The organism is Oceanobacillus alkalisoli, from assembly GCF_021556485.1.
Lineage (GTDB): Bacteria > Bacillota > Bacilli > Bacillales > Amphibacillaceae > Oceanobacillus > Oceanobacillus alkalisoli.
The window spans coordinates 57,672-115,342 of the sequence record NZ_JAKGBW010000002.1 but is presented as its reverse complement, the minus strand read 5'-3'; the positions used below and the strand labels follow the sequence as shown (position 1 = coordinate 115,342).

The window sequence follows — 57,671 nt, the reverse complement described above, 5'->3', positions numbered from 1 at the left end:
TCCTCCGGTCGAAGCACCGATCTTTAAGGAAATTCCAATACCAGCTCCTGCAATTACGCCACCAAACACTGCATTCAGCATAATATCATTTGATAGTGCAATAATCGGCATGAACTCCAGAAATATTGTCGAAAAGACGACGGATATCCCACTATAAATTGTAAATCCTTTTCCAACTTTAAACCAGCCTAAGATGAATACCGGTATATTCAAGAGTAAGAGGAATGTCCCTGTTCCAATATTCATACCAAGGAAATCCTGAAAGACGCTTGACAACAGCTGAGCTGCACCGGCAAAGCCACTTGCATAGACATTGGCCGTGATTAGGAAAAAGTTAAGTGATACTGCTAATAGAAATGCACCAATAATTACGGTGATAATTCGTTTAGCTTCCATCATAAACATGAGCGTTCCTCCTGCTTTAATAGTTTGAACAATCGCTTGATAAAGTGAAACTTCAATCAGTGAAGGTTTTTCTTCATCCCCCACTGATTGTTAGTTGAACGAACGAACCCTAGGTGAAACCGTTCGTTATCTCCCACCTAAACTTTCTTGGAGACCCTAAAATTTTGAGTTGGGAGTTTTACGGACGGTTACACCAGAACAAATTCATAACTTTTCAACTACTTTTTGACTAAATGACCTTCTCGCTTTAAACTAGAAGAAGGCAAGCAAATTGTAGATTGGAAGTGATAAAATGAATGTAAAAATTATAGCTGATTCTGCTTGTGATTTATCAAAAGACTATTATATCGAATATGGCATTGAAATGGTACCTTTAAATGTTCATTTAGATAACAAGGATTATGCTGATGTAAAAGAAATCGATCCGAAAACCATCTATGATAAGATGCGGAACGGCAAAGCCCCGAAGACTTCCCAGCCTGCTCCAGAGGCTTTCAAAAAAGTGTTCACTGCCTCAGCAGAGAAGAATGAGCCGCTTGTTTATGTATCATTTTCCTCTGAATTATCCGGAACATACCAAAGTGCAAAAATTATGGAAGATCAGATAAAAACAGAATACCCAGATGCACCCATTCATGTTATCGACTCCAAATGTGCTTCACTTGGTTACGGGCTTGTTGTCCTTCATATAGCAAAAATGGCTAAAGATGGTGCTGCTTTTGCAGAAATCATCGAAGCTGCCGAACATCAAGCAAATCATATGGAACATATTTTCACTGTTGATGATTTGGAATACTTATATCGTGGCGGGCGTGTCAGTAAGACTTCTGCCTTCGTCGGCAGCTTATTAAAAATAAAGCCAATTTTAAATGTGGAAGATGGGAAACTGATTCCCCTTGAGAAGCTCCGTGGTTCGAAAAAAGTCTTAGGACGCATGATTGAATTAATGGAAGAACGCGGGAAAGATTTCCGTAACCAGACAATTGGAATTAGCCATGGAGACGATCTAGAAAGGGCGGAACAGCTAGCTTCCCTCATTCAAGAAAAATTCGATGTACCAAAAGAAAACATTGTAATTGAAATGGTCGGTGCTGTTATTGGTGCCCATTCCGGTCCAGGAACCCTCGCCTTATTCTTTTCCAATCAACCGAATATATAACTACTTGCTACCTTTGGTTTACTGTTCATGAAAAGTACGCTGAAACTTGGCCTGGTTCACTCTGGACTAGCAGAACTCGTCAATTCAACGAGAAGTGTCATTATCGGTTATCTGCATCTTACCTTGCTTGGTTTCATTAGTATCTTTATTCTTTTACAATACCAAATGCAAGGAATTATTCAGGCGAATCGGTTGTATTCCACCGGTTTTGGCATCTTCTTTGCTGGATTTATGGTGAATGAACTTTATTTATTCCTACAAGCCTTCGTCCAATGGACAGGATTTTTTACGCTTCCTTTCTACGGGGAAGGATTGCTTATCGCTGCAATTCTATTGGGAATCGGAGTTATCCTCATGAGCTTTACTGTCAGCAGCGACCTGTTCGAGGGGAAGAGGAAATAATGGAAAAACACTGAAACGCTCGGAAAGTTCTCCAAGCGTTTCTTCCTTCTTATCACTTTCGAAGCCCTTGATTTGCTTCTGCTCTTTCTCGTTCTTTCTGTTTCTTCGATAAATAGATAACAACGAAAACAAAACCAAACAAGATCGTCGCAACCATGATAATGAGCGTCCAGTTTAAACCTACATCATCCATTAATTGATAGACCTCTACAGATTCTCTTGGAATTCCAATTCGATAATTATCTTCTGGATTCTGGCGGGCAAGATTATCTTCTATATAACCACGGAATAACATATCTGGTCCGACATCCGTAACATCAATATAGCTTGATTTACTGCCATTGTTGATGCCGATATACATCGTTTCTCCTTCATAAGTCCGTTTAAACACTGCATAGGAATCACTTTCGTCAACCAATTCAAAGTCGCCGCGCCTTAATGAAGGGAATTCAGTTCTTAAGGACGAAATTCGTTCATGGAACTCTGTCAAATCCTGATCGCCCCTGTTAAGCGGGACGATCCGCTGCGAATCTTCCGCCGTCTCTCCATACATGCCTACTTCTGTACCTTGTAAAATCAGTGGTGTTCCTGGTGTTGTGTACATATATGTTAATGCAAGCTTCCAGGCTGTTACGGTATTTCTGCCGTTTTCGGAGAATTTCTGAGAGAATCGTTTCGAATACTTATCATCAATGAGAAGGATGCTCTGAAAATCGTCCATCTCTTCCAATACTTCATAGATTTCTACTGGAGATTGGTCCGGCAAACTGAAAATATCAGAAATCATTTTTCCTACCTGATAGTTATCAATCGCATCCAGTGAAGTACTTGCCATAATCTCTGCGATATCAGCTTCTTCGTCAAGTACATCTCCGAGTAAATATTTATCTGGATGACTTTCTTTCAATTCTGTTGTCAGTCGGTTTAGAAAGTCAATTGACGACTGATCGACCGCATGCAGGCTCAGACCATCGATTTCCGTTTCATCAAGCCAGAACGAAGCTGCATCGATTAAATAATCCTGTACATCCGGGTTGTTTTGATTGAGTTGCACAACACGCTCCGTCCAATCCGGTCCAGTCACCTCTTCCGGTAAAATCCAATCCGCACGTTCAGGATCAAGTGCTATGGAATGATCCTCTGGTAAATAATTCGTAACAAGTTCGAGCACAATCTTTATATCCCGCTCATGAGCTTCATCCAGTAGCTCGTCCAATTCCTCAAACGTACCGAATTGCGGATCGATTTCGGTAAAATCTTCTACCCAATATCCGTGAAAGCCGTCTTCCATATTCGCCATAATAGGTGACAGGACAATCGTCGTCATCCCGATTTGTGCGAGATTGTCTAATTGGTCGATTATTCCTCTAAAGTCACCGCCCTGATAAGCAGTGGGATCATCGACATCGACTTCAGCATCATTGTTAAAGTCCCCATTGCTATAACGATCTACCATGATTTCATACATGATTTCATCTTCTATTTGTCTTTCTTCCGCTGCAACCGGCAACACGTATATGAATAACGAAAATAGGATTGCTATACTGATGACTAGTTTTCTTTTCATTATCTTATCCCCCACCATTTCAATTACTTCTATCTTGTTCTATTATTAAGGAAAATAAATTTTAGTCAATCGCTATTCAATAATTGTTAAAAAAACTTCAATAATAAATAGGGCCGGGACTTCAAGACGAAGTCCCAGCCACGAACTCATTTTATACAATTAGAATGATAAAGGTAAACGGATGTATCCTAGGATAAGAACTAGGATCAGTGCGATGACAAGCTGTACCCACCAGCCAGTAACTGGTTTGCCTTTGTTTGTTTTAACAAGTACCATTTCCATCGCTGCAATGAGCCAGATTCCAGCAAGGCCTTTTGTGATTGCCTCTACCCCCATTGGCATTGAAAAGTTTGCCAGATAAACATCGAATAATAAATACCCACCAGTGAAAATAATGATGAGATAGAATAAGCGTAAAATCATATGAACGATTTTGCCGCCTTTTGCATTCCCTTGTTTGTAAAGGAATAAAGCAACTAGTAATAAAATCAGTCCGAGTATCCAAGACGTGACATGCATATGAAGCATCGTATCATTACCTCCTACAATCTATTTGTTCAGTTTTCGTCAATCCTCATCATACCATGTTCTGCGAGAGAATTCATTTTAGAAGCAAGGTAGATTGATCTCTCTTACAATTTATTAACAAAATGGACACTTTTATTCAAATTCTTCTCTATTCGTTATTGCTTTCTTCACCACAGGCTGATGTGAACCGTGTTCCCATTTTGCTGAATTGGCTTCTTCCCCTTCTACTTTCGTAATCTCTGGATTTCTTTATAATTCAAACTGCGCCATACCCATTCTAATGGTCCGAATCGGTAACGGGACAACCACCATTTGCTTGCTAGCACCTGCAAGGAAAAGATAACGACGACAATGAATACTGAAACGGAGGGTGCTACAGAACCATACAAGCCAAAACCAATGCCATAAAATAAGATGAAACTAATGAGCGATTGGAATATATAATTACTCAAAGCTGTTCTCCCGACATAACGGAGCGGCCGAATCAGTTTCCCTCCTAATGCTGTTTGAGCAAGCAGTGTAATCATTGTCATATAAAATAATGCAGATGCCGTTCCTCCAAGATTATCCTGCACATACGTAAACCATAAAGGGTTTCCTATAAGATATGGGCCAGCTTTCAAAATTAGGCTCAATAAGAAGGAAATGATTAAAAGCCACTTCAGTATAGGCTGATCGATTTCCGGTTCATGGAATACTCGCTTTCTCGCTAAATACATGCCTAGCAAAAACAAAGGCAGAAGCGTCATGATAAGAAAAATGAAGCCAACACTCGAATTAGCCAGCGCCCAGTCTTGAAAGTTTTGTTTCCAAATAAGCAAAAGCTCGTTACTCGAATAATTATCTATCGCTTGATTAATTGCTGCACTATCCGAGTTGTTTAAAAGATCACGCACTGCATATAATCCTGGTGTAATAAAAGCAACACTACCAAATAAAAGAACAGCAGCCCAAACTAGTAACGTACGCTCCTTTACCTCGATAAATAAAAGAAGGAAAAGTCCAATCAATCCGTAAGATAGTAAAATATCTCCGTGCCAAATGAGAAAGGCATGAATGAGTCCAAAACCGATTAAACCGAGCTGTCGCTGAAATAAAAATGGTGTAGTAGCCATTCCTTTCACTTGCAGTCGTTCTTTCATTAACTGCCAACTGAAGCCGAATAATATCGAAAATAGCGTGTAAAAGCTGCCTTGGAAGAAAATATCGATAAACGCTTGAATGAATCGCTCAAGTGGTGTATCCCAAACAGCTTCCCAGCCACCATGCATAAAATAAGGGGCGGAAAAAGCGCCGATATTCACCATGAAAATACCAAAAATAGCAAAGCCCCTCATTATATCAATATGTTCAATCCGATTCTGTTCCTTTGTCGGTGCAAGCCGCATAGTCACGTACCACCCTGTCCCAATTCTACTTATAGTTTACCCTTCTGAGACTTGAATGAATAGTTGTTTTTCAAAAAAGTATAAATATGTTTCTTTTACAGGCTGGTTCCAGATTCGTTCAACTGCGGCCCGATAGAGAGAAAGCTGGACTTCGTATCTTTTCTTTAGCTTTTCCTCCAAGACAGGTGTAATAGGTTCTGAAATCGTATCTGTCTTATAATCGAGAATGATCCAACCGTCATCTTTTGGAATGAGACAATCAATTACCCCTTGAATGAGTACTTCTTCATTTTTATCCGGGTCAAATTCCGGATAAATCTCTTCTGCTTTTAACATGAGGCTGAACGGAACTTCACGATACAACTCAGACATCTCCATCATATATGTCGCTAAAGGTGTTTCGTAAAAGTATTCAATTGCTGCAATATCAATTATATCTGCCTCTGCTCGCGTAAGGATTTCTTTTTCCACGAGCCGCTCCACTTCTTCTGTTATTTCTGAAGTGGTAAGGGCTCTCGTCAATGGCAAATGCTGCATGACCGTATGCATTGCCGTCCCTTTTTCCGCTGCACTTAATGTCTGCTCCTTCTGCAGGAAATTCGGCCGCTTCATGATTGGCGGTCTATAATCGGATATCAACTGATCTGAGCCATATTCATTGAACAGCTCCCGTTGACGCTTAATTTCCGTCACCGTCTGCTTCGCCCTTGTCATTGTTGCTTCCTTATCCGGATAATTATAATGCAGCCGTTCATCGACATACTCCTGAAGTCCGTCACGCGCGACGGAAACCGGTTTCCACTCTTCAATATGATGCTTCAACTGCTCTTTTTCTTCACTTTCAGAAGTTCCCAAGTTCGTTAAGTCACGTGCATGGATAATCGTTATTTCCCATTTCGAACGATCTTCACGAATTTCCTTCGTTAGTTCTTCCGGCAGTTCTCTCGTTCTTAATATCTCATTTTGATCATGGCGAATAAGTGCTGGACCAACCCAATCGAGATAAGATTTCTTCTCGAGACGATAATATTCCGGCAGCACCCAGTCCTGATGGTCGAGCATCTTATCCCAGTTATCCAAGCGTTTCTGCAGATCCCTTACATAACCAGTCATGACAAGCTTTTCTTTCGCCCGTGTGAGCGCAACATAAAGAACACGCATTTCTTCTGCAAGCTGTTCTCTTAATTTTTTCATTTTCACTGCTTCATAGAAAAGTGTTGTATACGTCAGCCGTTTTACTGGATCAATGAATTTCGTTGCAAATCCGTATGTTTTGTCCAATAAATATTTCTCATTTAAATCACGCAAATTAAATTGTTTATCCATCATGCCTACAATGACGATTGGAAACTCAAGTCCCTTACTCTTATGAATCGTCATAATCCGCACAACATCTTCTTGCTCACTTAGCGCCCGGGCTGCTCCTAAGTCTTTCCCTTCCTCCTCCATCCGTTCAATGAAACGAAGGAAACGGAATAGACCACGGAAACTGGTTGATTCGTATCCGCGCGCCCGGTCATACAACGCCCGCAAATTTGCCTGACGCTGTCTACCACCAGGCATGCCTCCAACGAAGTCATAATAACCAGTTTCGCGATAAACATCCCAAATTAATTCCGATAAGGCTCCGTCTCGCGCAGCACGCCGGAATTCCTGCAGCTGTTGCAGGAATCCTGACACCGTTCTCGTCACTGGATGTTGATTTGTTTTCACGTAAGCTCCCAGCGCTTCGTAATAAGACCCTTGCCGATTCGCCATTCTGATTTGCGTCAATTCATCTTCATTCAATCCGACAATTGGTGAGCGGAGTACCGAAGCAAGCGGAATATCCTGGTGCGGGTTATCAATCACCTTCAGCAAACTGATCATTATCTTTATTTCAATTGCTTCGAAATATCCTTCCGAAATATCGGCATATACAGGGATACCATGTTGCTTCAATTCCTCGACAATAACCGGAGCTTGTTTCATCCCACGAAGTAATATAACAATATCCCGGTACTGAGCAGGACGCTGAACTCCAGTTTCTTTATCAACAACCGGAAAAGCTTCCCCGTCCCGACCAATCCATTTTTTAATCAGCTCGGCATAAGCCCTGCCTTCAATCTGCGCCTTTTCAAGATCACGAAAATTCTCTGATTCTTCTGTTTCACCTTCGAGAGGCGCCACTTCTTTATCTCCATCGATTAAAATAAGCTCCGCCTCAGGACGGGCGCTCGGCACATCATCATAGCTTTTATTCCCGTAAATCAATTCAGCTGCCGCACCGTATTCAATTTCACCTAAGGCTTCATCGATAATTTGCCGGAAAATATAATTCGATGCGTCCAGTACCTCTTCCCTGCTGCGGAAGTTTCTCGCAAGATCAATTCGCTTCCCTGCAGCCTCTTCTTCTCGGTACCGTTTATATTTTTCAAGGAAAAGACCTGGTTCCGCATGACGGAAACGGTAGACACTCTGTTTTACGTCCCCAACCATGAAGGTATTACCCGGTTCTTCTCGCTTACTCACCATCTGGATAATTGTTTCTTGCACATGGTTTGTATCCTGGTATTCATCCACAAGCACTTCCGTAAATTTAGCTTGAAACTCAAGAGCAACACGAGACGGGACGAGTGTTTCAGCATCTGCAGCCCCGTCTAGTAACAGTTCCAGACAATAATGTTCCAAATCGGAAAAATCAACGAGTGCCTTCTCCCGCTTCGCCTTCGTAAATGCTGTCTTAAATGCTTTAACGAGCTCGGTTAATTTCTTAATAACCGGATACATTTCCTGCATTTCGGCTATATGGCGCTCAAGAGGCCTGCTTAGCCATTTCTTCTGTATGTCGCTGAAGCTTTTCTTATATTGATCTCGTAAAGCTTTGACAGCTTCTTTCTTCTCCTCATTGCAATCCATTTTCTTTGAAGAGAGGCGGGCAAATTTATAATTGCCTATCCATTCGACAAGTTCGCCCCAGGAATCCATCCGCTCTTCCGCCCCATGTAGACCTTCAATATCGGAATTGATGGTATCAATGTAAGCATCGGGGCCATCACTCTCTCTCGCAATCGCCATCGCTCGCTCCATTTGTTCCCGAATACCTGTGAATGTATTTTTCATTTCATATCGAAGGATTGGAAGGAAGTTTAGATCATCTTCTTCCCAATCTTCTGGGATATGATAGCTTTCCGCTAAATCATCGAGCCATGCTTCCGGCCACGGATTTTGAACAGCAAAAGTATATAACTTTAAAATTAGTTCTTCGACATCGACATCACTCCGGTCACTTGAGAAGCGATCGACTACTGCAAAGAATTCATCAACTTCTCCCGTCTCATCGCCATACCAATCCTCAAATAAATCATCAAGCACATCTTGTTTAATTAAATCCATCTCCATATCGTCACCAATTCGAAAGCTCGGATCAATATCAAGTAAATAAGCATACTGCCGGATGACATCAAGACAAAACGAATGGAGGGTGGAGATTGATGCACGCTGGAGAAGAGACAACTGTTTCTTTAAATGCACGGAATTTGGTTCCGCTTCAAGCGCCTTCTCAAGCGCGCCCCCTACTCGGTTACGCATTTCCTGGGCGGCTGCATTTGTAAAGGTTACAACTAATAAGGAGTCGATATCGACAGGTTCTTCTTTATCGAGCAGTTTTTGGATAATCCGTTCAACAAGTACTGCCGTTTTCCCAGATCCTGCTGCAGCTGCAACGAGGATGTTCGTTCCTGCTGTATAAATTGCTTTTTCTTGTTCTTTTGTCCACTGTACCATTAATGTTCCTCCTCCCCTGCTATTTTCTCAAGCACTTCATTTTCTGACATCTGCTTCAACTTGCGGAACTCGTTCTCTTCCAGTCCTGTATCAAATTGACAGACGGAAAGAAATGGACAGAATCTGCATGCGATCATCTGCTGATCTTGATACGGATTGAGCTTCACTTTACCAGTCGTAATTTCAATCCCCGCCTGCTCAATCAGACCGTGGATATAGTGCTGCAGATCGTTAAATGTATCTTCTGTTGCCACTTTAGATGCTTTATAAAAGTTCCCCGTTTTTGTGAGGGCAACTGGCAGCATGTCGCTATGTCCCGTCTCCAGTGCTGTATCCATACTTCGGACAGTCGACTCATCCTGAAGCAAAAGACCTTTCATTTTAAACTGTTTAAACAGCTCTTTCTCTAATTTACTTGCTTCCATATCTGGTTGATTACTAATCATCGGATTATGAACATGGAAATAAAGAACACCAGCAGGAGTCGCCTTCATTCCGAGCCATTCTTCCGATTGAGACAGAACGACATCAAGGTATGCGAGCATTTGCAGGGCAAGTCCATAGTAGACATCAACTAAATTCAGCCCGTGATCACTCGATTTGTAATCGATAATCCGCAGATAAAACCCGTCATCTACTTTCGCCTGATCGACCCGGTCAATCCGGCCGCGCAGGATAAGTTCATACCCATTTGGCAGCTGCATGACCATTGGCTTTAATGGTGCACCCTCACCAAAAGCGACTTCTAAACCTACAGGTGAAAAATTACTTTTCCGTGCTTGTTCACTCAATATAAACGTTGCTCTGGCAATTGTTTCTTGTAATTTCTGTTGAATATATTTATAACGGTTTGAGCTATACAGAATTTGATGTTGTAAAATCGGAGCAAGCTTACCAACTGCCCGATTCGCATATGAGCTAGAATCTTCCTTCGTCAGTTCCTTGTAATCTCTGCCTTCCAGTCGAATCCATTCGGTAATGACCTTGAGCGCTTCATGGAATAATTGTCCGATATTTGGCGCATCAAGCTTATACCTTTTTCTTTCTTCCAAATTCAAACTATACCTTGCAAAATGCTGATAAGAACAGCGATAATACGTCTCGAGTCGACTGACACTCGCTTTAACTTGCTTCGGATAAAGTTCTTTTATCGTATCTTCCGCCAAATCAGTCGGCAAGTTCTGGTAGTAGAGACTTTGCAAGATCATATAAGTCGTCTCATACTTCGGCTCGTGCTCCATATACCAATTCAGTACATGCCACCAGACAGCTTCCACTGGATAGCCCCGACGGTAACGTGCGAGCTGTGCTGTTAAAGCTGCCCTTGTCTTGACCGGATTCGTAATAAATCGTTCAGCACGGGCAAGATCATCCGGATCTTGAAGTAAGAATCTTTCTTTCGTTGCCGGGAAAAGATCCTCCATTCGCGTTATAAGCTGGGACGGCATTTTCCCTTTTCCTTCTTCATCGCTTAACGTATAACTAATATGCAAGCGGTCTTTTGCAACTGTAAATGCAAGATACATAAAAAACTGATCATCAAGCAGCTGGCGTACACTGCTTTCCGCTAGACGAACTCCATTTTGTTCAAGCAGTTCTCTTTCCCTTTCATTGATAAGACCCTCTCCAGCTGGCTTCATTGGCCAAACGCCATCATTTACCCCGAGTAAGAAAGCAACCTGGACACGGCCAATCCGGGAGCGGTCAATTGTTCCGACAATCACATGATCCATGCTAGGCGGAACATGGGCAAATTCAAGGGTTTCTAAACCCGCTTCCAATGTACTGCGGAAGACATCAAGGCTTAATGTTTCATCCCCAGCCATTTCAACAAGCTCATCAAGGATCTGTAAGACACCATCCCATACTTGTTCCTGTTCCCGCGCTTTTTCAATTTCACCTGCCGCGTCATCCATCTCCCGCATTTCTTCCAGTCGTTCAGGTGCCCGCACCTGTTCAAACAATTCGAATAGAACTTCACATTTCTTACGGACGGTTTCCGCTTCTCGTATCGCTTCATCAAAGACTTGTAAGGAGTAGACAATTTGACGGCGATAACGATTAATCCGCTTCTGCTTTTCCAGTTCCTTATCTGTTTGACCCGCCTCATCAAACCCGCGGAATCGTTGGAATACCCATTCCTCCTCAGCGAACCAGCGTTCTCTCGTTCGGATCCCATACTCCAACACATAATTCTCCAATTCATCAATCGCATCAGCCGTTAGCGGATAGCGCTTATCAGCAGGTGGAACAAACCCTGTTTTAAGTACACGAAATACGGCATCATAACGCCAATTCCCTTCGATAACATCAAAGATGGAACGGATAAATTCAATAAACGGGTGATTCAACATCGATTTCTTTTCATCAAGAAAGACTGGTATACCATGATCTGCAAAAATTGTATCAATCAGATCATGATAGACATTTGCTTCCCTCATAAAGATGGCGAAATCACGGAATCGATAATCTTTTTCCCGAACGAGCCGGAGTATTTCTTGAGCCGCTCCTTCCACTTCTGCCCGTGGATGTACTGCTTCAGCAATTTGAATCGGGACTTCGCCTTCATAAGCGGGAGCAGGTCGTGTGTCAAAATATTTTTCCATATGGAGGAAATAAGGCCGCTCCTTGAACCTGCCGTTCTCCGGATAAAATTCCAGTTGCTCCTCGAACGGGATATCATTCGCCTCTGCAAGTTGAACGAGCTGATGATAGGTTTCTTTCGTTTGGTAAAACAAATCAAGCTCTGCCGGCTCTTCTTTCGTATCATCTAATGTCAGCACGACCGTGACCGTCTTACATTTCTTCAACAATGCTTCTACTACTGTAAGCTCATTCGGCGTAAACTGATGAAACCCATCTAAATAAATTTCCGCATCCTCAAGCAGACGAGATGCACCAACTTTTTCCGCAAGCAGCTGGAGTTGATCTTCGCTGTCTATATAGTGAGGGGCAAGACGCTCCATTAAATGTTCATAAATATATAACAGATCCCGCAGCTTCATTTCCAGACTTACTTCATTCGGCTCCTTATGTACATATTTTTCTATTCCAGCAATCTCTTGCTGTAGGATTTCAGGAGTAACCTGATATCGTTTGAATTCGGTAATCATCCGTTCAAGTTCTTGCAGGAAACCTTGTTTTTCTAATGCTTTTTTGAAGGTATGCCATTCTCCTTCTTTTTCTTCAATTATTTTGCGGAGCATCATTTGAATACCGATTGAACTGATGAATTGCCTTGTTCCACCGCCGACTTCCTGCAAGATGCGCCAGGCAAGGCGTGAGAAGCTTGCTACTTGTGCGCGAATGCTTCCATCAATTCCTTCTGCAGTAAATAGGGCGCGTTCTTGTTGGAAGGTCATTTGATCGGGAACGAGATAAAATATCGGTTTACCATGTGGACTTTCCAGCAGTTTTTCTTTGATTTCTTGAATGACGATTTGGCTTTTATCTGTTCCAGAACGTCCCGTAATAAAACGGATTCCCATGAATATCCTCCTCTGTTAATCAAAATCTATTTTTAAATATGTTTATTCGATTATCCTCTTCAGAGTCCGCAGTCCAAATACCTCTCACTTACCACGAGCGGCTGGTGAGCCGCCTGCGGAATACGTGAATGTATCGGGACTGCGGACCCGGGTAGAAAGCAAAAAGCTTATATCTCTAGTTTACCAGAGATATAAGCCTGCTCCTATATTTTTAGTTTGTTCGTTTTGGATAGTTTTTCTCCATTACTTTGCGCTGGAGCCGGCCCTCTAGGTATTTGCCGATGAACCAGAATAACCCGATTCCGATGAGTACGACGATTGTTTTCATCGGATTTTTGGCAAATTCCATAATACTTGACCCGACATAGGCGATAGAGAAAATCATCACCGTTTTCCCGAGTATGACCGCCAGAATAAATTGTTGTGCACTAATTCTTGAAAATCCTGCGACGATATTAATAATAGCGGATGGAGAAAAAGGAAAACAGAGTAAAAGAAACAAGGGACCGAACCCATGTCGCTCTACCCAACCTGTTACCCGGGAGACTTGTTTGTTTTGTTTAATCTTCCGTTCCACCCATTTAGCATTCGATAATTTTCGCATCAGCAAGAAAACAAGAATCGCACCAGCACAGGCGCCAATCCAGGAATAGAAAAAGCCTTTCAACAAACCATATGCAGCAGCATTCGCCAATACAAATACCATTAACGGTAAGAAAGGCAAGAGCGCCTCAATAAAAGGCAATAAAATTCCCGGCAACGGGCCTAAGCCTTCATACTGATTAAGTAGTTGTTGAATAAAATCATCAATTTCTTCATTTTGTAATTTCGTTCTCCAGTTTTGAAACGTAATGGTTGTTGTTATTAAGTACATGTAAGCCCATTCTCCTCAGCATAAATGAACACCTAACTTATAGTTTAAATTATCTTTCAAAAATATCCTAGTTATATATCGCTAAATTTTGCCACTTTCTTTTTCTCTTTTATTATAGTATTTTTTTCAAGTTTAGCGTATAATAAACTAAGGCAAACACATGTTCCTATAAAGGAGAATGGTTCATGCGATTTATTACGGAAGAAGAATATGCGATTGCTTCCCGTTTCCTGTTTCTGTCGATGGCAATTGTTGTAATCAGACAAGACATCCGGCATGTTGGTGAAGGAGCTTTTAAAATCAAAACACCTTATTTGGAGTTATTCAAGAAAATGGAGTCTTTAGCATTAGAGGAGCGAAGAGGATTGAGAATCAAGATGAAGAAACAAAACATAGAAGTCATTACCCTAAACAAAAATGATTCCTTCTCCTCCTTTTTGTATCTTTGCCAAGGTAGGGAGGAAAAACGGAATTACTTTAACCCTTCCATCCGCAAAAAGGTGGAGTTGATCATTGAAGAGCATCTTATTTTAGCGCTTGAAGAGCACGCTAATCACGTTCATTCTTAAAAGTATTAATCACATCAAACGGATTCGGATTTTCAGCTATCATCCCTTTTCCTATATGATGTAATCGGTTATTCAGTTTGTAACGGAACTGGGCAGTTCGGCGCACTTGATTGGTTAACGAACCGTAAGACACGTCAAGGGTGATTGTTTTCCCATTAATAAAAAGCACTTCAGCGTTTCCCTCATCCAACTGTATCACATCACCAATATGGGAATGAGAAAGCCAAGAACACTTTGGACTCGTCGGAGAGTATGTAGGCAGGAAGTACATTCCGCTTGCGGGATCAATGGAGATAGGTACTTTATGGGTCAAACCGCTAATGACACGGCTTCCCTCCTGTCTGCCTTTCAAACTGCTCCCGAAAAACATACAAGCGTTATCAATGAGTTTACTTGGGGATAGATGGCTGACATACTCTGCTGTTTCATCTAGAATGTAACTGATGAGCCTGCCATCTTTATCACGGCTTGCAATAATAGCCATGGTCACCGGGCTGATTTCATGAGCTGAGGTAAAAATCTTTTGTTCCATTGTAAACTTCCTTTCCACGAGAGAAAAGAAAGTGGCTTGAACACATAATAACAAAGACCTAGTGAAAAAGAAAGGTAAAAAACCAAATTTTTTGAAAAAAATCAATAAAACAATAGCTCCGTCGTTAAATAATTCGTTTTTAATCAGAAAAAGACCCGACACTTCATACTTGCCGGGTCTTTTTACTCAAATCAATCACTTTCATTCAGCGTAAGTGTTTTGCACGTTCTCTTGGCTAGATCTCTAATCGCCGTTCAGTTGCCCGGCGGACGGATGCGCATCCTTGGGCACAGCTGAAGCCTCCTCGGGCTACCGCCCTGCGGGGTCTTCAGACTCGTGCTATTCCCGCAGGAGTCACCGTCCGCCGAGCAACTGAACTGGTGAAGATGTTTATGATAAATAGAAATTATTCCTTCACTACATCAGTGTGAAGATTGCATTTATAGAATAATAAATAGCGTTCCAAATTAAGTTTTTCCTGGTAGCAGTCCAGACACCTCGAGACTCCTGCGGGAGGCTGGCTAAGAACGGTCACGTCCTGTGACCAATGCCAGCATTAGAACTTCCTGTTCGGAGGTAAGCCTGGCGAGACCCCTTAGTGCTCAGCGCGAGGAGGCTTGTCGGCCGCTCAGCAGGTGCGGGAGGTGTCTGGACTGTGGACACCAGAAGAAAGTTGCGCTTACGCTGAATGAAAGCAATCAGTAATTCATTGAATATAACAGGTTGAACTGCTTTGATTTTTCGAGATACGAAAGTTGAGTGGTTAATAGATTAAATTAATGAAATCTTCTTTGGAAATTTTCCCGAGATAATGCGAAACCGGGAAGTCTTCAAGTGCTGCTTCAATTGTTTTACGGTCATGGCGGAGACCGATTAATTTATTCTCCAAATCTTTGATGTCACCAATTCCAAAGAAGTCACCGAAAATCGTACAATCCTCGATGATTCCTTTTTTCACATTTAAGCGAACGTCAACAAGTCCAGCCGAAAACTTATGCGCTTCCTGAATGTTAAATGCAGGTGACTTACCATAATTCCACTCCCATTTCTGATAACGGTCTCGGGAGATTTTATGGATTTTTTCCCAGTCTTCATCTGTAAGCACATACTGTGGAACATCTTTAACATCATCGACGTTAAATACATGCTTCAAAATCATTTCCTTAAATTCTTCAATCGTCAGCTTGTCTTCCAAGAACTCATTAATGTTTGCTACACGACTTCGAATCGATTTGATTCCCTTTGATTCTATTTTAATCTTATTGACCTTCAATGCATGCGTCAGTTCTTCGATTTTCGAATTCAACATGAGTGTACCATGACTGAACATTCTTCCTCTTGTAGAAAACATTGCATTCCCGGAAATTTTTCTTCCTTCAACTGCAACATCATTTCTCCCCTGTAACTCAGCTGGTACCCCTCGTTCATTTAGGGCATCTACAATCGGCTGGGTGAACTTCTGGAAGTTCTGGAAACTCTCCCCATCATCTTTTGTAATAAAACTGAAGTTCAGATTCTCTTCATCATGGTACACCGCTCCACCACCGGATAGTCGGCGAACAACTTTAATATCATTCTCTTCTACATAGTCTGTGTTAATTTCTTCAATCGTGTTTTGGTTTCTTCCAATAATGATGGAAGGTCCGTTCACATAAAAGAGCAGGTATGTATCTGTTTCTCCAAAGTTTTCCAAAATGTATTCTTCGATAGCGAGGTTGATCATCGGATCGGTAATTCCTTTGTTATCAATAAATTTCATTGCCTAGCCTCCTCTAGAACATCTATACAATTATTTTAATGGAAACAAAAATCTAAAGCAATAAATACAAAAATTATTAATCGGGCAAACGTGTAGTATAACAACGTTTCCGCTGCATATTATATAATAATTACAAACGTATTTTAAAAAAATGTATTAAAACAGTATTGACAAATAACATGCTGTTATATTACAATACATTCAACAGGTAATTAATTGACAAACAAACGAGGAGGAACCCACATGCTAGGTTTAGTTGAGTTTTTCAAAAGTTTACCAAAGAAAAAATGTACGAAATGCGGTCATGATATTTTCGAAAAAGCAGACTGCTATGGCAATGTTTGTGATGACTGTGATCATCCTGCAAGATAATCACGCTCTTCATTTGTATGACAAGAACCGCTTCACTTTAATTTAGTTTCCAACTGTAGTATAACACCATATTTCTCCTTTTTGGCAGTTGTTCATAAGAACAGCTGCCCTTTTTTCTTTCTGAAAAATCCTATCTTTCCATTTTTATTTGTATTATAATTATTTAGAGTATCGAAGTAAATGACCAAGAGGAGGAATTGAAAATGACCATTCAGACGAATACACGTGCCAAACGTCAAGAAGTACCGGCAGAACAGACATGGAAGCTGACGGACCTATTCCCAACCTCTGAAAGCTGGAAGCTTGGGATCGAAAGCTTAGAAAAAGAAGCAGAACAAGTGACAGCCTTCAAAGGAAAAGTAACAGAAACGGCCACTACTCTGCACCGAGCACTAGCAGCACTTGAAAGCTACCGGGAGAAAGTAGTCCGTGTAGCGACCTATTCTAATTTAAAAGTGAATGCGGATGGATCCGATCCAGACAATCAGCGGGACGCGGCACTTACGGGCAGTGTAATGGCAAAGACTCATGCAAAGCTTTCCTTCTTCTACTCGGAATTACTGGAATTAACGAGTGATAAGGTTCAGCAGTTTCTAGCAGAGGAACCGAAATTAAAAGTATATGAAAAAATTTTGTATGACACATTAGAAGATAAACCCCACACGCTCACACCTGAAGTGGAGGAAACATTAGCAGCTCTTAGTGAAGTCCATGGAGCCCCGCACGGAATTTATCAACGGGCTAAAACCGCGGACATGCAATTTGAGCCGATCACGAACGCAGAAGGTGTCGAGCTACCAATGTCTGAATCTCTATTCGAAGACCGTTATGAATTCTCAGCCGATATAACAACACGAAGGAATGCCTACAAGTCCCTTACGAAAACATTAGATAACTATAAAAATACATTTGCCGCGGTTTATGCAACGGAGGTTACAAAGCAAGTGACGATGGCAAAGCTCCGGAGATACCCGTCTGTAACCGACATGCTGCTTGCTCCTCAGCAAGTCACCAAAGAGATGTACCATAATCAGCTTGATATCATCGGAAAAGAATTAGCGCCACATATGCAGCGTTACGCCAAATTAAAGCAGGAGAAGCTTGGTCTCGAAGAATTGCATTATTGTGATTTAAAAGCACCACTTGATCCGGAATTCAATCCGCAAACAACGTATGAAGAAGCTACGGATATTATTCTTGACGCCCTTTCCATAATGGGACCGGAGTATCATGAAATAATGAAGAAGTCGATTCACAAAGGCTGGATTGACCGGGCTGATAATATTGGGAAAGCAAACGGAGCATTCTGTTCCAGTCCATATGGGGTGCATCCTTATATTTTGATCACCTGGACCGATACGATGCGTGGTGCATTTGTATTAGCACATGAGATGGGTCATGCCGGGCACTTTTATTTGGCTGGACAAAATCAATCTCTAATGAATACACGTCCGTCTACTTATTTCATTGAAGCCCCATCCACCTTAAATGAATTACTGCTGGCCGAACACCTTATGCAAGCAACAGAAGATGTCCGGATGAAGCGCTGGGTCATTACCCAATTACTTGGTACATATCACCATAATTTCGTCACCCATTTACTTGAAGGCGAATTACAGCGCCGGGTCTATGATTTAGCAGAAAATGGTGTGCCACTCACGGCTGATGTCTTAACAGAGCAGAAACTCGCTGTTATCAAGAACTTCTGGGGAGATAGTATTACAATTGATGATCGGGTCGGATTAACATGGATGAGACAGCAGCATTACTATATGGGGCTCTATCCATATACGTATTCCGCTGGACTCACTGTATCAACAGCTGTTGCTCAGATGATTAAAGATGAAGGGCGCCCTGCTGTAAATCGCTGGTTGGATGTATTAAAGGCTGGCGGCACGAAGAAGCCGCTTGATTTGATTAAACTCGCGGGAGTTGATATGTCCAATCCTGACGCGATTAAAGTGGCGATCGATTATGTCGGTTCATTGGTTGATGAATTAGTTGCAAGCTATGAAGATGAATAAATAGAAAAATCGCCTGAGATCTTATTGTTGATTCCAGGCGATTTTTAGTGGCTGTAATTTTTTTCTACGGAATTTTCTCCGTTCGCAACCTCCGTAACTTCCTGTTCAATCCCTTTATCATAGAAAAGAGCACGCAGACGATCTAGCGTTTCTTGTGACGTAATAATGCAGGAATGGCTAATGAATTTTGTCTTAATTTTCAATTCGTATTGATCATTCACTTCTTTATCGTGTCCATAAAATTTACGATATGCCTCACCGCCTTCAAGATAGAAAGGATATTTAATTTTATTATAGTTCAATTTTCAGAAAAATACAACGGATAAAAAAACACCGAGCCGAATCTGACCGATGTTTTTTATCATCAATTATTTTTCAAAAATCGCAAAGCTTCGAGTGCGGCCTTTTTTCCATTTGCTACACAATCAGGAATACCAGCGCCGTCGTAAGAGCTACCGATGATTTGGATACCGGGTAGCTCGGTCGAAAGTTCATCACGAATACGTTGAATGAGTTCACGGTGACCGATTTGATATTGCGGACGCGCATCCTTCCAGCGTGTAACGACTGTAAACTCAGGATCCGCATTTATCGTCATTACTTTCTTCAATTCATCCAACACTAGTTCCGTTAACGCCTCATCGCTTAACTTCATGAATGCTTGTCTTTCTGGACGTCCGACATAAACACGGAGCAATACTTTATTTTCCGGTGTTGTGGAAGGCCATTTCTTATTCGTCCACGTACAAGCTGTAATTTCAATATCGCCTTCACGAGCGACTTGAAACCCGGTCCCGTCAAGATCATTTTCAATCGCATCCGCATTAAACGCCATCACTACATTTGCCGTTGAGACAGCAGGAATCTGCTTCAGATCCTGTAAAAAATGATGTTCGTTGAAGAGCTTTGGAACCGCCGAATGCTCTGTTGCAAGGATAACAGCATCAGCAGCAAGCTTCTCGCCTGATTCTAAGTGAATTTCATAGCCGGAGTCTGTCTTTACAATCTGTTCAGCCGCCACTCCTGTGCTTACGGTATCTTCAGCTAATTTATCATGCAACTGGTGAATTAATGTTTCCAATCCGTCTTTAAAGGAGAAAAATATTCCGGATGAACGTTTTTCCTTCATGACAGGTCGATTAGACATATGTTGCTGTAATCCCTTCATGACACTTCCGTACTTCTGTTCCAGTTCGTAAAATAGCGGATAGATTGCCATCAAGCTCATCGCATCAATATCCCCGGAGTGAATCCCAGCAAGCATCGGGGCAATTAAACGGTTCACCGCTTCATCACCAAATCTTCTTCGCATAAATAAACCGAGGGACTGATCCTCCGCTGGCCCGCCCTTTGGAATCTCTTGCTCTTCCAGCGCTCGCTTCTTTCCTGCTTCGGTAAAGATTCCCGTATCCATAATTGCTTGCTCTTCTTTCGGAACTCCCATAAACGTACCAGCTGGCATTTGGTGAAGCTTTCCATCAACGAGAATGAAAGACGAGCCTGTCTCGTTAAAAATCATTTCATCTTCTAATCCAAGATCCCTTGTCAATCGGACGATGGCTGGTTTTCTAGAGAGCAAGGAGTCAGGACCTTGTTCGATTGTAAACCCATCGCGCTTCATCGTCTTTATCTTTCCGCCAAGCCGCTCACTTGCTTCAATCAAGTTGAGGTTGATCGGTTCGTGCTTACGCTTACTTTCTTGCTGTAAGTAAAAGGCGGCGGATAAACCTGTTATACCGCCGCCGATAATTACAATATTACGCATGCGCGTCACGCTTTTCTGTTTTCAACACCACATCTGCCAATGTTTCGATGAATAACGGTGCAACGTTCGGCATTTCCGGACGATAGTAGTTCGCACCTACTTCATCACAAACGACTTTACATTCGTAGTCATTGTCATATAAAACTTCCAAATGATCGGCAACAAATCCAACTGGAGCATAAATAAAGGAACGGTAGCCATTTTCATTGTATAAATCACGGGTTAAATCTTGGACGTCCGGCCCGAGCCATGGATCAGGAGTGTTCCCTTCACTCTGCCAGCCTACTTCATAATTTTTAATTCCGGTAGCTTCAGAAATAAGCTTCGCGGTTTCTGCCAGCTGTTCCGGATATGGGTCACCAGATTGGATGATTTTCTCTGGCAAGCTATGAGCTGAAACGATCAGCACCGTTTTTTCTTGTTCCTCTTTCGGCAGCTCATCATAAATAGCTTTAATACCGTCTGCCCAGAACTTGATATAACCTGGTTCGTTATACCAATCGACAACAGAAGCAAGCGTTATGCCATGTTTATCTGCCTCTTCTTTTGCCCGCTCGTTATATGATTTAATGCTGAATGTAGAATAATGTGGGGCCAAGACGATGGAAACAGCTTCCTTAATTCCATCTTCTGCCATTTGATCTATAGCTTCTTCAATAAATGGTGTAATATGTTTCAGTCCGATATATACTTTATATTCCACTTCATCTTGTACTTCATTTAACTTGGCACATAGGCCATTCGCTTGATCTTCTGTAATTTTCGCAAGCGGGGATACGCCGCCAATTGCTTCATAGCGCTCCTTCAAATCCTGAAGTGCTTCCGGCTCTGGTTTTCTGCCGTGTCTGATATGTGTGTAATAAGGTTCAATATCTTCTTCTTTTGTCGGGGTCCCATATGCCATTACTAATAAGCCTTTTATTTTTTTTGCCATTTTTAAAACACCTCATCTTTAATATTCATTGCGTCATTTATTTTTAAGAACGCTTGCTGTATTCATGAACTAACTTTGTCAGTTTTTTCAATGTTTCCGGCTTAATTTCCGGCGTTACACCATGTCCGAGATTAAAGACATGCTTGCCTTGCTCTAGGCCTTCATCTAAGATTTTCTTCGTGCGTTTCTCAATATTTTCCCATTCGGTTAAAAGCATGACGGGATCAAGATTACCTTGCAACACTTTCGTTACACCCATATTCCTTGCTTCCGTAATCGATGTTCTCCAGTCCAGGCCGATTACGTCTACCGGAAGATCGTTCCATTCAAGCAAGAGATGACGAGCACCTACTCCGAAAATAATAAGTGGAACGTCGAGCTTCCGTAATTCACTGCAGATTCTCGTCATTATCGGTTTAATGAACACACGGTAATCCGGGGCATTCAATGATCCTACCCAAGAATCAAAAAGCTGGATTGCTCGAGCCCCTGCTTCCACTTGGGCTTCAACGTATGTAATAATCATGTCTGCCAATTTGTCCATCAACAGGAACCATGTTTCCGGTTCGCGGTACATGAGTTTTTTGGTTTCGTGATAATTTTTCGATGGTCCACCTTCAATCATGTAGCTTGCCAATGTGAAGGGTGCACCACTAAAGCCAATTAGCGGAACGTTTAGCTGTTCCTCTGTCAAAATGCGAATCGTATCAAGAATATAAGGAATATCCGCACTTGGATTGATCGTTCCTAGTGCCTCCACATCTTGAAATGTGCGAATCGGATTATCGATGACCGGACCAATACCTGCTTTGATTTCTACATCAACCCCCAATGCTGGGAGTGGTGTCATAATATCTTTATAAAGAATTGCTGCATCCACATTATAATTTTCTACTGGCAGTCTCGTGACATAAGCACTCAACTCAGGCTGGTGTGTGATTTCAAATAGAGAATATTTTTTCTTGATTTCCCGATATTCTGGCTGAGATCTCCCTGCCTGCCGCATAAACCAGGCAGGTGTGTAACTTGTTTCTTTTCCGCGATATGCTTGTAAAATTGTGTCATTCATCTTTTTCGTCATTTATTTCATCCTTTTATCATTATCACTTTCGCCATCTTAAACTATAACGATTATTAATAAGCATGTATAGTATAAAACATGAATGTCATTAATTTGTCTAAAATCTTAGTTCAAAATAACTGTTTCTGATTTCCTGCTTTCAAGCTTTGTGAACGGGTCATAAGTGACTACATAATATTTTTTATGCTTAAACAATGCATGGTCAATCACATACTCACTCTCACCCTGTACTTCCCCAACCCGTCTATCAATTCCATCTCTTTCTTCATAAACCCGATAGACAGCTCGGTCATCATGCAATGGATCCCAACTGATTTTTCCCCTCACGAGAGAAAGTCCACCCCATTCGTACGCTGCTTGAACATTCGTTACCGGAGCAATTTGTACTGGTTCAGCAAGTGCTTCCACTGTATCCGGCTTTTCAAACGTTTCAGCTAAAGGATGTAGTTTGTCGATTTCTGTCAATATATCTTGAATAAGCCTGGTCGGGTAAACACTTCCACCTGTTAAATAATGATCTGCATCTGATTTATCATAACCAGTCCAAGCTGCCAGCACAAATTCTGGAGTAAATCCGACAAACCAAGCATCCTTCACTTCATTTTCTACTTGGGGATGTTGGGTTGTTCCGGTCTTCCCGGCAAGCGCCTTCGAATACGTTCCAGCTTCCTCTGGTAGTGCATCCACTGCCTTCATAAGCATTTCTGTCATATTCCAGGCAACTTGCGGCGTAAATACTTCTCTTTCTTCTAAAGTATTTTCATAAATAAGCGATTCGTTATGATCATAAATTCCTTCAATTGTATAAGCCTTCATGAATTTTCCATCCTGGGCAAATGTCCGGTATGCTTCGATAAGATTAAGTGGTGTAACTCCTTCATGAAGCCCGCCAAGTGCAATTGCTAAGTCCTGATCCTCAATCAGCATGTCCATTTTTTCTAAATAGCTTTTCGCATAAGGAATACCGATTTGATTAAGTAACCAGACGGCTGGAACGTTCTTTGATGCGACGAGGCTGTCATATATACTGACTGCCTTTTGATACATATCATCGACATTGGCAACAGAATAATCTCCATTCACAGCCTGTTCATCTGGAAGAAGCGAATACGGTGTAAAGGTATCTTCTTGCATTAGCGCTGGCCCGTAGACGGCTAGTGGCTTGAACGTTGAACCCGGTTGCCGATTAACCGTAACCCGGTTCAAGTCACCGAAAGTATAATCTCTACCACCGATTGCAGCAATTATTTTACCTGAAGTTTGTTCCATCATGACAAAGGCTCCTTCTGCGTCAGAAGTATTTCCAGGGAAATAATCATCCTTCTCGAACATTTCGTAAGCCTTCTGTTGGATTGTTTCATCTAAACCAACAACAATCCGATACCCTCCCCTTCTTAGTTCATCAACCGGAAGCTGACTCTTTTCCTGGGCTTCCTTAATGACCAAGTCGACATAACTATCAACCCATGGCGTGCTAGCTGATTCTTCGAGTTGTAAACCAAGTGTTTTTCCTTGTTCCATTTGTTTCGTTTCTGCGGAGATCATACCGGCATTTTTCATTGTGCCAAGTACAACATTTCTTCGTTCGAGCGCTTTTTCCGGGTGGTCAATCGGTGAATACCCATTTGGAGCCTTCGCTAATCCAGCAAGCAATGCGCCTTCTCCGATCGATAGTTCGCTCGCATGTTTTGAAAAGTAATAGTTTGCAGCCTTCTCAATCCCGTATACACCATGACCGAAGTAAATTTCATTCAGATAGAGCTCTAGAATTTCTTCTTTTGACAGATTCCTTTCCAAGTAAATCGCAGCAGACGCTTCTTTTGCTTTACGAGTCCATGTTTTATCATTATATAAAAAGAGATTTTTTACGAGCTGCTGTGTAATCGTGCTCGCACCCTCTACCTTGCTCATGGCAATAATATCCCGGTACACTGCACGCATGATTGATTTTATGTCAATGCCGGAGTGTTCATAAAACCTTCTGTCTTCAATCGCTATATAGGCCTCTTGCACATGTTCAGGTATATCATCAAGCAAAATATAATCCCTGTTTTCTTGGTAAAGTTCTGCAATCACCTCACCATCAATCGTTTCAATTGTTGTCGTCTCTGCAAGGATAAGAGCATTATCATCGACAATTTGACTGCCGAAATAGATAATGATAGCATAACCAGCCAAAACTAAACTTATAATGGAAATGAAGCTAATGACAATCCATTTCAGTTTCAGGTTCAACTTCATTTGATTCGGTTTATCCATTATTCCACCTCTATCTCTGCATTATACGACAATATTCTACATGCATAAAGTGAAACTTCATTCAGTCGGGCTCCTCCCCCCCCCACTGAATATTCCTTGAACAGAATCAGAGATTTACGGACTGCCTATTCCCCAACCTTACCTATTGGGATTCCCTCCTGTTTAGAGGTGGTAGTATTACAGGTCGTTCATGCAATCTTTCTTATTGCGTACAGAAACGGGTTTTAGGGTAGAATAAAGATATAGACTAGATATGGAAAGGGGAATTGTTTTGAATGCTTATATGACAAACGGGACAATTGACTTTTTGTTGAAAATCGAAAAAAAACATGAAGAACTAGAGCTGAAACTCATGAAAAATAATGCGGGTGGACTTCTCTACTATGAGCATCCTAGAGAAGAGATTTTTCAAGCGGGCCGGAAATATGAAATTCTGGAAAAAGCGGGGGAAATTCGCGAGACTGGTTATGTCGTGATGAATAATGTACCGGTCGATGAAGAGAGCAATGCATTATTTGAAGATCGGTTCAAAAGACGCAAACAGGCCGTGGAAGCGATGCCAGGTTTTCAAGCATTCCGCGTATTGCGTCCTTATCAAGGGAGCACATATGTCATACTTACCCAATGGGCTTCGAAAAAAGACTTTGAAGACTGGAAATCATCCGATACATTCCAAGAGGCCCATCAATTTGACACCGGGAAATCAGCTTCTTACTTTTTTAAAAATGCTTATATCGCGACGTATGATATGTATGCGGAAGAAGAATAACCTGCACTACTTTGCAACCTAAATAAAGACTGCTTTCATGCAGCGAAAGTGTTTTGCACGTTCATTTAGTTCGGAGCTTGAATCGCCGTTCAGTTGCCCGGTGAACGGATGCGCATCCTTAGGCACTGCTAGAGCTCCTCGGGCTGAGCACTAAGGGGGCTCCAGGCTCGTGCTATTCCCGCAGGAGTCACCGTCCATCGGGCAACTGAACTGGTTGAGATGATTATTATTAATACCATTTATTGCAGGGCCATGTCACGAAAAAATTATATCTTTGGAATAATAAATAGCGTTCCAAATTAGGTTTTTCCTGGAGTAGGCCAGACACCTCGAGACTCCTGCGGGAGGCCAGCTAAGAACGGTCACGTCCTGTGACCAATGCCGGCATTAGAACTTCCTGTTCGGAGGTAAGCCTGGTGAGACCCCGCAGCAGGCTTGCCTGCGAGGAGGCTCACCAGCCGCTCAGCAGGTGCGAGAGGTGTCTGGACTGCGGACCTCCAGTAGAAAATTTCGGAGTTTGACACACTTACGCTGAATGAAAGTGATAGGCTGTTCCATATAAAAAAGGTTACCAACATTAAGCTCGTAACCTTTTTGTTTATTCCGTAGCATGAACATATTCATTAAAGAATTGTTCATATTGCTCTTCCGGATATTGACCTTCGAGACGTGCAACTTCTTCACCGTTCTCATAGTACACAAGTGTTGGTGTAGAACGGATGGCAAATGGCGCTGCTTCATTACCAAATTCAAGCAAATTCAATTTCTTCATATCGACATCCATCTCCTCCGTCAACGGAACAAGATAAGGCGTTGTCTGCTGACAATATACACAAGTTGGACTGTAGAAATAGACCGTTGTCGGCTCCCCGCTTTCCACCTGTTCCATCAAATCATCCGGCAAAATTTGATTGCCGTATAATGGATCATCCAATTGGTCAATCGTTGCTTGATCAAGGTCATTCGTTCCATATGGATTCTCCCCTTCAAGCGCTTTGTTATTTTTATAATTGAGCGCAAAGAAGAGCGCTATAAATAATACTACAATCACCGAAACAATAATCGTAATTTTCTTACCCATTCGAATTAATTCCTCCTCATTTCTTTAACCAAAAGCAGATGTAATACAAAGATCACAATGAAAGCTACACCAGCCATGAATGGAATCGTAATAAAACCTAAATAATTTACGTAAATTGCATTACATGGTACAGCACCACTACATGATCCACCAACTTCATGAAGAGCTGGAACTTTTTGCAGTAAATAATGATATGTGGAGACAAACATCCCGATCCCGCTTAATATCAATCCTGCCAATGTCATTTTTACATCTTTCTTCCAGAGTGCCAGTCCATAAATGATGACTAACGGGTACATTAAAATCCGCTGATACCAGCATAGCTCACAAGGAATATATCCCATCACTTCCGAGTAGAATAGACTCCCAGTAGTAGCTACAAAAGCTTGTACCCAAATGATCAGCAAAAGGTTCTCTGCTTTTTTCGACAATGTTTGCATAATTTGGGTCCTCTCTGTTTCTTTTCCTTTTTCATTATACGAATGAAAAAATGAAAATACAATTTCTAAGTCTTGAAGTTTATGACTATTTCGTAAAGTTAATGCAACGGATCCACATAGAAATAGATGGCAAAGTCTACGTTCTGCCGCCTTTTTATCTGTGAACTGACCTAATTGCTTATCTCTCCGTTTTTAGAAGAAGAAATTTTTTTCATCAACTTTTCGTATAGGAAAATCAAACCGATAAGCAGCAAGTATCCAAAAAAGAAACCGGCTAATACATCAGTTAAATAATGAACATTAATAATGTATCTGCTGATTCCAATGAGAAATATCAGAACCGCAAAACCGATTTGCACCATTGAAATTAACCTTTTTGATTTTAATTTTCGAGTAATGAAATAGGCAAGTAACCCGTAGCAAACAAGAGATATCATCGAATGTCCGGACGGGAAACTATACCCTTCCGCATTCAGGCTTACGGAAATACTCGGTCGCTCTCTCGTAATCAAGAGCTTGATTCCATGGTTTATCTTGTGGCTTAGATAAATCCCGCCACCGAAGAAGACCGCTGGCAGCCAGTGCTTGAACCAAATAAATAAAAAAATCGTAACAACAGCGACAAATGGATACAAAAAGAAGCTGGAGCCGAGGTGTGTTATGAACTGAAACGGCTCCAAAAGAAAGGATTGTCCAAGCAAATCTGCAAATCTTCTTGTAGCTTGGTCAACATAAGGCATATTCCCTTCTAGAAGTTGTAACACCCAAATGCCTGTAATAATTATTAAAACAATAAAGATAAGCAGCAAAATATTCTTTCTAGCTCTCATCAGCAATCCCCAATCTAAGTTAACTTTCTTCTGACATAGCCGTTAACGAATACGTAGGTGAAAACTATTCCTGCAACAATTGCGAAGAGAAAACCCGTGTATTCCTGCATCAGTATAAAAATACAAGCGAAAAGAATCGTTTGGAAGATCGTAAGCTGAAAAATTAATTTCACAAGTGAGTGCTGCCTGTCCGTTTTTTCAACCGGATAAATATCAAGCCACATAATCGTCCTGTGATGCTGATAGAGGGTCATCATCTGGAAGCTGCTCATATAAAGAAACAGTATAACGAATAACAGCTTCACCCAAATATTTGGGATAAGGTAAATGAACAATCCGCCAATAATAATTAACCGGACGTACATTCCAACATAATCCCCGCTTCGCACAAATGTAATCCGATACAAATAATCAAAGGTATGCCGTTTTTCAAAAGGAATGTTTTTTGTGACGAGCGATACGAGCCATTGCCGCTTCCTTACACTTGATTTAATATGCGGAACATCACTGAACATGTTCGCAATCCGGTAAAACGCCTGCATACGGTTCTGATCCTTTTCCAGCAATAAGTCCCAAACTAATCCCGCTTGTCTTGCCGCTAAGAAATAATTGTAAAGGAAAAGTGCTGCAAAAAGAATGGTCACGATACAGGCACCAAGCATTTCACCTGCAATCAGAAAATAAAAGACAAGAATATTCATCACGGTGCGCACCAATAATTCCAAGCGGCGGTGATTGCTGTCCCTAGTCCGGTACATCCACCAGTTCGCAAGGAGGTTAGCCACTTTAAAAATAAGCAGAACAACGATGGTAAGTAAGTAAGCATTCCCTTCCCTTCCTGGATAACTTGCCGTATACAACGGACCTAATGCCGCTGCAACAAGCAGGATTAAATAGAGTTGAATGACGAAGCTATAAATGATTGAATTTCGGAAATACGGCTTCATCTTCTCTTCTGCGGGAAGCAAGAAAACAAGGTCCGGATCCTGCAGTAAGGTTCGGACCGGACTGTAACTTACAACAAGCCCAAATGCTATACCGATGATAGCAGCAGTCGGGAAATTCTCCGGGAGCTGAGCAAGCCACGCTTGATAATAATAAGCAACCGCAGCAATGAAGAAGAATAATGCAAAGGCAATATGCCCGTTAAAAATATAACGCGTATAACGCCCTAATTCTTTCATATGAGAAGCTAGCCGTTTTTTATAAAAGGCATGAGAATCAAACATCGCTATCCTCTTCCTTCGTTAAACGTAAATATAAATCATCTAATGTTGCTCCGGGCATTCCGAAACTTTGACGCAAGTCCTCCAACGTGCCATATGCCCTGATTTCGCCTTCATGGATAATGATGAAACGATCGCAATATCTTTCGGCCGTAGCAAGAATATGTGTCGACATCAACACGCCGGAACCTTTTTCTTTCATATCTTCCATTAACTGTAAATAGGAGGAGATCCCAAGCGGGTCTAGACCGACAAACGGCTCATCCACAATATATAGGGGTGGCTCAATTAAAAAAGCACACATGATCATTACTTTTTGCCGCATCCCTTTTGAAAAATGAACGGGGAACCAGTTTAGTTTTTTTTCCATGCGGAACTCCTTCAGCAACGGATCCAATCTTTTTTCAAATACATCTTCCGGTATATCGTAAGTCATCGCTGTAAGTCGCAAATGCTCATATAACGTTAATTCATCATAAAGAATCGGCATCTCTGGGATGTATGCCATTTGGCCACGGTAAGTTGTCGAATTTTCCTGAAACGTCTTTCCATTTACAACAATCTTTCCTTTTTTCGGTTGCATAAGACCGATTATATGTTTAATAGCTGTACTTTTTCCCGCTCCATTGAGTCCGATTAATCCAACGATTTCATTTGGATACACGTCAAAGGAAATCCCGTGTAAAACGTTTTTATGAGTATATCCGCCATGTACATTTTCAATATGTAATAAAGAATCCACGTGAGTCAACCTCCTTCATACTTTCAATTAATTTTATCATCTTTACAATCGCTTGCCAAAATATACCGCGCCCCTCCTCCATTTATCTCACACTTTCATACAGCGTAAGTGTGCCTGACCCTGAAACTTTCTACTGGAGGGTCTGCAGTCCAGACACCTCCCGCACCTGCTGAGCGGCCGGCAAGCCTCCTCGCGCTAACGCGCTGCGGGGTCTCGCCAGGCCTACCTCCGAACAGGAAGTTCTAATGCCGGTGTTGGTCACAGGACGTGACCGTTTTCAGCCGGCCTCCCGCAGGAGTCTCGAGGTGTCTGGACTGCTACCAGGAAAGGTCATATTGAGATCACAGTTTATTATTTCAAAGATATAATTTTATCACGGCATGGCACTGGAATAATGCTATTAATATTAATAATTCCCACCAGTTCAGTTTCCCGGTGGACGGTGACTCCTGCGGGAACAGCACGAGCCTGGAGACCCCTTAGTGCTCAGCCCGAGAAGCTCTAGCAGTGCCTAAGGATGCTCATCCGTCCACCGGGCAACTGAACGGTGATTAGAGAGCATTTCAAGAGAATGAGCAAATTACTTACGCTGTATGAGAGCAATCTCTGCTTGTGGCTGTGAAAAAAGATGAGGTTTTTTCGTTTGGATGAATAAGAATCAGGAAACGGAACAAAATAAAAACCGAAGACAGCAAGATACAGAAAGTAATTTGAATGTATCACAAGTGAGGTGTTAAAAATGCCTGGTTCTGTGTTACGCACAAATAACGATGACTTGCAGAAACGCTTTTTAAATCCTTACTCTTTCCTTAAAAATTAATCCTGTTAATTTTTAAGAAATGATTTGTGTGAACGAGCTATTTTCACTCCAGTTTCGTTTACCTTCCCCACTAGTAAGCTGCTGCATGTTGTATCTCGCTGTCTTCTTAAAGCAGGCTGGTTCTCCCCCTTGGACCAGTCCTGTTTATTTTTTTGACATAAAAGCTGCTTTTAATTTTTGAATTTTCACGCCTTAGCAGGTACAATGGATGTACGAATACATAGAAGGAGTGAAGGTTTTATGAGTCATGCGGATTGTATTTTCTGTAAAATTATTGAAGGTGAGATCCCTTCTGCAAAGGTATATGAGGATGAGCATGTCTATGCGTTTTTAGATATTAGCCAAGTAACGAAGGGACATACATTGGTTATTCCCAAGACACACACGAAAAACATTTATGAAACCACACCAGAGGTAGCAAGAGAGTTATTTGAGCGCATTCCTAAAATTGCTAATGCGATTAAAGAAGCATATAAGCCAAAAGGAATGAACGTGCTAAATAACAACGAAGCTGCTGCAGAACAATCGGTATTCCATTTACATCTCCATCTCATTCCCCGTTATGGTGAAGGCGATGGATATGATCTAGGATGGACGGTTCATGATGATCAATATACAAGCGAGGACTTACAACAAATCGCGGGCGAAATAAGCGGGAACATAAAGTGAAACTATTCAGTGAGAGCTCTCTTTCCCCACTGAGTGTTAGTTGAAAGAATCGGGGTGAAAACCGCTCGTTATCTCCACCTAAACTTTTCCGACATGACCTGGAGGTTTGAAGTGGGAGTTTTACGGACGGCTACACCGGGATAAAATAATAACGGAATTGTATAAAAACTTCCTCTGTCCATTTCCGCGTAATTCTGGTATAATAGGGGTAATGTTTCGCAACTGACAACGAGTGTACAGTTGGAAACTTTAGATGAGAAGAGAATAGGAGAGATTTAGAATGAAAGTTAAAATTTTAGTTATATTGTCGTTGCTTGTAGGTATCGGAGCGGTATTACACGCAATTATTCCACCGCTGTTTTTCGGAGTGAAGCCGGATATGCTGCTGTCCATGATGTTTCTCGGGATTTTCTTATTCCCGAAACCGAAATACGTCCTTGTGCTTTCTTTAGCAACAGGGATCATGTCAGCACTAACAACCGGAGCACCTGGCGGTCAAATTGCGAACGTCATCGATAAACCAATCACTGCATTTATCGTTCTTGCGATTTTCCTTGCATTAAAGGGTCGGTTAAACGAGAACATTACAGCACCTGCACTTGCAGGAATTGGAACATTGATCAGTGGTTCAATTTTCGTTACAGTCATTTCTTTAATCGCAGGTATTCCAGAAGGCGGATTAATTTCCCTCTTCCTGTTTGTTGTTCTTCCTGCAATGGCAGTGAATACCGTAATTATGGTAGTTGTTTATCCGATTGTGCAAGGTATCTTCAGACGGACCAATCCTGTATCTGTATCATAAGCAGACATCCTCTAATTTCGATTAGAGGATTTTTTTATAGAAAGAATTAGCACCTGGTATTAAATCTGTTATAATGGAAGTAGAAAACTTATTTCCATGTTTCGTTTATCTGGGAATAGTGAAAAATAGCAGTATAAGCAGAAGGGAGCAGATCTGTTATGTCAAGTAAATCAATAGTTCTTGGAATCCTTGTTGGTGGCGCAATTGGCGCCTCAGCAGCATTACTCAGTACTCCTGAATCAGGTCGTGATGTCAGGAACCGCCTGAAAGATCAGTTCATTGATATGTTGAATCTGATCAATAATTTAAAAAGTCAACTTCGTGAAACTTCTAAAGAAGGAGTTGTAATTGTAAAAGAATTAACAGATGAAATGAAAAAATCGGTGGAAGAGTGGAAAGAAACCGTCGAACCTCACCAAGAGGGAATTTACCATTATCTCGAACAAATCGAAGCAAGCTTAAAAGACCTTGAAGATAAAGTGAAAAGTATTTAATAAAGCGAAACTTCATTCAGGGAGGGGAGCCTTACCTCCCTCACTGAATGTTAGTTGAACAGAATCAAGGGTTTACGGACTGTTTATCCCCCTCCCTTACATGTTGGGCTTCCCTCATGTAAAGGTGAGGGTGTTACAGACCGTTCATGCATGATAAAAACAGGTCGCGCGAGCTATAAACGGCGTCCTGTTTTTTTATGATTCTTTTAAGATTTTTATGTATTCATCCATTAGTTCCGGAAAATATCTTTCTCGGCGGAGGGCGTGAATCGTCGTTGTTGGGTCCAGTTTTTCATTTAATAACCCGGCAAATTCCATGAGGAGCGAACTGAAATCTAATAAACCTTCTTCTTTCTGTTCCTCATACACAGCCTGCTGGAGCTTCAGAAGGGAAAATAATTCATCATACTCTTCTTCGCTTATATTATGTTCAATCACCAATTTTATAAAAGGATATTCATTCATATCAATAATTCGTGAAAGTAATTGAATTTGAAAAGAAGTTATCGTCCCGCTGTCATCCTTCATTTCCACTCCACCTCCTGACGCTACACACCTATCTTAAATTAGCTGAGTATGTAAATCATATCATACAATTTCTCTGGATAGAAGAATGAATACATTCATTCTTTACTTACGACTTCGCTTGAGACTGTTCAGCTATTCGATTATTTGGTACAGTAGAGGATATAGATTTTGGAAAGATACAGGGGGGCTTTGATTGTTTATTTTTTATCTCTTTTTTGCTTTTATCGTTTTGTTAATTTTCAATACAATGACGTATAACTTCTGCCGAAAGATGGAATTGAACGAATTGAAATCAAAGCGGGTATATAAAGTAATCAACATGATTATGGTCACCATGCTCGTATGTTCTTATCTTCGGATTCTAAATGTGGCAGTTTAAAGGTATTTATGAGGTATTCGCTGTTTTACTATTTCTTTCATCATAATATATGATATATTTAAACATGTGATTAATTGAATGAATTTCATAATTACCAAAGTCGGCTTTCCCATCACCATATGTAGTTGGGAACGAACCAACTCAACTACATATGGTGATGGTGATGCATTAAATACGTATTATGAAATTCATTAAATTGCAAAGACATAATGATTAGGAGTGTTCAATATGAAGAAATTTGCCATAGTTGCACTAGTGACTGCTGGAGTCCTTACTTTATCAGCCTGCAGTGGGGATGATTCGGAAGCAGTAGTGGAAACAAGTGCAGGGGACATAACGAAAGAAGATTTTTATGAGGAATTGAAAGATCGATACGGGGAAGAAGTATTAAGAGAATTAGTTACCGTTAAGGTCTTAGAGGATAAATACGAAGTTTCAGATGAGATGATTGAAGAAGAAATTGAAACCGCCAAAGAGCAATTTGGCGAGAACTTTGATATGGTTCTGCAGCAGAGCGGCTTCCAGAGTGAAGAAGATTATGCTGACGTCCTTTATCTGAGTCTCCTGCAAGAACAAGCCTTAGCAGAGGATATTGAAGTTACGGATGAAGAAATTGAACAGCACTATGACCGCTCAAAAATTGAAATTGATGCCCAGCATATCCTTGTAGCAGACGAAGAAACAGCGAATGAAGTGAAAGAAAAGCTTGACGATGGTGAGGACTTTGGGGAGTTGGCCGCGGAGTACTCAACGGATGGATCCGCTCAAGATGAAGGTAATCTTGGCTATTTCTCTGCTGGCAGCATGGTTCCTGAATTTGAAGACGCTGTTTTTAACATGGAAGTTGACGAAATTAGTGAGCCTGTTCAATCAGAATATGGATTCCATATTATTAAAGTAAATGATATTCGTGACGTGGAAGATGTTGAAGAACTCGAGGATGTTAAAGAAGATATTCGTCGAGAACTGCAGATTGCGAAAATGGACATGTCCCAAGCAGCTACGAAAATCGACAGTCTGCTTCAAGAAGCAGATGTTAACGTGAAAATTAGTGAATTTGAAGATATGTTTGAGCCTGTAGAGCCCGAAGAACCTGAAGAGTCTGAAGGCGCAGAGGGGTAAAACAAAGAAAAAGCTACTTCCATTTTGGAAAGTAGCTTTTTCTTCATTCCTGTTCCCGAAGTGCTTTTCTCTCTTTTTCCTCTCTCATACGCTCCATGTATATCTCGCCTTCTCTTTCGATAAATTCCTGATCGGTTTTCCTATCTGCTTGCATCGTGCGAAAAGCCATATATCCACTGAAGAATATCAATAAGATGACAATAAATACCCATAAAGGAACGCCGCCAATTATCATCTTTCCCCCTCCTTGTCCAAATGTCTCTATCTAACAATATGAATAACAGAGGGGAAACATTCCTCTTAAAACAAGAAAAGGGATTACTATTTCACTGTTTCGGTATTCTCATATCTACTATCCAAGTAGTCTACGATATGAATCAGATAGCCCTCTATTGTCTGCGGTTTGACACTTGCTCCCCATTCCGGCAAACCATGGTGACAGAGAATGCAATGGGACAGGAGGTGGATGTCTTCTATTGTAAAAGGCGTTCCTGTTTGTTCCACCATTTTCGTAAGGATGAGTGTACCATATGGAATATGACCAACCATCAAACCGAGTTCATCCATTGTAATTCCTGTCTGTTTTCTACTTTGTAAACTGCTTTTGTCAGCTGTAGGATAAAGGAAGCTGAATGCATCATATTTTTTACCGGCGAAATCATATTCCAGCATTTTCCCGATATCATGTAAAAGAATACTAGTAAGCAGTGCATTATAATTTGGAACTTCTTCTTTATGTTCCATCATCCCAGCTAGCATTTGATAGAGATGATCAATTGCATCTTGCCAAACCGGTCGCACCCATTTATCCGTAGCCTCATAGTTTGCCCATAGCTCTTGTTTATAAGCTTTTTCCACGATTTGAATTAATTTCATCACTGCCTGAAACGAATTTTCTTCCTGTTTCAGAATATAACGTGCAAAGCGCATGAGACCAACCGTATGCTTCAACAGGCCACCTAGATAATTATGGTGAAACCCTTTTGCAGCAGGACTAATGGAAAATTCCTGCCAGAACTGATCGATGACAGCTAAGGAAAATTCGCGATACGGACTAGACAGCTCATCGATATAGGAGAAAATCTCAATCGTGTAATCTTCTATACTTTGTTTCGTATAAGGCAAATAGGAAAATGGGTCAATTTCACCCTCACAAGGCTCAAGCCGTTTAACCGTAAGTGATTTAAAACCGCGGAACTCATCAACGACCGCGTCCACATCAAATATAGAATGCGCTTCGAGCAGCGGTAGATTTTTCTCAACAGCACCTTGATTATCCCACATCTTTGCATTGATATTCCCTGCATTATTGCTGAATGTCATTTTTAAAAATTGGTTGTTTGTCTTCGTCGTCTGTACTTTCACTTCATTTAAAAGGAGCCGTAAAGAAACGCTGTTCCCTTTTTCTTCCTGGTCGATTTCAAATGTCGCCCCCTCATCAGGTAAAGCAGGAGCCGGATATTGCTCAAGTATCTGCTCTTTCCTTTCCGGCGTCATTTGTACTTCAACCGGAATCACCCCGTAGAAATAGTCTTGTTGCTCATTCATCTTCGTCCCTCCACAAACATAAGTTTAGACGTACATAATTGGAAGTTTCTCTTTTTCACAAGCCATACGCACGTCGGATTTACAAGTAAACATGATGACCTGTTGCCCCTGCGCAATTTCGTTTAGGACATCAAGTATTCTTTTGACACGCAATTCGTCAAAATGAACGAATGCATCATCTAAAATAAAAGGCAGCTGATGTTTCTCTGTCATTATCTTACTAACAGCAAAACGCAAGGCAACATATAGCTGGTTCATTGTTCCTTGAGAGAGTTCATTTACATTAAAACGTATTCCCTCCGCTGACATAACTTGAAAGGTCTCTTTCCCTCTTGGTGCAAAAACGTTCGTATAGCGTCCATCTGTGATGGTATGTAAAATAGCAGCTGTTTCTTCCACTACTCTCGCTAGATACTTTTCCTGATAACGTTGCTTCGTCTCCGTTAAAATTTCTTTCTGCATATTGATAATCGACCATTCTTTCGCAAGCTGACGTAATTTTTCCTTCTCCATTTCAAATTGATGCAACTTGGAAGAATAAGCATCCGAGCCTTCAAGTCGCTTTAAATCCAGATTTATTTCGGTAAGCTTTTGTTGAGTATGGTCGATTTCGGCATCCACTGTTGAAACTTGGAGTTCTAACTCTTGTTCACGCTCTTCCAAACTAAATGGATCGAGCTCTTCTTCGACGATTCTCTCCCAAGAACGTGAAGGGAAGATTGTGTCCAACTTGTGCTCATTCGCTTCCAGAGCTGCTTCAAGCTCCTTTTTTTCCGTAAGATAATTTGCTCGGTCGTAAAATTCTTCTTCGGTTGCTGCTTGACCCTTTTGTAAAAGTTTCGTTATTTTCTGTTGATGCAAGGCGATTCGCTTGAGCATATCCTGTTTCTGTTCCTGGACATGCTCGATTAATTCACCAATTTGCCTGAGTCGATGTTCTAGTTCTGTTTCTTTTTCTATTGTTTGCTCAATGAATAGAAACCCATCAGCTAGTGATTGAATCGAAGTTTTACCGAAGTTATGAAGAAATTTAACCGTTTCTTGTTCCATTTGCTCCTCATCCATACGTTTTTCCTTCACTTCTTTTATCAAGCGCTCCCTTTCTTCGTGTTGACGGAGTAATTCTTTGATCCGATTAAAATAATCCGGCCAATAACTGCTATTAATCGGTTCAAGAAATGGATATAACACAAGTTGTTCCCCCGTTTGGTCATGGAGGCGTCTCTTTTTTTCTAAATAAATACGCTCTTTTTCTTCCCATTTCAGGATACTAATTTGTTGTTGTTGAATATCTGCTTGTAAAGCTTTCCATTCCCGCCGTTTTTCATCTTCTGCTTCAAGCTGTTTTTCCAAGCGGTACATTTCCTCGTCTGACAATTTTTCTCTCTGCTTAAGTACTGGTGGGGATTGAATAAGTTTTTCCATCGCTTTGATATGTTGTTTATGAAATAGATATTGTCCCGCCGCAAACAGAATTAGAAGCAGAGCAACACCATAAAGATAGGACATGTCCATGCTAAACGCAAGAAATGTCGAAAGAATAGAAAAGATGATTCCAATGAGGAAAAATTGTTTCACCCGTTTGCTTTTTTGCCTCTTCTCTTTCGTATAAAATTGTTGCTGTTTCATATTTGCTTCATACAAACGTTCCAGTTGTTCCTGTTCTTTACCTTCTTCTAGTCTTCGCCGCAGCTCGGCTACTTCTCTTTCCGGTAAAAACTTGGACTTTATCTCACGCAATTTAGCTTGCAAATAGTTTTCTTCTTCCAATAATCCATTTTTCTCCGTTTCAAGACTGACGCTTTCCTGTTCCAGCTTTTCCTTATCTTCTTTGATCTGTTTCCATGTTTCTTCAATATAGAAGGGCAAGGTTAACTCTTGAAGTTCGGTATCAGCAAGCTTTAATTGTAAGTCGGTAAGCCCGTTCGTAATTTCTTTCGTGATTTCTGCTTCTTTCTCTTGCAAGTTTTCTTTTGTATTTTTAAGTTCAGTGTACACGCTTTTATTCCGCTGTTTTTCCCTTAATAATTCAAGCGTTGATTCCGGCAAGCGCTTTTCTTCTAGTTGGGAAGCATTATAACGGTAATTTTCTTCATTACTTTCCAGTACAGCAAGCTCACTTTCAAGTGGTCGCATTGCATCGTGCAATTTTTCAAGTCGCTCGATACCATTTGCAGGAAATTCGAAGGTTGCTTCATATTGCGCTTGTTTCCTTTTTAATTGCTGATATTCTTTAAGAACAGGTAACGCCGTACGTTTCTTTGTGACCGATCGCATTTCATTTGTCAGATTAACTTGCCGCTGCTTAAGTTTATCTAACGTTTCCTCTAATTCATGAGATTCGAGAACTTTTCTACGATAGGTAGATTCTTCCTTTTGAACAGCAGCTAGGTTCTCCCCTAGCTGCTGGACAACTTGCAGTTGCTTGTTGATTTCCGGATTTTTCCCGTATGGCTTAAACAACTCACCGAGACGACTATCCAATTGCTTTTCAATCTGATAAATATTACTGGAGCCGGTCAGTCCGATACTAAGTAATACGTCACCAAGATTTTCTTCCTGCATTTGCTTAATTGCGTTCAAGTCAAGTGCCGAAAAGGAAAATATCGCTTCATAGGTGGACAGGTTCATCCCTTTCAACCGTTCTGTTAACCAAGCCTCGTCATAAGTCTCGCCTGAGGCAGCGTGGCACACTGCTTTCCCATTATGCAAATCACCAAAGCGTTCAATCGTAAAGACACCGACTTCTGGAACTTCCATTACCAAATGACCACCTAGCTTGCTGCTCGTCTTCGGTTGATAAAATTTCCGCTCTTTCGGCTGCATTCCAAATAGCATGAAGAGAATAAATTGATGAAGTGTTGATTTGCCCGACTCATTTTCACCGTAAATAAAGAGTGGACTTGCATTAAAATCAAATTCCTTATCGACCCACTTTCCAAAACCGAATAGCTTAGCACGAATGAATCTCATCGCCTTCCTCCTCCCAGTAATTGATCAAACAGCCTTGCCTCGGCTTCTTGTTTCCAACCAGATACTTCTTCTTGAGAAGGTAGATCCAAATACTTTCGAGCTTGGCGGTGCTGATAAAGTTGTTCTACGTAATCTATTCCGGAATTTTCCGCAAAACTTCGCTTGAGCTCATCGATAAAATGTTCTCCAAAGCTCGTCTCACTCGGTTCAAGTCTTTCTTTTATATCCAATTGTACATGGAATATATAACGCCAAAGCTGTTCTTGCGAGATGGATTCATTTATTATATCCAGTACATCTTCTAATTGTCCGTTCGCTTGCCAGTTTCTGAGCGATGTATCGTTCGCTTGAAGCGTAAGGTCTAGAAGTTGTGGCCTCGTTACCTTGAGACTTTTTAAGCTGTCCATGATAATCGCTTCAAGCTGATAAGCTGCAACACATTCCGATACATCAATCTTCAAGGGATAAAATTCTATTCTATTTAATGGGATAAAATCAAGCGTCGTTTCCATCTCCGTTAAACGGACGAGGTAACATCCCTTCTCTCCTGTTTCTTTCCGATGCCTTCCTTGGATATTTCCTGGATAGACAATATATGGATTTTTTTGCAATACAGCGCGCTTATGAATATGACCAAGCGCCCAATACTTGAAATCCTTCTCCGTTAGTTCGGAAAGCCGAAAAGGTGCATAAGTATCATGTTCTTCATTTCCCTTAATGCTTCCGTGCAGCATTGCGATATGGAATGGTACTTTGGTGTCTTCTATGATATATTCACTTGTCTTATTTTCAATAACTGCGCGATTTTCATAACTGAAGCCATAAATTTTAGCCAATAGCTCTCCGTTTTTATAAAAATCTAGGTCACGCACCTGTTCATCCGGAAAAATATGTACATTATCCGGATAGGTCACTTGGTGGATGTTTCCTTTTAAAAAGTCATGGTTGCCATAACTTAAAAATACAGCAATTCCTTGATCTTTCAGTTGTTCAAAAGCTTTTTTCAACCGGATTTGCGCTTTCAGACTTTGCTTTTCATTATCAAAAAGGTCACCGGTAATGAGAACAAAATCTATCTCTTTGTCAATCGCAGCCCGAACAAGCTCCTCGAGCGCTTGGAAGGTGCTCCACTTTATTTCTTCAAATAAATCGGCTGGCATATCCATTAAACCTTTAAATGGACTATCAAGATGCAAATCAGCCGCATGGATAAACGTCACTTCACGATCCATTACTCCGCCTCCGTCCCTCATCATACATCCATTTTAACAGAGCCGGAATAAGAATGCACGTTCTGTTAGTGGGACATGGACACAGGCTCTGACCCCATGTCCCAGTTTGGAATTATTTTTCTTTTTTTGATAGGCGGATTGCTTTTGTGAAATCTTTGAGAGAGCCTGTTCTTCCGTACATAAGTACGCCGCCTTTGTATACTCTTGCTCCAATCAAGCCAAGGATGATAATTGAAACAATTAAAATCGCAATCGATAATCCGATTTCCCAGAGTGGCAAGTTAAGCATCCCAATTCGTAAAATCATGACCATTGGCGTAAAGAATGGAATAAAAGAAGAAATGGTTACAATCCTTGATTCTGGTGCACCTAACCCGTACATAGCAACGAGAAAAGCAATAACAATCAAAATAATCATCGGCATGAGCAATTGCCCTACATCTTCTGAGCGGCTTACAAGTGAACCGAGCATCGCCGCCAAAGTTGCATATAAAGTGTAACCAAGCAGAAAGAAAATAATGGCATAGATAACTAAGTCAACCGGAATATCAACTAAACCAACCGTATCAAGGAAACTTCCGACTAATTCTTCCTTCCTGCTGCTAATGAGTGCGTAGCCAACACCGACCAGTAACAGGATCTGCGTTAAGCCGACTAACGCTACTCCGAATATTTTGGCAAACATATGGGTTACTGGTGACGCACTTGAAATTAAAATCTCCATCACCCGTGACGATTTCTCATTCGCAACATCTTGAGCAATCATTTGTCCGTATAATATAACTACCATATACATGAAGAAAAGCATGACATAGATAATTCCCTGCGCCTGGAACATTTCTTCCAATGTTTTCGCATCCTCATCAAGGGCAACCGTTTCAAAGTTCACCGGCGCATAAATCTCCTGCACCGCCTGTTCATCAAATCCAGCTTGCTCAATCGACATCGCAACTTTCATATATTGAAGCTGCTCCTCGAGATCCGCTTGAGTCGAGGAATCCGTAATATTATTCGCAAAGTACGTCGCTTCCGGTAAAGCATCAGCATCCATATCCATAACAACGAGAGCAGCGTATTTCTCTTCTTGAACTGCTGTTTTTCCAGCTTCCTCCAAATCTGTGAATGGAATCAGCTCCAATGAATCATTCGCAGACTCTACGCTTTGTTTATATGGTCCAAATAAAAGGTCCGAGTTATCAATGATTGCAATTTTATCCCTCTCTTCATCCTCACCGGAAAAGAACCCAGCAATCGTCTGGAAGTTAGCTGCAGCGGCAACAGTTAATAATAGGAGAGCTGTCGTAATAAGAAAGGTTTTTGATTTCACTTTTTCCAGATACGTATGGCTAAAAATAATCCAAAACTTATTCATAAGATGCACCTACCTTTTCAATAAAGATGTCATTTAAAGAAGGTTCTTCCAACTCGAATTTACGAATGAATCCTTTGCCCTGCAATTCCCGAAATATATCTTGGGATACATCTTCATTTAAAATCTGTAAGTCACATCCATCATTTACTCGACGATATTTCACAACTCCTGGAAATTCCGCTAAAAATTCAAGTGAGAAATCGGCATTAATCCGTAAATTTTTCTTACCAAATGACCGTTTAATCTCACGCAACGCCCCTTGCACGACCGGCCTCCCTTTTTGTAAAATACAAAGATATTGACATAGCTCTTCTACATGGGACATCTGATGCGACGAAAATACAATTGTTGTTCCCTGATCTTTTAAATCAAGTACAGCCTCTTTCAGCATCTCTACGTTAATGGGGTCCAGCCCGGAAAACGGTTCATCTAAAACAAGCAATTCCGGTTGGTGGATAACCGCTGAAATGAATTGAATCTTCTGTTGGTTTCCTTTCGAAAGTTCTTCAATTTTCTTATTCATATATTCGGGTACTTTAAAACGATCGAGCCATTTTTCAAGTTCTGGCAATATTTCTTTTTTCTCCATACCACGAAGTTTTGCTAAGTATGTAATTTGATTTTTCACGGTTAACTTTGGATAAAGTCCGCGTTCTTCTGGTAAATAACCAATCAAATTGCTTGTATTATAATCAATCGTTTCCCCGTTCCACGTTATTTCTCCTTCCGTTTTATCCAATAATCCGAGTAACATCCGGAACGTCGTTGTTTTGCCGGCACCATTTCCACCGAGAAATCCAAACACTTCTTCTTTCGGTATTGTTAAATTTAATTGGTTGACTGCAGTAAATTCACCAAATCGTTTCGTAACATGATCGATAATTAAAGTCATTCTCTTATCCCCTTTCTCTGCTATACTACGGCTTTCTTTAGGTAATGGTTTCGGTTATTTTATGAACGTAATTATTTTCGCATAATTTCGAGTAATGAATTATAATGAAAGCAAGAAACAGAGAGGAGCATAACATATGAGAGAATACTTTCTGACCGTGTTCAACCCAGACGGGGAAAAATTACTCGATGAATCATTTATAGCTGAGAATGACGAACGGGCAAAGAGAATCGGTGAAGAAAAACTTGCGGAACATGGTTATTCCGAACATACTCACCGCTGCGTCAGCCCGGAAGCAAAACTCATTCTTTTCCATCGTTAAAGAAAACCAATGCGCATGCACCCGGTTCACGACGTACAAAGCAGCATCCCAAGATCAATGCTAGTATAATTTTCCACATCAAAAAAACTCACAGATATCAGTCTGTGAGTTTTCCTCCATACAAATTTTTAATGCTCGTCTTGGTTAAATCCATAAACTTCTTCTAATGGTTTGGTAATAATCGAGCTGATATCGCCGATAATAACATTTAAACGCTGTTCTTCTTCCATTAATTTAGCAATTGTTGGGTTATCTTGAACAAGCTCTACTACATTACGGGCTTTTTCCACTTCTTCTTCGGTAATATCCAAGCCTTGCATTTGCTTCTCTTGTAAGTTCAACTGGGTATCCCGGAAACTTTCAAACATTTGCTTGGATTCTGGATCATTCATTACAGCTTCATATGCTGATTTTAAACTTTGAAATTCAGTACTTTCTCGTATTGCTTTTTCTAAGCTATAGGCATAATCATAAATATTAGACATCATCTTGCCTCCCATATAGTAAGTTAAGCCCTACTATATCAAATGAAAAAGGGAATGTATACTATGAACTGAATGAATTTCATAATTACCAAATTCGGCTTTTCCATCACCATATGTAGTTGGGAACGAATCAACCCAACTACATATGGTGATGGTGAAGCATTAAATACGTATTATGAAATTCATTAAACTAATTAAATTTTTATTATGCAATCTAAATTTTTTCACCTAAAAAATCAAGGCAATTTAACCTTACCAAGCCCTCATAGTCAACGGTTTTCAAAGGATGACTTCGTTATTTCAGTGTGCGATGTTGGATATGTAAAGTATTATAAAATAGATGTGGGCAGGCAATCGCTCCCTGCCCACTATTTACTTACTTTTGTTATTGTCCGCCACTATTAAGCTGTTGCTGTGCAGTACGAACAAGACGTTTTGTAATTTCTCCACCAACGGAACCGTTAGCACGAGAAGTTGTGTCTGCTCCTAGATTAACACCAAACTCTTGAGCAATTTCATATTTCATTTGATCAAGTGCTTGTTGTACACCAGGAACTACTAATTGGTTTGAGTTGTTGTTAGCCATCGGACTTTCACCTCCTTCTGTAATCCTATTGTCAGCTAAAACAACTAATCTTATGACAAAAATTCACTGGTAAAATGTAGCTATGATTCCAGTTCGCTGTAAACCAAAAAAACGACCCTGCTTCATCCCGTGAAGCAGGGTCGTTTGATAAGCATAAGGTTATTTCGGATAAGTCATTTCTTCCGGAACAACATATTTATCGAATTCTTCTTCCGTCAATAATCCTAATTTAACTGCTGTTTCTTTCAATGTTGCATTCTCTTCAAAAGCAGTCTTTGCTATTTTCGCTGCGTTTTCATAGCCAATGTGCGGGTTTAATGCCGTAACGAGCATCAACGACTCATTTAAATGCTTATTAATCACTTCATGATTTGGCTCAATGCCAATAGCACAACGATCATTGAATGATACAATACTGTCCGAGAGCAACCCCGCCGATTGTAAGAAGTTATAAGCGATTACCGGTTTATAAACATTAAGTTCAAAGTTTCCTTGGCTTGCAGCAAAACCTACCGCTGCATCATTCCCCATTACTTGAGCAGCGACCATTGTTACTGCTTCACTTTGGGTCGGATTCACTTTACCTGGCATAATTGAGCTTCCCGGTTCATTTGATGGAATCGTAATTTCACCAAGACCCGAACGCGGACCGCTTGCGAGCCAGCGCACATCATTTGCAATTTTCATCATATCCGCTGCAAGCGCTTTTAAAGCACCATGAGCAAATACGGTTTCATCATAGCTTGTTAAAGAATGGAATTTATTTTTAGCAGTTACGAAATCTTTCCCTGTGTAGTCGCTTATTTGTTTTGCAACCCGTTCGGCAAATTCCGGATGCGCATTCAGTCCAGTACCTACTGCTGTTCCACCTAGTGCCAATTCTTTTAATTCTGGGATACTGTTCTTAATCATACTTTCTACTTTTTCAAGCATTCGATGCCAACCACTAATTTCCTGCCCGAGTGTCAGTGGTGTTGCATCCTGTAAATGCGTTCGCCCAATTTTTACAATATCAGTAAATGCATCTGCTTTTTCTTTTAATGTCTTCTTCAGTACATCGACAGCCGGTAATACATGATCCTCAAGCTTTAAAACAAAGGCGATATGCATCGCTGTTGGGTATGTATCATTGGAGCTTTGGGATTTGTTAACGTCATCATTTGGGTGAAGTCGTAATTCGCTTCCCTCTTCTTCTAGCCATTTATTACCGACATAACTAAGCACCTCATTTACGTTCATATTCGATTGGGTACCGCTTCCAGTTTGCCAAACGACTAATGGAAAGTGTTCATCAACCCGGCCTGCAAGCACTTCATCTGCAGCATGCTCAATCGCATCCGCTTTCTTTGCATCGAGCAGTCCGAGCGCACTATTTACTTTAGCTGCACTCTTTTTCAATACAGCAAAAGCTTGAATAATTTCTTTTGGCATCTTTTCTGTACCAATTGGAAAGTTCTGTTTACTTCTTTGTGTTTGCGCTCCCCAGAATTTATCTGCCGGAACTTTAATTTCCCCTATTGTATCTTTCTCCAAACGATAATCCAATTCGAGTTCCTCCCTGTATTATGATGATACCACCTATATTGTATCAAATTTCTTCAGGAAACTACACTTCTTTACTAATCGTTCACGCTTTCATCCTATATGACACAAAATTGTACTACCACAAGCGTAAAAAAACGAGATTTTCCTATATAATATACAAAGAGAATGAATTTCATAATTACCAAAGTCGGCTATTCCATCACCATATGTAGTTGGGAACGAACCAACTCAACTACATATGGTGATGGTGAAGCATTAAATACGTATTATGAAATTCATTAAAAGAAAATGATTATTTTTAAAAAGGAGGAAATCACGATGCCAAATATATGGACGCATATTCTCTTTTGTGAAGAGGTTGTGGATACAGTTGGAAATGTACACCCATTCTCACAGCAGATTGAGAATTATATGAGGTTAGGCGCTCAAGGACCAGATCCTTTTTTCTATTATAACTTTTGGCCGTGGGTGAAGAATGAACCGGTTCATCAAGTCGGCGCATCCTTGCATACGAGTCAGTGTGGAATATTCCTCCTCGATATGATTGAAGCCGCGAAAAATAATAGCAATGAGGTAAAAGCTTTTGTTATCGGCTTTGTCACCCATCATGTACTTGACCGCAATACGCACCCTTATATCCATTACCGGGCAGGTTACGAAGGTAATGACCACCAACGTCTAGAAATTCAAATTGATACATTGATGATGGATAAATACCATAATTTAAAAACATGGAAAAATCCTGTCTATAAAGAAATTGACATTGGAAGAAATTTTGATGCACGGATTACGAGGCTGTTGGCAACACTCATCAATGAACATTACCCAAATTTAAGTAGGACTGACGATACCTATATTCAAAAAGCATACCGAGACATGCTGCTTGCTCTAAAAATTCTGTCAGACCCATCTGGCATTAAAAATAAAATACTTGGAAATTTAATCTCCGCATATTCCCACCAACCAATTCATGATGATGTCGATTATTTAAATTTAAACCATACGACATGGTTCCACCCTGCAACGAATGAACCATCTAATAAAAGTTTTATTGAACTGTATAATGAAAGCCGTGTGGAGGGTATCGATATTATAACGGAAGTATTAAACTACTGGGAAAAGGGTGCTTCCTATTCCATGGAAAAACTAAAAGGTTTAATTGGAAATATTTCATATGATACGGGGAAACCCCTTGAACTCGGGTTGGAAAATAAATATAGCGAACCAATTGTGTAGAACCAAAACAGACTGGGACCCTTGAGTCCCAGTCTGTTTGATTTGTATAACTTTGGAAGAATCACATATCACTTTCATACAGCGTAAGTGTGCCTTACCCTGAAACTTTCTACTGGAGGTCCGCAGTCCAGACACCTCTCGCACCTGCTGAGCGGCCGGCAAGCCTCTTCGCGCTAACGCGCTGTGGGGTCTCGCCAGGCCTATCCTCCCGCAGGAGTCTCGAGGTGTCTGGACTGCTCCTAGGAAAGGCCCTATTGAGATCACGGTTTATTATTCCAAAGATATAATTTTATCGTAAAATGGCACTGGAATAAATGCTATTAATAATAATCATCTCTACCAGTTCAGTTGCCCGGTGGACGGTGACTCCTGCGGGAACAGCACGAGCCTGGAGACCCCGCAGGGCGGGTAGCCCGAGAAGCTCCGGCAGTGCCCAAGGATGCGTATCCGGCCACCGGGCAACTGAACGGTGATTAGAGAGTATTTCAAGAGAATGCGCAAATTACTTACGCTGTATGAAAGTGCAAGTTTTGATTAGGGTATGTCATTTAGGTTTTACTTCAACTTTGCCTTCCAGTCCTGTTTGCTGCTGGGCCTCTTGAATGCCTTTATCGACATCGACAAATCGCAATAATATAATCCCTGCGATAAAGAAGAATATGAGCGAGAGAATGCCATAGCGGCTATTGCCTGTAATTTGCCCGATAAAAGCAAACAAGAACGGTCCGAAAATAGCAGCGAATTTGGAGGAGATCCCGTAAAAACCAAAGAATTCTGCATGTTTATTTTGCGGGATCATCCGGCCAAAGATGGATCTACTAAGGGACTGTGCACCGCCTTGCACCATTCCAACAGCGATTGCTAACGCATAGAAGTGAAATGCTGAAGTCATAAAGTAGCCAAGGACAGTAATCACCATGTACGTAACGAGCGTAATATATAAAGCACGCTTAGCCGTAATCTTTGAGGCGAGCCAACCGAAGAAAAAAGTAAAGGGAATACCGACAAATTGCGTAATTAATAAAGCGACAATCAAATCGTTCCCTGCAATGCCAATTTCAGCGCCATAAATTGTCGCCATTCGCATAATCGTAGAAATTCCATCATTATATAACCAAAAGGCAAGCAAAAAAATTAAGACTTGCTTATACTGTTTAATTTGCTTGAACGTATCCCCTACCCGGGAAAATCCAATGGCAATATACGATTTATCTTTTTCTACGATAACCTTTTTCTCTTCTTTAATATTCTTGAATAATGGAATAGAAAATAATAACCACCAAATACCGACCGAAGCGAAAGATAACTGGGTTGCAATCACCGTATCTTTTAAACCAAACCAATGCGGATTCAATATCATTAAAATATTTATCGTAAGGAGAACGCCCCCTCCGATATATCCATAAGCAAAGCCCCCAGAAGATACCCGATCCATTTCCTCTTTCTCTGCGACTTCAGGAAGGAATCCATCATAGAATATGTTACCACCGGAAAATCCAATTGAACCGACAATAAATAAGATAGATGCAAGTATATAATCGCCTTCTCCTACGAATGCTAGTAGGATACTAGCGATAATCCCCATAAAAGCAAAAAATTGCAGAAATTTCTTTTTCGCTGCAGAAAAATCACTAATCGCCCCTAATATCGGTGCGAGAACAGCTACAAATAGAACAGAAATAGACTGGGAATAGCCCCAATAGCTTGTTGCAAGTCCTTCTTCAAGCCCGCTTGCAGCTACATTAGAATAATAGACAGGAAGCACTGCTGCCATAATGGTTGTTGCAAATGCAGAGTTACCAAAATCGTACATCATCCAGCTTCTTTGTAATTTCTTTTTATTTTCCACCTAATAGCCCCCCTTTAGCCACAAGCATAGCAAAGATTTTACGAATCAGGCTTCATTCAGCAAAAAATTTACAACCATTTAACGTAAAGTCAATGATTGTAAACTTTTTGCTTGCAGCTAGCTTCAGAGCGCAGGGACTGCCAAACTTCACGCTCCTTTTAGTTTGTAGGTCCTCAAACGCTTACGGTATTACTCCCAAATATATTGTTTATATTCTTCACTTAAGTTTTTAAATGTTTTTATATCGTCCGTTTCGAGTGCCTTGTTTATTGCGTCTTCCAATTTGGCACGATTGTAATTAAAGCATATTGCATCCAAATTTAATCTGGCTTGCAAACGGATCTCATAAGGAATTTCTTTTTTAGCTTGGACTGGCTTTCCACTGTATCTGAAAAATTGCAGATATACTTTTTCTTTTTTCATTGGAATTGCCCCCTTTACCCTTTCTTTTATTATCCTAAATTTTCCGAATAAAAGCAACAGATTTGTTTTGTTTACTAAGTGAAACTTCCTTCCCACCAACCAATAGTGATAGCTTGATGCGTTTCTTTTTCTCTAGACCCACACGAATCCCGTTTGGTAAACTATTGAAACGAGACAAATTGGAGGACAACTTCATGAATCATGCAGATAACTTAAAACTTGCCGAAAAAGGTGCTTGGATAAGCATCATCACATATCTTACGCTCGCCATTATTAAATTATGGATTGCCAACTTCGGTAACTCGCTTGCCTTACGAGCAGACGGATTAAATAATACGACAGACGTCATTGCTTCGGTTGCGGTCCTTGTTGGTTTACGTATTTCCCAAAAACCGCCTGATGATAACCACCGTTATGGACATTATCGTGCAGAGACGGTCGCTTCTCTCTTTGCAGCATTTATTATGATGTTTATTGGGATTCAAGTAATTTATGACACTGCAAGGAAATTTATAACCTTTGAAATGGAAGAGCCAAGCATGCTAACTGCTTGGACGGCATTAGGTTCAGCGGCTGTCATGCTCATCGTTTTCTTTTATAACTTGCGTTTATCAAGACGATTGCACAGTCAGGCATTATTTGCTGTCGCCCAGGATAATCGGTCAGATGCCCTTGTTAGTATCGGAGCGTTTATTGGGATTATCGGCGCACAGTTCGGTATCTACTGGTTAGATCCGCTCACTGGAACACTTGTAGGACTAATCATTTGTAAAACGGCTTTTGACATATTTAAAGATGCAACACTAACATTAACAGATGCATTTGATGAAGAAGAATTAGAAATGATTAAAAAGACGATTACAAATGTCTCGGAAGTAGAGAGAGTTGTGGACGTAAAAGGAAGAATTCATGGCAGTCAAGCACTGCTTGAATTGACAATTCTTGTAGATGCTCATCTAACCGTTGAACATAGCCATAAAATTACGGAAAGAATTGAGAAGTATTTAGCAAGAAAGCACGGTGTCACCCATGCTCACATCCATCTGGAACCATTTTATGAAAAAAAAGGCGTAAAGAATCAATAGACGCAAAGTTTGCAGAAGAGAACACTATTAATGAAAAAGAGACTGCCTCATTTCCATTAAGGCCAGTCTCTTTTCATATGCTTCATTATGCTTTATCTTGATCCGTTAAAATAAGCGGACCATCTTTTGTAATGACGATTTGATGTTCGTATTGGGCAGAACGACTTTTGTCAACAGTGCGAGCCGTCCAATTATTGGAATCCATTTTACTTTCCCAAGCACCTTCGTTAATCATTGGTTCAATTGTAATGACCATTCCTTCTTTCAGACGTAAACCTTTATTCGGTAATCCGAAATGAGGAACGTTCGGGTCTTCATGGATTGTCGGCCCGATACCGTGTCCTGTAAAGTCGCGGACAACGGAGAAACCTTCACCTTCTGCATACGTCTGGATAGCATGTCCGATATCACCGATCCGATTTCCAACTTGAGCTTGTTCAATTCCTTTGTAGAGGGATTTCTTCGTTACATCCATTAAACGAAGTCCCGCTTCATCCACGTTCCCGACTGCATATGTCCAAGCCGAATCTGCAAGCCCACCGTTTAAGTTGACAACCATATCAATCGTTACGATGTCGCCATCCTGTAATTGCTCTTCCCGCGGGAAGCCATGGCAGATTTCATCATTAAGGGACGCACAAGTTGCATATGGATAACCATTATATCCCTTTTGCTCTGGAGTTGCTCCATGTCTTCTCATAAACTCCTCCGCAAAAGCATCTATCTCCATTGTAGTAATTCCCGGTTTAATCATTTTCGCTATTTCCTTGTGACATTGTACAAGCAAATCTGCTGCCGCTTGCATCTGGTCGATTTCACGAGCACTTTTTCTAGTTATCATTTTTAGCCTACCTTTCCAATTTACCTATCTTCATGAACTGTTGCTTTATTTTAAAGTTCGAATGAACAAAGTTAATTTCCATTCTCCAGTCTACCATAATTTTAATGATCTTTCAGTTAAGACGCAACCTTTGGGCAATAACCTGCTAATTCCATACAAAAGCCGCATTCATCCGAGTAACAGATAAGATGCGGCTTGTTTTATTTCATTTACGAAATTTCGTTTGATTGCTCTTTAGCAGCAATAATATCCTCCACCACCGTAGCTAGGTCCACTGTATGCTGTTCCAATGATGATTAGCAGGATAAATAGTACGACAAGCAGTGCGAACCCTCCTGAAGCGAATTTTCCACCTATTTCTGGTCTTCCTTGTTTGCTCATAGCATTCCCTCCCTATATTCTAGACTACAATAATGTATGCATGCCTATAAAATATGGGAGGGCGGATGACTAAAACTTTTTCAGACTCTTGCTTCAGATATAGTCACTAATATAATAAATCTTTCCGTTTTTCACATCTTCATCTGTAATAATGTCAATAAGGACACCGGCGACAAGATCGGTCTGCCTTAATGAATTGTTCACTTTATAATCTTTAAACTTATCTATTTCGACGAACTGATCTTTTGTTGATGAACGGATTTCTGTTTGCATATCTGTATCCATGACTCCTGGACTGAATGCAATGATTCGATTATCCGTCTTTAGTTCTTCTTGCTCGAGGGCGACGGTTTTCGTATACATATTCAGACTTGCCTTTGTGGAACAGTAAGCACTCCAACCGTAAATTGGACTCTCTGCGGCTCCGGAACTTACATTAGCAATAACGAGTGGAATTTGATGTTCCTCATGCTTTTTCAAAAATTGATTGGTAAGTACCATTGGAGCAATCGAGTTGATTGTTACATGAGAAACGAGTGCTTCAGTCTTTATATGCTGCGACTGATCAATCGGATGAACAACTCCAGCATTATTCAATAGAAAAATCGTTTCAATTTCTTTTTCGGCATTTTTCTCTTTGATTTCTTCGTGGATGATTTCCACTGCTTCTTCCAGCTGTGGAATATCGGCTAAATCACAAGCCACATGCCGATAAAACTGATTATTTTCCTTAGCAGCCGTCGTTAAATGTTTATTTTCCGTTCGGGAGATACCAATAACATCCATTCCCGATTCCAATAAAAACTTTGCAAGCGATGCCCCGAGTCCTCTTGAGACCCCTGTTATTACAGCAAGTTTCGCCAAACTTCATTCCCCCTTATCAAGACAAATCATTCGTTATCTTTCACTTTCTCCCAATAATAAACAAGGGTTTCCATCCCTTTATCAAAACTGTCGAGCGGGAAGCTTTCATTCGGTGAATGCAGACGATCCTCCGGTGTTCCAAACCCAAGTAGAACAATCGGCATATCATAGATCGCATCTATCCATTCTACAACTGGAATCGAGCCGCCCATACGGACGTACACGGTTTCTTTCCCGAACGCTGCCGTGTAACTTTCAGCAGCTTTTTGAATAAGCGGGTGATCTGGTGCAACTTTATATGCTTTCGATGAGAGTTTCTCTTTCTTCACTTCTACCGTTACCCCACTTGGAGCATGTTTATACACGTGGTCCTCTAGTAATTTTTGAATCTTCTCAGGATCTTGCCCTGGAACAAGACGGCACGTAATTTTAGCGGTAGCAGACGAAGGTATGATTGTCTTTGTTCCCTCACCTTGATAACCACCATACATTCCATTCACTTCAAATGTCGGACGCCCCATTGTATGCTCCTCAGGTGTATACCCTTTTTCAGAAACCGTTTCAGGGATTCCTGTTGATACTACAAAGTCTTCACCAGGCGCTTTTTTAATTAGTTCCCGCTCTTCTTGCGTCATTGGTTCGACATCATCATAAAAACCATTTACTGTAATTACTTCATTTTCATCCTTCATTGATGCTAGTATATGACTAAGTGCCATGATTGGGTTCCGCACCGCTCCTCCGTACATCCCGGAATGCAAATCATGATCTGGCCCTGTTACTGTGATTTCAATCCCTGTGAACCCTTTTAAACCATAAAGAATTGTTGGTTGATTTTTTGCAACCATTCCGGAATCTGAGATAACGGCAAAATCAGCTTGAAATTTTTCCTTTTGTTCTTGAAGGACTTCATAAAGATTCTCACTGCCGATCTCCTCTTCTCCTTCAATACAGACTTTAATGTTTACCGGTATTGCCGCTTTCGTTTTTAAATAAGCTTCAAAAACCGCAAGATGCATGAATACTTGTCCTTTATCATCGCTTGACCCACGGGCATAAAGACGGCCGTCACGAATTTCCGGTTTAAATGGATCGCTTTCCCACTGTTCAAGCGGATCTGCCGGCTGGACATCATAGTGTCCATAAAATAAAACAGTCGGCGCATCTGGTCCTGCTCCGTTATATTCGGCATAGACTAAGGGATGTCCAGGAGTTTGCTGTTTTGTAATCTTTTCAAAGGATAACTCTTCTAAGTAATCAGTAAGGAAATCTGCTGCTTTTTCCACATCTTGTTTGTATGTAGAGTCTGTGCTTACACTTGGGATTGATAAAAATTCATTCAGCTTCTTGAGTAAAGCTTCCCTATTTTCTTTTAAATATTGAATGACTTTTTCACTCATTTCATGTTCCTCCTTTTAAGACTGGAGAGAGGGATTTCTCTCCTCCCCTGTCCTACCTTAAAATACTTCGTGCCATTCGTTTCGTTTTTCCAGCATTTTTTCAGCGATATCTTTTGCGCCTTCTAGACTGTGGCTTGCTGCCCAGCCGCATTGGACTTCATTGCATGCTGGTACTTCGTCGGCTGCTAAGACATCTTTCAATGTTTTCTCCATAACATCCATTACTATTTCTTCTGTTGTGTCATTAATGATGGATAAATAAAAACCGGTTTGACATCCCATCGGGCTTAAGTCAAGCACGTTCGGCTCATGGTTTCGGATATTTTCCGCCATAAGATGTTCCAGGGAATGAAGGCCCGGCATCTCCATATGTTCTTTATTCGGTTGTTTAAACCGGATATCGTATTTATATACTTTGTCGCCTTTTTGGCCTTCCGTTACACCTGCTAGTCGAATATATGGTGCCTTTACCTTCGTATGGTCAAGATTAAAACTTTCCACATTCATTTCCTTTGTCATTCTTATCTCTCCCTACATAATCTTTTATTTTAAATGATACACTAAAAACGCAGTATCTAAAAGCAATTCACCTAACCTTAGAATTACTTTCATACAGCGTAAGTGTGGCTGACCCTGAAACTTCTACTGGAGGTCCGCAGTCCAGACACCTCTCGCACCTGCTGAGCGGCCGGAAAGCCTCCTCGCGCTAACGCGCTGCGGGGTCTCGCCAGGTTTACCTCCGAACAGGAAGTTCTAATGCCGGCGTTGGTCACTGGACGTGACCAACGCCGGCCTCCCGCAGGAGTCTCGAGGTGTCTGGACTGCTACCAGGAAAGGCCATATTGGGATCACTGTTTAATGTACTAGAAAGGTATAATCCTTATCGTAACGGGATAATTTGTATTTAAAATAATCATCTATACCAGTTCAGTTGCCCGGTGGACGGTGACTCCTGCGGGAACAGCACGACCCTGGAGGAGCTCTAGCAGTGCCTAAGGATGTGCTATCCGTCCACCGGGCAACTGAACGGCGATTAGAAATCTAGCCAAGAGAATGCGCAAAATTCTTACGCTATATGAAAGCAAAAGAAGCATGCTGATTGAGTGGTCAGCATGCTTCTTGTTTGGTTTATCGTTCCGTATTTTCAGGGAAAAGTCTGTCAACCATCGTACCGATTTGATCGAAGAATCCACCGATTGGACGACCTCTGTCCATATCATCAGCGTAGTTCGTGGCTAAATCAAGAAAATCGGGATTTGTTGAGACATAAACATTCTCAATATCTCCGTCAACAGAACGAACGATATCTCCAATCTTATCCTTTACCTCATCTGATAATTCATCATTATCACCATAGCGGTTATTCTGATTGCGATTTTCTGTGCGATTATCATGCTCGATGTCTAAATTCGCTGCGACATATGCATTGCGTTGCATGGTCAGGACGTATACATTATCAATTTCATCAATGGCATTGGTAATTTTATCTGCAGCTTCTTCAGCGACTTCATAACGAGAATCACCATCGCGATCGCCATTCATTTGATTATCATCACCGTTATCCCAGTTACCATCTCTCACTCTGTCCTGATTCCTGTCTGCATCACGTTCCATCATATAATCCCTGTCATTATTAGTAATTCCATCACCGGTATTCCGATTCGTTGTTGGATCAATATTCGGATTATCCGTACCCCGATCTGCATTGTCCGTGCCTTGGCATGCCATTAGAGCTAGCACAAGCACAGCAAATATACTCAATAATTTCCACTTCATTCGTAAATAACCTCCTTCACTATTTGTCCTTAGTATGTTACGTACGAATGAGTTTATGCTGATTTTCGGTAATCCTTTTTTTGGAACAGAGACCATATTTGTAGGTGGGAGGTAAAAATGGAACTGGGAACAATACAACTAACTGCTGAGAGTTAGGAGGAGAAAGATGATTCCTGATTATGATAAAGCATTGTATTATACACTATGGGGACAATGGGATGAGTTATTAGTTTTGATGGTTCGTACAGATGATGACTTCTTATCAAAAAAAATTGAACAGTTTTTAAATGCCTTCCATTACTCTTTAGATGAGAAGAAAATTATGCGTTCACACGATCAATTGCTTTATTATCTCGATCACGCAATGCGAAATAATGAAGAAGCTACAATTTATTTGGAGATATGAAAAATACTTTAGTCCAAATACTTATCCTAAAGTGTTTGGACTTTTTTAATATTTTTCGTTCTTATTTAATTTTTCTATTTGTAAGGATTCTTCAGGGACTGCATCTGTATAATAAAATGAATGAATTTTATCCATTTTATCTTCGTCAATATCAATCGTATCAAGCAGCTCTTTTTGATTGGACTGTATAAGTGTTGCGAATTCTTCATTCATTGATATTTCATTTTTTACCGCAAGCTCCCTTACTTCACCTGGTAAACGGAAGGCAATGAATTGCCAGTCTGTATCTATTGTTTGAAAATATTCCTTGATATTATTTGTAATTCCCATTTTTTCATCCGTTGTATAGCTGACTCCAATAAGAATCTCTTTTCTTTCCAATTGATCACAGCTAAGGAGTATTTCCGTTAACACTTCTTGTAGATCCCTTTCTTCCGATTTATTCAATTGCGACACGATATGTTCTGCATCCTGATTTAGAGGGGTAATGTCAATAATCTCCATATTCTTAGCTACTTTCAATTCGATACTCGGATTAATATCGATATTCACGTAAGCATAAGTTTCCTCTTCTTCTGTAAAATATAGCATGGTGAATATGCCTAGTGTGAATATAAGGCATAAAGAAATAAACCTCATCCGCCAAATCTTTATTTTACGGGAACGTGTTTTTGGTATGTACTTGTCAAAATAAACTTCCTCGCCAATGGAAGCTTTATCGTTAAAGGGAACAGCTTTTTCAAAGGAGCCATCAGCAGTAAGGACAATGACAAAATTCCGATGCTTCTCCATGATGATTCCTTTCCTCACTGCTACCCCTCCTTTACGTACTCCTTTAGATATAAGAAGTTTTCATCAAAGACGATAAACATCGCTAAGATATATTTCCTGTTTCGTTCTAATGTTTTCTTACTTACAGATACGCGACTTTCCAATTTTTTAATCGGAAGTTTTTTCTTTGTTTTTACATAATCTCTTAGTTCTTCATCTTCTATGAGCATACGAGCAATTTGTACAGATGTTTCTCTCGTATTTCGATGTTTCGGTGCAATTTCAGTCAATTCAAGAAGAGATAAGTTGTATTCCTTCAGTCTCTGATGATATTCCAGTGTCTCTTCCCGACGAATAATCGCCAGTTGCTCATCCTGATATTGTTCGATAACAGCAGAGATTTCAGCTGGATTCTCCATCGTTTCTTCATCATACGTTTGATCAAAGGAGATGACATGCTGGCGTCTTGCATTATACCGGATGTAGTCGATTACCTTGCGTGAAACAATTAATTTAGCAAAGGAAAGGAAAGACGACCCTTTTGTTGGTGAATATAAGAATATCGCTTCATTAAAAGCGGATAAACCAATACTGAATTCATCATCCCGAGATGGGTCTATGTAACGTTTGCATACTTGTGATACAACTTTTACCATGAACGGCTGATACGACTTCAGAAGATAATCATGCATTTCTTTATCTCCTTGTTGTACTTGAATCACGATGTCTTCCAGGGGTACCTGGCCAGTCTCGTTAGATAATTCCATCGCCAGCACCTCCTGGTATTATAAATTTCGTTTCTTTGATTGTTTTTTCGGGTGTAGTATGTATTTGTTTTAATTTTATTTCTTTTTTATATAAAAATATATTTATCATGTATCTCCCACCAGTTTATTTTCTCTTTTTTTCAA

General features: G+C 40.8%; 55 protein-coding genes (1 of these 55 only partly in view). 15 read left to right on the top strand and 40 right to left on the bottom strand.

What is annotated here, in order from left to right:
- A protein-coding gene (locus LZD48_RS02710) for a YitT family protein (protein ID WP_235761199.1) crosses the window boundary here: on the bottom strand, window positions 1-405 show its start. The gene continues 438 nt to the left of window position 1, outside the view; the window shows 405 of its 843 coding nt (coding positions 1-405); it begins with the start codon at window positions 403-405; its stop codon lies off the left edge, out of view.
- Window positions 406-697: 292 nt separating this feature from the next.
- On the opposite strand from LZD48_RS02710, the gene LZD48_RS02705 reads away from it, so the two are divergent.
- Together LZD48_RS02705 and LZD48_RS02700 are read left to right on the top strand one after the other, a co-directional pair.
- Entirely contained in the window at window positions 698-1,564 is an 867-nt protein-coding gene (locus tag LZD48_RS02705) for a DegV family protein (RefSeq protein ID WP_235761198.1), read from the top strand.
- Between the two features lie 27 nt (window positions 1,565-1,591).
- The gene (locus LZD48_RS02700) at window positions 1,592-1,966 is read left to right on the top strand and encodes a hypothetical protein (RefSeq protein WP_235761197.1); all 375 of its coding nucleotides are present in this window, start codon (window positions 1,592-1,594) and stop codon (window positions 1,964-1,966) included.
- Between the two features lie 52 nt (window positions 1,967-2,018).
- Here the strand turns inward: LZD48_RS02700 and LZD48_RS02695 are convergent, their stop codons facing one another.
- The 6 genes from LZD48_RS02695 to LZD48_RS02670 form a co-directional block, all read right to left on the bottom strand.
- Window positions 2,019-3,533 (bottom strand): alpha-amylase family glycosyl hydrolase, encoded by a 1,515-nt coding sequence (locus LZD48_RS02695; RefSeq protein WP_235761196.1) that lies wholly within the window; start codon window positions 3,531-3,533, stop codon window positions 2,019-2,021.
- A 159-nt stretch (window positions 3,534-3,692) separates the two neighbouring features.
- Window positions 3,693-4,061 (bottom strand): YisL family protein, encoded by a 369-nt coding sequence (locus tag LZD48_RS02690; protein ID WP_235761195.1) that lies wholly within the window; start codon window positions 4,059-4,061, stop codon window positions 3,693-3,695.
- Window positions 4,062-4,285: 224 nt separating this feature from the next.
- Entirely contained in the window at window positions 4,286-5,449 is a 1,164-nt protein-coding gene (locus LZD48_RS02685; protein WP_235761194.1) for a DUF418 domain-containing protein, read from the bottom strand.
- A 36-nt stretch (window positions 5,450-5,485) separates the two neighbouring features.
- Window positions 5,486-9,214: a helicase-exonuclease AddAB subunit AddA gene (gene addA, locus LZD48_RS02680; RefSeq protein ID WP_235761193.1), complete on the bottom strand. Its 3,729-nt coding sequence runs from the start codon at window positions 9,212-9,214 to the stop codon at window positions 5,486-5,488.
- Window positions 9,214-12,702, bottom strand: a complete 3,489-nt coding sequence (addB, locus tag LZD48_RS02675) for a helicase-exonuclease AddAB subunit AddB (RefSeq protein WP_235761192.1) — start codon at window positions 12,700-12,702, stop codon at window positions 9,214-9,216. Before addB ends, addA begins: the two co-directional genes overlap by 1 nt.
- Window positions 12,703-12,913: 211 nt before the next feature.
- A complete protein-coding gene (locus LZD48_RS02670; RefSeq protein ID WP_235761191.1) occupies window positions 12,914-13,576 on the bottom strand; it encodes a TVP38/TMEM64 family protein in 663 nt (220 codons plus the stop codon).
- Window positions 13,577-13,761: 185 nt separating this feature from the next.
- Here LZD48_RS02670 and LZD48_RS02665 point away from each other — a divergent pair, with 185 nt between their 5' ends.
- Window positions 13,762-14,145 (top strand): YhjD family protein, encoded by a 384-nt coding sequence (locus tag LZD48_RS02665; RefSeq protein WP_235761190.1) that lies wholly within the window; start codon window positions 13,762-13,764, stop codon window positions 14,143-14,145.
- On the opposite strand, the gene LZD48_RS02660 is transcribed toward LZD48_RS02665, so the two are convergent.
- Together LZD48_RS02660 and lplA are read right to left on the bottom strand one after the other, a co-directional pair.
- Window positions 14,126-14,677: a competence protein ComK gene (locus tag LZD48_RS02660; protein WP_235761189.1), complete on the bottom strand. Its 552-nt coding sequence runs from the start codon at window positions 14,675-14,677 to the stop codon at window positions 14,126-14,128. The genes LZD48_RS02665 and LZD48_RS02660 overlap by 20 nt on opposite strands.
- Window positions 14,678-15,440: 763 nt before the next feature.
- Window positions 15,441-16,436, bottom strand: a complete 996-nt coding sequence (gene lplA / locus LZD48_RS02655; protein WP_235761188.1) for a lipoate--protein ligase — start codon at window positions 16,434-16,436, stop codon at window positions 15,441-15,443.
- Window positions 16,437-16,679: 243 nt separating this feature from the next.
- Here lplA and yhfH point away from each other — a divergent pair, with 243 nt between their 5' ends.
- Together yhfH and pepF are read left to right on the top strand one after the other, a co-directional pair.
- Entirely contained in the window at window positions 16,680-16,808 is a 129-nt protein-coding gene (gene yhfH, locus LZD48_RS02650; protein ID WP_235761187.1) for a protein YhfH, read from the top strand.
- A 203-nt stretch (window positions 16,809-17,011) separates the two neighbouring features.
- Window positions 17,012-18,832: an oligoendopeptidase F gene (pepF, locus tag LZD48_RS02645; RefSeq protein ID WP_235761186.1), complete on the top strand. Its 1,821-nt coding sequence runs from the start codon at window positions 17,012-17,014 to the stop codon at window positions 18,830-18,832.
- A gap of 44 nt (window positions 18,833-18,876) precedes the next feature.
- Here the strand turns inward: pepF and LZD48_RS02640 are convergent, their stop codons facing one another.
- The 5 genes from LZD48_RS02640 to LZD48_RS02620 form a co-directional block, all read right to left on the bottom strand.
- Window positions 18,877-19,134: a hypothetical protein gene (locus LZD48_RS02640; protein ID WP_235761185.1), complete on the bottom strand. Its 258-nt coding sequence runs from the start codon at window positions 19,132-19,134 to the stop codon at window positions 18,877-18,879.
- A 62-nt stretch (window positions 19,135-19,196) separates the two neighbouring features.
- Window positions 19,197-20,597, bottom strand: a complete 1,401-nt coding sequence (gene hemY / locus LZD48_RS02635; protein WP_235761184.1) for a protoporphyrinogen oxidase — start codon at window positions 20,595-20,597, stop codon at window positions 19,197-19,199.
- Window positions 20,590-21,531 carry a ferrochelatase gene (hemH, locus tag LZD48_RS02630; RefSeq protein ID WP_235761183.1) on the bottom strand — a complete coding sequence of 314 codons (942 nt, stop codon included), beginning with the start codon at window positions 21,529-21,531 and terminating at the stop codon, window positions 20,590-20,592. The genes hemY and hemH overlap by 8 nt, the downstream gene beginning before the upstream one ends.
- Window positions 21,532-21,574: 43 nt before the next feature.
- Complete coding sequence (gene hemE / locus LZD48_RS02625) at window positions 21,575-22,612, bottom strand: uroporphyrinogen decarboxylase (protein ID WP_235761182.1); 1,038 nt, start codon at window positions 22,610-22,612, stop codon at window positions 21,575-21,577.
- Between the two features lie 105 nt (window positions 22,613-22,717).
- A complete protein-coding gene (locus LZD48_RS02620) occupies window positions 22,718-24,871 on the bottom strand; it encodes a transglycosylase domain-containing protein (protein ID WP_235761181.1) in 2,154 nt (717 codons plus the stop codon).
- Between the two features lie 271 nt (window positions 24,872-25,142).
- Here LZD48_RS02620 and LZD48_RS02615 point away from each other — a divergent pair, with 271 nt between their 5' ends.
- A complete protein-coding gene (locus LZD48_RS02615) occupies window positions 25,143-25,640 on the top strand; it encodes an antibiotic biosynthesis monooxygenase family protein (RefSeq protein ID WP_235761180.1) in 498 nt (165 codons plus the stop codon).
- A 598-nt stretch (window positions 25,641-26,238) separates the two neighbouring features.
- Here the strand turns inward: LZD48_RS02615 and LZD48_RS02610 are convergent.
- From LZD48_RS02610 to LZD48_RS02590, 5 genes are all read right to left on the bottom strand, one after another.
- The gene (locus LZD48_RS02610) at window positions 26,239-26,721 is read right to left on the bottom strand and encodes a thioredoxin family protein (RefSeq protein WP_235761179.1); all 483 of its coding nucleotides are present in this window, start codon (window positions 26,719-26,721) and stop codon (window positions 26,239-26,241) included.
- A gap of 5 nt (window positions 26,722-26,726) precedes the next feature.
- Complete coding sequence (locus LZD48_RS02605) at window positions 26,727-27,161, bottom strand: disulfide oxidoreductase (protein WP_235761178.1); 435 nt, start codon at window positions 27,159-27,161, stop codon at window positions 26,727-26,729.
- A 170-nt stretch (window positions 27,162-27,331) separates the two neighbouring features.
- Complete coding sequence (locus LZD48_RS02600; protein WP_235761177.1) at window positions 27,332-27,991, bottom strand: phosphatase PAP2 family protein; 660 nt, start codon at window positions 27,989-27,991, stop codon at window positions 27,332-27,334.
- 14 nt (window positions 27,992-28,005) lie between these two features.
- A complete protein-coding gene (locus tag LZD48_RS02595; protein ID WP_235761176.1) occupies window positions 28,006-29,220 on the bottom strand; it encodes an ABC transporter permease in 1,215 nt (404 codons plus the stop codon).
- Window positions 29,213-29,959 carry an ABC transporter ATP-binding protein gene (locus tag LZD48_RS02590; RefSeq protein WP_235761175.1) on the bottom strand — a complete coding sequence of 249 codons (747 nt, stop codon included), beginning with the start codon at window positions 29,957-29,959 and terminating at the stop codon, window positions 29,213-29,215. The genes LZD48_RS02595 and LZD48_RS02590 overlap by 8 nt, the downstream gene beginning before the upstream one ends.
- Before the next feature lie 1,060 nt (window positions 29,960-31,019).
- Here LZD48_RS02590 and LZD48_RS02585 point away from each other — a divergent pair.
- The 3 genes from LZD48_RS02585 to LZD48_RS02575 all read left to right on the top strand — a co-directional run bounded on the left by LZD48_RS02585 (window position 31,020) and on the right by LZD48_RS02575 (window position 32,744).
- On the top strand, window positions 31,020-31,448 hold the full coding sequence (locus tag LZD48_RS02585; protein WP_235761174.1) for an HIT family protein: 429 nt from the start codon (window positions 31,020-31,022) through the stop codon (window positions 31,446-31,448).
- A 280-nt stretch (window positions 31,449-31,728) separates the two neighbouring features.
- On the top strand, window positions 31,729-32,250 hold the full coding sequence (locus LZD48_RS02580; RefSeq protein WP_235761173.1) for a tryptophan transporter: 522 nt from the start codon (window positions 31,729-31,731) through the stop codon (window positions 32,248-32,250).
- Window positions 32,251-32,408: 158 nt separating this feature from the next.
- Entirely contained in the window at window positions 32,409-32,744 is a 336-nt protein-coding gene (locus LZD48_RS02575; protein ID WP_235761172.1) for a YtxH domain-containing protein, read from the top strand.
- Window positions 32,745-32,939: 195 nt separating this feature from the next.
- Here LZD48_RS02575 and LZD48_RS02570 read toward each other — a convergent pair whose 3' ends face one another.
- Window positions 32,940-33,272, bottom strand: coding sequence for a DUF1878 family protein (locus LZD48_RS02570; RefSeq protein ID WP_235761171.1), 333 nt, complete (start codon window positions 33,270-33,272; stop codon window positions 32,940-32,942).
- A 193-nt stretch (window positions 33,273-33,465) separates the two neighbouring features.
- Here LZD48_RS02570 and LZD48_RS02565 point away from each other — a divergent pair, with 193 nt between their 5' ends.
- Both LZD48_RS02565 and LZD48_RS02560 read left to right on the top strand, forming a co-directional pair.
- Window positions 33,466-33,651, top strand: coding sequence for a hypothetical protein (locus tag LZD48_RS02565; RefSeq protein ID WP_235761170.1), 186 nt, complete (start codon window positions 33,466-33,468; stop codon window positions 33,649-33,651).
- A gap of 228 nt (window positions 33,652-33,879) precedes the next feature.
- Window positions 33,880-34,773 carry a peptidylprolyl isomerase gene (locus LZD48_RS02560; protein ID WP_235761169.1) on the top strand — a complete coding sequence of 298 codons (894 nt, stop codon included), beginning with the start codon at window positions 33,880-33,882 and terminating at the stop codon, window positions 34,771-34,773.
- A gap of 43 nt (window positions 34,774-34,816) precedes the next feature.
- Here the strand turns inward: LZD48_RS02560 and LZD48_RS02555 are convergent, their stop codons facing one another.
- The 6 genes from LZD48_RS02555 to LZD48_RS02530 all read right to left on the bottom strand — a co-directional run bounded on the left by LZD48_RS02555 (window position 34,817) and on the right by LZD48_RS02530 (window position 42,790).
- Window positions 34,817-35,008 carry a sporulation YhaL family protein gene (locus LZD48_RS02555; RefSeq protein ID WP_255770370.1) on the bottom strand — a complete coding sequence of 64 codons (192 nt, stop codon included), beginning with the start codon at window positions 35,006-35,008 and terminating at the stop codon, window positions 34,817-34,819.
- 86 nt (window positions 35,009-35,094) lie between these two features.
- Window positions 35,095-36,321, bottom strand: coding sequence for an HD domain-containing protein (locus LZD48_RS02550; RefSeq protein ID WP_235761168.1), 1,227 nt, complete (start codon window positions 36,319-36,321; stop codon window positions 35,095-35,097).
- Window positions 36,322-36,345: 24 nt separating this feature from the next.
- A complete protein-coding gene (locus LZD48_RS02545) occupies window positions 36,346-39,294 on the bottom strand; it encodes an ATP-binding protein (protein WP_235761167.1) in 2,949 nt (982 codons plus the stop codon).
- Window positions 39,291-40,526, bottom strand: coding sequence for a metallophosphoesterase family protein (locus LZD48_RS02540; RefSeq protein ID WP_235761166.1), 1,236 nt, complete (start codon window positions 40,524-40,526; stop codon window positions 39,291-39,293). Before LZD48_RS02540 ends, LZD48_RS02545 begins: the two co-directional genes overlap by 4 nt.
- 112 nt (window positions 40,527-40,638) lie before the next feature.
- Window positions 40,639-41,898, bottom strand: coding sequence for an ABC transporter permease (locus tag LZD48_RS02535; protein ID WP_235761165.1), 1,260 nt, complete (start codon window positions 41,896-41,898; stop codon window positions 40,639-40,641).
- Window positions 41,891-42,790, bottom strand: a complete 900-nt coding sequence (locus tag LZD48_RS02530; protein WP_235761164.1) for an ABC transporter ATP-binding protein — start codon at window positions 42,788-42,790, stop codon at window positions 41,891-41,893. The genes LZD48_RS02535 and LZD48_RS02530 overlap by 8 nt, the downstream gene beginning before the upstream one ends.
- Window positions 42,791-42,926: 136 nt before the next feature.
- On the opposite strand from LZD48_RS02530, the gene LZD48_RS02525 reads away from it, so the two are divergent.
- Entirely contained in the window at window positions 42,927-43,112 is a 186-nt protein-coding gene (locus LZD48_RS02525; RefSeq protein ID WP_235761163.1) for a YhzD family protein, read from the top strand.
- A gap of 128 nt (window positions 43,113-43,240) precedes the next feature.
- Here the strand turns inward: LZD48_RS02525 and LZD48_RS02520 are convergent, their stop codons facing one another.
- From LZD48_RS02520 to fumC, 3 genes are all read right to left on the bottom strand, one after another.
- Window positions 43,241-43,597 (bottom strand): YlbF/YmcA family competence regulator, encoded by a 357-nt coding sequence (locus LZD48_RS02520; protein WP_235761162.1) that lies wholly within the window; start codon window positions 43,595-43,597, stop codon window positions 43,241-43,243.
- Between the two features lie 385 nt (window positions 43,598-43,982).
- Window positions 43,983-44,183 (bottom strand): alpha/beta-type small acid-soluble spore protein, encoded by a 201-nt coding sequence (locus LZD48_RS02515; protein ID WP_235761161.1) that lies wholly within the window; start codon window positions 44,181-44,183, stop codon window positions 43,983-43,985.
- A 159-nt stretch (window positions 44,184-44,342) separates the two neighbouring features.
- Complete coding sequence (fumC, locus tag LZD48_RS02510) at window positions 44,343-45,728, bottom strand: class II fumarate hydratase (protein WP_235761160.1); 1,386 nt, start codon at window positions 45,726-45,728, stop codon at window positions 44,343-44,345.
- A gap of 318 nt (window positions 45,729-46,046) precedes the next feature.
- Here fumC and LZD48_RS02505 point away from each other — a divergent pair, with 318 nt between their 5' ends.
- Complete coding sequence (locus LZD48_RS02505) at window positions 46,047-46,964, top strand: zinc dependent phospholipase C family protein (RefSeq protein WP_235761159.1); 918 nt, start codon at window positions 46,047-46,049, stop codon at window positions 46,962-46,964.
- A gap of 544 nt (window positions 46,965-47,508) precedes the next feature.
- Here the strand turns inward: LZD48_RS02505 and LZD48_RS02500 are convergent.
- Window positions 47,509-48,780 carry an MFS transporter gene (locus LZD48_RS02500; RefSeq protein WP_255770483.1) on the bottom strand — a complete coding sequence of 424 codons (1,272 nt, stop codon included), beginning with the start codon at window positions 48,778-48,780 and terminating at the stop codon, window positions 47,509-47,511.
- 222 nt (window positions 48,781-49,002) lie between these two features.
- Window positions 49,003-49,236, bottom strand: a complete 234-nt coding sequence (locus LZD48_RS02495; RefSeq protein ID WP_235761157.1) for an IDEAL domain-containing protein — start codon at window positions 49,234-49,236, stop codon at window positions 49,003-49,005.
- Window positions 49,237-49,430: 194 nt separating this feature from the next.
- Between LZD48_RS02495 and LZD48_RS02490 the strand changes: the two genes are divergently transcribed.
- The gene (locus LZD48_RS02490; RefSeq protein WP_235761156.1) at window positions 49,431-50,321 is read left to right on the top strand and encodes a cation diffusion facilitator family transporter; all 891 of its coding nucleotides are present in this window, start codon (window positions 49,431-49,433) and stop codon (window positions 50,319-50,321) included.
- Between the two features lie 85 nt (window positions 50,322-50,406).
- On the opposite strand, the gene map is transcribed toward LZD48_RS02490, so the two are convergent.
- The 6 genes from map to LZD48_RS02460 all read right to left on the bottom strand — a co-directional run bounded on the left by map (window position 50,407) and on the right by LZD48_RS02460 (window position 55,583).
- Window positions 50,407-51,162: a type I methionyl aminopeptidase gene (gene map / locus LZD48_RS02485; protein WP_235761155.1), complete on the bottom strand. Its 756-nt coding sequence runs from the start codon at window positions 51,160-51,162 to the stop codon at window positions 50,407-50,409.
- 234 nt (window positions 51,163-51,396) lie between these two features.
- On the bottom strand, window positions 51,397-51,543 hold the full coding sequence (locus LZD48_RS02480) for a YjcZ family sporulation protein (protein ID WP_235761154.1): 147 nt from the start codon (window positions 51,541-51,543) through the stop codon (window positions 51,397-51,399).
- A gap of 93 nt (window positions 51,544-51,636) precedes the next feature.
- Window positions 51,637-52,407: a (S)-benzoin forming benzil reductase gene (locus tag LZD48_RS02475; protein ID WP_235761153.1), complete on the bottom strand. Its 771-nt coding sequence runs from the start codon at window positions 52,405-52,407 to the stop codon at window positions 51,637-51,639.
- Between the two features lie 26 nt (window positions 52,408-52,433).
- Window positions 52,434-53,807 carry a dipeptidase gene (locus LZD48_RS02470; RefSeq protein WP_235761152.1) on the bottom strand — a complete coding sequence of 458 codons (1,374 nt, stop codon included), beginning with the start codon at window positions 53,805-53,807 and terminating at the stop codon, window positions 52,434-52,436.
- 57 nt (window positions 53,808-53,864) lie between these two features.
- Window positions 53,865-54,326: an S-ribosylhomocysteine lyase gene (locus LZD48_RS02465; RefSeq protein WP_235761151.1), complete on the bottom strand. Its 462-nt coding sequence runs from the start codon at window positions 54,324-54,326 to the stop codon at window positions 53,865-53,867.
- A gap of 609 nt (window positions 54,327-54,935) precedes the next feature.
- The gene (locus LZD48_RS02460) at window positions 54,936-55,583 is read right to left on the bottom strand and encodes a YhcN/YlaJ family sporulation lipoprotein (protein WP_235761150.1); all 648 of its coding nucleotides are present in this window, start codon (window positions 55,581-55,583) and stop codon (window positions 54,936-54,938) included.
- Between the two features lie 166 nt (window positions 55,584-55,749).
- Here LZD48_RS02460 and LZD48_RS02455 point away from each other — a divergent pair, with 166 nt between their 5' ends.
- Complete coding sequence (locus tag LZD48_RS02455; RefSeq protein WP_235761149.1) at window positions 55,750-55,989, top strand: YhdB family protein; 240 nt, start codon at window positions 55,750-55,752, stop codon at window positions 55,987-55,989.
- Window positions 55,990-56,034: 45 nt separating this feature from the next.
- Here LZD48_RS02455 and LZD48_RS02450 read toward each other — a convergent pair whose 3' ends face one another.
- The 3 genes from LZD48_RS02450 to LZD48_RS18685 are packed head-to-tail and all read right to left on the bottom strand — an operon-like array spanning window position 56,035 to window position 57,636.
- Window positions 56,035-56,799 carry an anti-sigma factor domain-containing protein gene (locus LZD48_RS02450; RefSeq protein WP_235761148.1) on the bottom strand — a complete coding sequence of 255 codons (765 nt, stop codon included), beginning with the start codon at window positions 56,797-56,799 and terminating at the stop codon, window positions 56,035-56,037.
- 2 nt (window positions 56,800-56,801) lie between these two features.
- Window positions 56,802-57,527: an RNA polymerase sigma-I factor gene (gene sigI / locus LZD48_RS02445; RefSeq protein ID WP_235761147.1), complete on the bottom strand. Its 726-nt coding sequence runs from the start codon at window positions 57,525-57,527 to the stop codon at window positions 56,802-56,804.
- Window positions 57,514-57,636, bottom strand: a complete 123-nt coding sequence (locus tag LZD48_RS18685) for a hypothetical protein (RefSeq protein ID WP_255770361.1) — start codon at window positions 57,634-57,636, stop codon at window positions 57,514-57,516. The genes sigI and LZD48_RS18685 overlap by 14 nt, the downstream gene beginning before the upstream one ends.
- Between the last annotated feature and the right edge of the window lie 35 nt (window positions 57,637-57,671).

Coding starts and splice junctions, on each gene's coding strand:
- LZD48_RS02585 (WP_235761174.1), top strand. CDS start 31,020: ATGAGTCATGCGGATTGTATTTTCTGTAAAATTATTGAAGGTGAGATC.
- LZD48_RS02660 (WP_235761189.1), bottom strand. CDS start 14,677: ATGGAACAAAAGATTTTTACCTCAGCTCATGAAATCAGCCCGGTGACC.
- LZD48_RS02560 (WP_235761169.1), top strand. CDS start 33,880: ATGAAGAAATTTGCCATAGTTGCACTAGTGACTGCTGGAGTCCTTACT.
- yhfH (WP_235761187.1), top strand. CDS start 16,680: ATGCTAGGTTTAGTTGAGTTTTTCAAAAGTTTACCAAAGAAAAAATGT.
- LZD48_RS02620 (WP_235761181.1), bottom strand. CDS start 24,871: ATGGATAAACCGAATCAAATGAAGTTGAACCTGAAACTGAAATGGATT.
- LZD48_RS02490 (WP_235761156.1), top strand. CDS start 49,431: ATGAATCATGCAGATAACTTAAAACTTGCCGAAAAAGGTGCTTGGATA.
- LZD48_RS02520 (WP_235761162.1), bottom strand. CDS start 43,597: ATGTCTAATATTTATGATTATGCCTATAGCTTAGAAAAAGCAATACGA.
- LZD48_RS02580 (WP_235761173.1), top strand. CDS start 31,729: ATGAAAGTTAAAATTTTAGTTATATTGTCGTTGCTTGTAGGTATCGGA.
- LZD48_RS02470 (WP_235761152.1), bottom strand. CDS start 53,807: ATGAGTGAAAAAGTCATTCAATATTTAAAAGAAAATAGGGAAGCTTTA.
- hemY (WP_235761184.1), bottom strand. CDS start 20,597: ATGCGTAATATTGTAATTATCGGCGGCGGTATAACAGGTTTATCCGCC.
- hemE (WP_235761182.1), bottom strand. CDS start 22,612: ATGACGAAAAAGATGAATGACACAATTTTACAAGCATATCGCGGAAAA.
- LZD48_RS02555 (WP_255770370.1), bottom strand. CDS start 35,008: ATGATAATTGGCGGCGTTCCTTTATGGGTATTTATTGTCATCTTATTG.
- LZD48_RS02465 (WP_235761151.1), bottom strand. CDS start 54,326: ATGACAAAGGAAATGAATGTGGAAAGTTTTAATCTTGACCATACGAAG.
- LZD48_RS02480 (WP_235761154.1), bottom strand. CDS start 51,543: ATGAGCAAACAAGGAAGACCAGAAATAGGTGGAAAATTCGCTTCAGGA.
- LZD48_RS02540 (WP_235761166.1), bottom strand. CDS start 40,526: ATGGATCGTGAAGTGACGTTTATCCATGCGGCTGATTTGCATCTTGAT.
- LZD48_RS02670 (WP_235761191.1), bottom strand. CDS start 13,576: ATGTACTTAATAACAACAACCATTACGTTTCAAAACTGGAGAACGAAA.
- LZD48_RS02460 (WP_235761150.1), bottom strand. CDS start 55,583: ATGAAGTGGAAATTATTGAGTATATTTGCTGTGCTTGTGCTAGCTCTA.
- addB (WP_235761192.1), bottom strand. CDS start 12,702: ATGGGAATCCGTTTTATTACGGGACGTTCTGGAACAGATAAAAGCCAA.
- map (WP_235761155.1), bottom strand. CDS start 51,162: ATGATAACTAGAAAAAGTGCTCGTGAAATCGACCAGATGCAAGCGGCA.
- hemH (WP_235761183.1), bottom strand. CDS start 21,531: ATGGCAAAAAAAATAAAAGGCTTATTAGTAATGGCATATGGGACCCCG.
- sigI (WP_235761147.1), bottom strand. CDS start 57,527: ATGGAATTATCTAACGAGACTGGCCAGGTACCCCTGGAAGACATCGTG.
- LZD48_RS02545 (WP_235761167.1), bottom strand. CDS start 39,294: ATGAGATTCATTCGTGCTAAGCTATTCGGTTTTGGAAAGTGGGTCGAT.
- LZD48_RS02605 (WP_235761178.1), bottom strand. CDS start 27,161: ATGCAAACATTGTCGAAAAAAGCAGAGAACCTTTTGCTGATCATTTGG.
- LZD48_RS02495 (WP_235761157.1), bottom strand. CDS start 49,236: ATGAAAAAAGAAAAAGTATATCTGCAATTTTTCAGATACAGTGGAAAG.
- LZD48_RS02535 (WP_235761165.1), bottom strand. CDS start 41,898: ATGAATAAGTTTTGGATTATTTTTAGCCATACGTATCTGGAAAAAGTG.
- LZD48_RS02515 (WP_235761161.1), bottom strand. CDS start 44,183: ATGGCTAACAACAACTCAAACCAATTAGTAGTTCCTGGTGTACAACAA.
- LZD48_RS02685 (WP_235761194.1), bottom strand. CDS start 5,449: ATGCGGCTTGCACCGACAAAGGAACAGAATCGGATTGAACATATTGAT.
- LZD48_RS02610 (WP_235761179.1), bottom strand. CDS start 26,721: ATGGGTAAGAAAATTACGATTATTGTTTCGGTGATTGTAGTATTATTT.
- LZD48_RS02570 (WP_235761171.1), bottom strand. CDS start 33,272: ATGAAGGATGACAGCGGGACGATAACTTCTTTTCAAATTCAATTACTT.
- LZD48_RS02455 (WP_235761149.1), top strand. CDS start 55,750: ATGATTCCTGATTATGATAAAGCATTGTATTATACACTATGGGGACAA.
- addA (WP_235761193.1), bottom strand. CDS start 9,214: ATGGTACAGTGGACAAAAGAACAAGAAAAAGCAATTTATACAGCAGGA.
- lplA (WP_235761188.1), bottom strand. CDS start 16,436: ATGAAATTTATTGATAACAAAGGAATTACCGATCCGATGATCAACCTC.
- LZD48_RS02550 (WP_235761168.1), bottom strand. CDS start 36,321: ATGAATGAGCAACAAGACTATTTCTACGGGGTGATTCCGGTTGAAGTA.
- LZD48_RS02530 (WP_235761164.1), bottom strand. CDS start 42,790: ATGACTTTAATTATCGATCATGTTACGAAACGATTTGGTGAATTTACT.
- LZD48_RS02525 (WP_235761163.1), top strand. CDS start 42,927: ATGAGAGAATACTTTCTGACCGTGTTCAACCCAGACGGGGAAAAATTA.
- LZD48_RS02700 (WP_235761197.1), top strand. CDS start 1,592: ATGAAAAGTACGCTGAAACTTGGCCTGGTTCACTCTGGACTAGCAGAA.
- LZD48_RS02595 (WP_235761176.1), bottom strand. CDS start 29,220: ATGTTTGATTCTCATGCCTTTTATAAAAAACGGCTAGCTTCTCATATG.
- LZD48_RS18685 (WP_255770361.1), bottom strand. CDS start 57,636: ATGATAAATATATTTTTATATAAAAAAGAAATAAAATTAAAACAAATA.
- LZD48_RS02575 (WP_235761172.1), top strand. CDS start 32,409: ATGTCAAGTAAATCAATAGTTCTTGGAATCCTTGTTGGTGGCGCAATT.
- LZD48_RS02705 (WP_235761198.1), top strand. CDS start 698: ATGAATGTAAAAATTATAGCTGATTCTGCTTGTGATTTATCAAAAGAC.
- LZD48_RS02665 (WP_235761190.1), top strand. CDS start 13,762: ATGCGATTTATTACGGAAGAAGAATATGCGATTGCTTCCCGTTTCCTG.
- LZD48_RS02500 (WP_255770483.1), bottom strand. CDS start 48,780: ATGATGTACGATTTTGGTAACTCTGCATTTGCAACAACCATTATGGCA.
- LZD48_RS02505 (WP_235761159.1), top strand. CDS start 46,047: ATGCCAAATATATGGACGCATATTCTCTTTTGTGAAGAGGTTGTGGAT.
- pepF (WP_235761186.1), top strand. CDS start 17,012: ATGACCATTCAGACGAATACACGTGCCAAACGTCAAGAAGTACCGGCA.
- LZD48_RS02600 (WP_235761177.1), bottom strand. CDS start 27,991: ATGAGAGCTAGAAAGAATATTTTGCTGCTTATCTTTATTGTTTTAATA.
- LZD48_RS02695 (WP_235761196.1), bottom strand. CDS start 3,533: ATGAAAAGAAAACTAGTCATCAGTATAGCAATCCTATTTTCGTTATTC.
- LZD48_RS02690 (WP_235761195.1), bottom strand. CDS start 4,061: ATGCTTCATATGCATGTCACGTCTTGGATACTCGGACTGATTTTATTA.